We start from the raw sequence: 51,461 nt of genomic DNA on the forward strand, positions 1-51,461 counted from the left end.
ACCGTGCCGCTCGATAAGGCACCGGATGCATACAAGATGTTCCGGGAGAAGAGCGACCACTGCACGAAGGTTGTTCTGAAGCCGTGGGAATCCCTGGCGGCATAGAGCAAGAAAGCAGTACGCATCAGCCCTGAGAAGAAATGAGGTTTGCATGAAGTTCTTTGAAGATCGCGATAGCAGCGCGGCAGAGACGAAGCTCTCCAAGACCATCAGCCCCACGGCTCATGGGGTGATCGATTACTCGCACTCGGCCTTCTTCTTCGTGGTGGGCCTGTGCTGCAGCCGCTCCAACAAACGGGCGGCTGCGGCTGCCTTTGCAACCAGCGGCTTCATCCTGGCGCAGTCACTGCTTACGGACTACCGTCTGGGGTTGAAGCCGCTGATTCCATTCAAGACGCACGGCAAGATGGACTCTGTCTTCGCCTCAAGCTCGTGGCTGATGCCTCTGATCTTCGGCTTCCGGGGAACAGCCGCAGCCAAGATCTTCGAGGTGAATTCTCTGGCTGAGGCGTCGGTTGTCGGAATGACAGACTGGGACAGCGAGCGGGCCCATGAGGAGCGAGAGGCGGCCTAAGGGATGTCGGGCACCCCTTCGAAAGGATCAGAGATTGAACAGGGCGAAGGGGTGCTCTTCATTGCGGTCGTGCAGGATGTGGAGCGCTACGTTGTAGATGGGAATTCCGTTTTCGTTGCGGGCGCAGAAAGTTCCTTTGTGAGCGTGGCCGTGCAGCGCCATGAGGGGCTTGTGACGGCTGATGGGGCGCTCCAGACGTGAGCTGCCCAGAAACGGGAAGATGGCCTCGGGTTCGCCGACGATGGTTTCTTTGATGGGAGCGTAGTGGGTGATGGCGACCTTCTTCTCGGTGTGAAGCTGGGCGAGGCCGTAATCCAGCTTGATCATCTCGCGATCGGCGATCTCGACGAAGTTCTTGATTCCGGTCTCGCCGAAGGGCATCAGCTCGTAGGGAGCGAAGCCTCCGCAGAACCCCTTGGTTCCAGCGAATCCGACGCCGTCGACTTCAAAGCAGTTGCCGTCGAGAAGATGGATGCCGGCGACGCGAAGCATGCCGGCGAGTTCATCCTGATGACCGCTCTCGTGATCGTGGTTGCCGAGCACGGCGATGATGGGAATGCGAATGTGCTCGAGCACACGAAGACAGGCGGTCATCTCGTTGGGGAGGCCGTGGTTGGTGAGATCACCGGCGATCACCAGTGCGTCGGCGAGATCATTAACCGCGGAGAAATTGCGGATGTCCTCTTCGTAGTTTTCCTTCCGGATGTGAATGTCGGCGACAGCCGCAAGCCTCATCGAGTGGGTTCCTTCCATTGGTCTTCATCGGATTGGAGGAGACAGGGGTGATGGAGCCGGTACTCCTCGTAGAGATTCCGTTCGCCCCATTCGTTGACGTTGATGGCGAACATGAGCGGATCGATGAGCGATCCACGAAAGGGCTCGTTTTCGTGCGGCTGCTGGACCTCGCGGTGGAAGCGATCGGCAAGCTGCTGCCAGACAGAGGCAGGAACGAGATGGATCTGTGAGGGATAGATGTAGGCGAAGAACATGAGGGACCAGTAGAGCAGCTGCCAGTGAGGATTGAGCAGGTGCAACAGGCGATCCCAGTCAAGCTTGGCACCGCAGGCGCGAAGAAGCTGCACGACGTCGGAGCCGTCGAAGCGTTCGCGCCGGGTGACGAAGATTTTGGAGGCGATGAGCTCTTCGGGGGCGAGGATGCAGCAGGGGGTCTCAAGGATCCTGCCGGGAACGGAGCGCCGGATCCAGCTTTCGTCCACGATAAGACACGCGTTACTGATGCCGGTGATGAGGTCGACGAAGTACTCGTCGCGCCGGACCTTGGCGAGCCATACGGAGTCCTCGATGCTGGTATGAAAGCCGCGAGCATTGAGGCGGCGAAGGGCGTCGGGAACGGTCTGTGGCGCCAGGAGGAGATCGAGATCCTTGGTGGCCCGCCAGATGCCGGTGTGAAACTGCAGCGCGAGCGCACCACCGACGGCCCAGGGGAGTTCCCGAAGGTTCAGCAGAACTTCACGGTAAAAATCGCGAGCGTCGCCTGCCCAGTCGGGCTCGGTAGAAGAGGTGATGGGAAGCTGTGCGTCCGCGGACATGAGCGGTTGGACGCCAGAGACGGTTCAGCCGTCGCCTGTCGCAGATTACAGAGTGGGAAATCTTTATGTCAGGGGAGAAGGGGAGAGTGACCCCGGTCGCCGCCTTCAGCGCGGGAAATGCTGGGGAAAATTGTGATCTTTTCCGGGTTGGTGGATGGGCTAGGGAGTCGCGGGCTGGAGCTCGGGCTCAGTCCGCGGTGTGGATGTGGATGCGTTGAGAACGGGAGCCAACCAATGGCCGGTGTGCGAGGCGGGGTTGGCGGCGATCTCTTCGGGAGTTCCGGTGGCGACGACCTGGCCTCCACGGGTGCCTCCTTCGGGGCCCATATCGACGATCCAGTCGGCGGATTTGATGACGTCCAGATTGTGCTCGATGACGAGCAGGGAACCTCCGCCTTCGATGAGTTTGCGGAAGGCGGCGAGCAGTTTGGCGACGTCGTCGAAGTGGAGGCCGGTGGTGGGCTCGTCGAGGATGTAGAGGGTGCGGCTGCGGGCACGTGCCGCGGCATCGTTGTTGCCGGCGCGGTTGGAGGCGGAGCGGGTCGAGGCCAGATGCGAGGCGAGCTTGACGCGCTGGGCTTCGCCGCCGGAGAGAGTGGTGGCGGACTGGCCGAGGCGGACGTAGCCGAGGCCGACCTCGTCGAGCACGTAGAGCTTGTCGACGATCTTCGGGTGTCCGGCGAAGTAGACGAGGGCTTCCTTGACGGTCATGTTGAGGACGTCGTGGATGTTCTTACCCTTGTACCGGATGTCGAGGATAGAGGGTTTGTAGCGGGTGCCGTTGCACTCTTCACAGGGAAGCTCAACGTCGGCGAGGAACTGCATCTCTACCGTGACGGTGCCGTCGCCTTCGCAGACGTCGCAGCGCCCGCCGGGGACGTTGAAGGAGAAGTGTCCGGCGGTGAGGCCGCGGCGCTTGGCGTCGGGCTGCGCGGCGAAGAGCGCGCGGACGTCATCGAAGGCTTTGATGTAGGTGACGGGGTTGGAGCGCGGCGTGCGTCCGATGGGCGACTGGTCGACGAGGACGACGTCGTTGAGGTGCTGGACGCCGGAGAGCTCACGGTAGAGCTGTGTGGGATCGACGCCGTCGTTGGAGCCCTCCTGCCCGAGCGCCTGCATGAGGGCGCGGTAGAGAACCTGGTGTACGAGCGTGGACTTCCCGGAGCCGGAGACGCCGGTTACACAGACGAGCATGTTGAGCGGAATGTCGATGTCGACTCCGCGCAGGTTGTGAATGCGCGCGCCGGTCAGCTTGAGATGCTCGCGGCCGGGTTCGCGGCGATGCCTGGGTACCGCGATGCTGGCGCGTCCGGAGAGGTACTTGCCGGTGATGGAGTTCGGGTTGTGCGTAACCTCGGAGACGGTTCCGCTGGCAAGGAGCTGACCACCGAGCTCGCCTGCGCCGGGACCCAGGTCGAGGAGGTGATCGGCGGAGCGGATGACATCGGGGTCGTGTTCCACGACGAGGATGGTGTTGCCGAGATCTCGCAGCTCTTCCATGATGTGGATGAGGCGGGCGGTGTCGCGCGTGTGCAACCCGATGGAGGGCTCGTCGAGCACGTAGAGCGCACCTACGAGGCGGGAGCCAAGCGAGGTGGCGAGCTGGATGCGCTGGGATTCGCCGCCGGAGAGCGTGGAGGAGAGGCGGTCGAGTGTGAGGTAGTCAAGGCCGACCTGATCGAGGAAGTGGATGCGCTGGCGAACCTCTTCGAGGATCTTGCCAGCGATCTCGGCCTGGGCAGGAGAGAGCTGGAGCGAGTCGAAGAAGTCGCGGGCGGCAGTGACGGTGAGGGCGGCGACCTCGCAGATGTTCCTGTCGTTGAGCAGAACGGCGCGGGCCTCGGCACGGAGACGCTGGCCGCGACAGTCGGGGCAGGTGGCATAGCCACGATATTTGGAGAGGAAGACGCGAACGTGCAACTTGTACTTCTTCTGCTCGAGCGCGGCGAAGAAGCCGCGAATTCCGGGGAAGACGCCGGAGCCGTCTTCGATGAAGCGCTGCTGGTCGGCGGTGAGATCGTACCAGGGTACGTCGGTGGGGACTCCGGCGGACTTGGCAGCGCGAAGCATCTCGCCGTGATGTGGGCGGTATTTCGTGGTGGTCCAGGGGGCGACGGCTCCCTGCGCGAGCGTCTTCGACTTGTCCGGGATGATGAGGTTAGGATCGAAGTCGATGGTGTTGCCGAAGCCCTGGCAACGAGGGCAGGCGCCGTAGGGATTGTTGAATGAGAAGAGGCGCGGTTCGGGCTCGCGGTAGGTGCGGTGGCAGGTGGTGCACTCGAAGGCCGCGGAGAAACGGAGGTACTTCGTACCATTCTCGCCTTCGGTTGACTCGCCCGACCTTGAGACGGTCATGAACCGGACCTCGCCGGATTCGCGATAGCCGGTCTCGATAGCGTCGACGAGGCGCGAGCGGATCTCGGACGAGAGCGCGAGACGATCGATGAGGACGAAGATGGGCTGCGAGAAGTCGAGCTCGAGGAGCGATTCGGGTGTTGAGAACTCGACGATATTTCCGGGCTGGCCTGGATCGAGCGTCGAGGGCTGGTAGAGCCGGTTGTAGCCGCGGCGACGCAGCTCGGTGAGGCGCTCCCGGAGGGAGTCGGTGAGATCGAACGCGGGTTCGGGCTTCGTGGCTTTGGCGGTCTTTTTTGCTACGGTCTTCTTCGGCTTGGCGGGTTCTACAGGTACTTCGGTCGAGGCGGCCTGCATGGGCTCGAGCCGAATCTCAGCGCGTTGGATAGGGAAGAGAGCGTAGACGCGGGTGCCTTCGGGGAGGGCGAGGAGGGTGGAGACGATCTCGTCGACGGTGTCGGTCTTTACGATGCCGCCGCAGTGCAGGCAGGTAACGGTGCCGCAGCGGGCGTAGAGCAGGCGCAGGTAGTCGTAGATCTCGGTCGCGGTGGCGACGGTAGAGCGGGGATTGCGGGTCTGGTTCTTCTGCTTGATCGCGATAGCAGGAGCGAGGCCGTCGATGTGGTCGACGTCGGGCTTTTCGATGCGCTCGAGGAACTGGCGCGCATATGCGGAGAGGGATTCGACGTAGCGGCGCTGACCTTCGGCGTAGACGGTGTCAAAGGCGAGCGAGGACTTGCCCGAGCCGGAGACGCCTGAGACCACCGTCAGGGCGTTGTGGGGGATGTCCACGTCGACGCCCTTGAGATTGTGGGTGCGGGCTCCGCGGATGGTGATCTGGTTCAGATTCTGGTCGGGCTTTAGGTCGGGGATCGAGTCGCTCATAGCCAAACTTCTATTTTCAGGCATCAGGCGGAGAATCGCCACTTAACCAAGGCAGAGGTCGAGTAAGTGCGAGAAAAAGCGGAAGTTGGCAGCCAAGGCGTACGCCGGGCCGGAACCGCACAAAGAGATTCAGGCAATTGAGGCTGGAGGTTGTGGAGCGATCTCGGTCTGTGGCCCCTTTTGCATCAAGTTCACGATTGTCTCGAAGAGCTGGTTGCGTTTTTGCAGCCTGAGACCGGCGCGCGTGATGTAACGGACGACGATGTCGACTCCGGCACCGACGGGCCGGAGGTTAACCGAGGGCATGGCGCTGAACTGGGGCGAGCCCTCTTCGTGGGTGACGCGTTTCCATTCTGCCTCGGCCATCTTGGCATCGTTCTCTGTAGCTTTGACGCTGACCTCGTAGATGCTCTCGATTAGGGGATGGATTGAGGTTCCGGCCGGGACGCTGATCCGAATCTCGTCCCACATCCATTGGCCCACGGTGGAGAAGTTGAAGTATTTGCCTCGGATGGCGTAGCCGTTCAGGAAGGAGACGCGGCGACCGGTGGGATGGCCGTTGGCGGTCCAGTTTCCAGTCTCGAGCAGCCAGGTGCGGAAGATGTTGAGTTCGACGACCTCGCCGCCAACGCCGTCGATCTCGACCCAGTCGCGAACGCGAATTCCGTGAGGGCCCATCAGAACGAACCAGCCGCAGAAGGCCAGGATGAAGTCCTGGAAGACGACGGTGAGCCCGGCGGTTGCAAGGCCAAGGATGGTCGGGGTCTGGCTCGGTACGCCGAAGACCACAAGCAGGATGAGCAGAAGCCCGAGAAGCTGCGTCCCAAGGTTGAGCACAGTCTTGAGAGTGTGTACCTGGCGACGCTCACTCACGAATCTCTCCAGAGCGAGTTGCACGGCCCAGCCAGCCAGCAGCGTGAGCAGACAGATCGCTGCGATGGCCGCGATGGACTGCAGGAGAAGGTGAATCACGATCCTGCGCTGGATCTCGACCTGCCTGCCCCACCGACCGTAGAGAGTTGCGAGCTGTCGCTGTGCGCTGAGGCGGTCACCAAGGATGCTCAAAATATTCTGCTGCGCTGCCATCTGCTGCAACTGCTCGATCCGTTCGGAGCGGGACAAAGCATTTGCTGACGTCTCCCGACTGTACTCCGATTGGAGCCGCGTCTGATCGGCCGTGAGCGCTGCTACGTCAGCGTTTGCCAGTTGTTCGGCTTGTGCGATGAGCTGACGGCGCTTGCTGAGCGAAAGGAGGGCGGAGACCTGATCTGCGAGGGTGGTGTAGCGCTCGGCTGAAGCGACGGCGTTCTGACCTTCGCCCCGGGATGCTGTGTCGCTCTCGTACTTCTTCATAGCAGCCTGATGAGCCGAAAGCTCCTGCTGGATCTTGCTGCGCTGGTCGCCGCTTGTGCGGGAGAGATCTTCAAGAGCATCCTGGAGCTCGTTCTGGTCGAGCCCGAGCTGGGCCTTCGCAACCTCGAGGTCGCTTGCATTTGAGGCGGCGTCTTCGGGCTTGGCGTCTTTACTGAGAGCGGTGATGCGAGCCTGGTCGTTCCTGATGGTCTCCTGAAGCCGGCTCACACGCTGTTGAAGCTCGAGAGCCCTGCCCGTGAGCTGAGGCTTTTCAAGACTTGCCTGCCGGAGCGACTGAGAGAAGGCCTGATCGACCTCCTGGTCGGCCAGCCGCTCGGCCTCACGGGCGAAATCTCTTTCTTCCGCAGACTGGGCGAGGGCGGAGAGCGTGGAGGCTGTTCGCCAGGGACGTTGATCGACCACTCCGCGCGAGACGTAGTCACCCGCCCAGTTGCCTCTCTTTGCCTGCAGGAATGGGAGGTATTCCATCACACCGCGCGTGAAGAAGACTCCTGCCGAGGTTGCTGCGAGCAGGGCGAGCGTTATCAGGAGGGAGAGTCTACGGGCCCGAGTCATGAACACCTTTCAGCCGGAGGGCTGAGGTTATTCAATCATCAAAGTGGGATCTCGATGAACCGGGGCTGGGCTCGATGCCGGGTGCACTGTCGCCGCAGGGATGGACTCGTCAAAAGGGCTTGGCGGTGCAGTAGTTATGTGGCGCCGTCTCGGTGGTGGATGCGGTCTGGAGCCAGGCAGGGTCCTGGGGCTTCTCTTTCCACAGGCAACGCCCGCTGGCCAGATCCTCCCGCTTGGCCTTGAAGGCGGCGACCCACTGGCGTATGACAGCATTCTCGTCGAAACCGGTTTTGAAGCTGCCATCGCTATTGTGGTACTTCGGCATCTCGGCAGCCTGCGAGAGCTTGAAGATGTCCTCGATCTGGTGGTCGGAGAGCTGGCATAGAAGCTCGGCGTCAAAGCGGCGTCCTTCTTCGCTGATGGAGGGGTTGCTGAGGCCACCGTGAGCCGTGAGGCTCTTGCGCAGAGAGGCGTGGCACTCCTTGGGCGAGGCGTCGGTTCCGACGGAGCTCCAGAGCTTCGTGTGAGACCAGTTGTCGATATTCATCTTGGCGCCGTCGTTGGAGGTGAACCAGCCTCCGCTGCCGAAGGAGGCGCCGACATCCTGCACGAGCATGACGGACTTGTCGCAGGTCGTGGAGGGAGGCTGGGTTTTGTCATCGACTATGACCTTGTGGCAGACGACACGCTGCTGTTCGGGCTTGTTATCGCTGTGCTGAATGAAGGCGGCGAGCAGTTTGATGCCGTCGCGTTCGTAGGTAGGCCGACCGTTGAGCGCATCGAGCTCCGCCCAGCTCCAGCCCTGGTTGTCCTTTCCGATCTCGGTCATCTCGTGCCAGGGAAACTTGCGGACGATGATGGCGGGGTAGAAGGTCTTTGTGCCGACAGGTCCGGATCCGGAGATCACGTCGGCAGGGCAGTTGTGACATTCGACATGAACCGGAAACCAGCCATCGGCATAGTATCCAATCGCCCAGAGGAGACGTGTTGAGGCCACCTCGGCGTATACCTCGTTGTTGTTCGGATCGAATTTCACCTTTACGGGACCGCTTTCCTTCATCTCCGGGGTGAGAGTCTGTACGGTTCCGTCAGGGCTCACCACGCTGGTGATCTTGCAGCCGAACTTCTGAGTCTTGCCGTTCATCTGCTTGCCCGGCGTTGCAAAGTCGCAGATGACCTTGTCGTTGTAATGAAGCTGAAATTCCTTCTTGTCCTGTTCCGGACCCTGGACAACATCTACCGTGGAGATGGTCCCGGGGGTGAAGAGGAGGGCATCGTGCGCGGCTTTCTGCCGCTCTTGTGGAGTGTGGAATCCCCTCTCGGGCTTGGCAGCCCCGGCGAGAGCCTCCGGCTCCTGCGCGAACAGAGCCGACGAGCACGGCACACACAGCAGAAGAGCGAGGGGGAGCGCCTGGCAGAGAACCTCAGGAAATTTAAAAGGAAGGCGGCAGATCATGGGACTTCTCCTTGCGTGCCTGACATCCTGGAGCGTGGCCCGGTAGAAGTGGCAAGATGATCCTCCCTCGCACAGTCCATGTCAAGAGCGACGTCAGGTTGCGATGGGATTATTCAGCCAGCCGGTTCTTCGCGCAACGTAGAGTGGCATCGCAACGGAAGCGAGAATTGTGGTGCTTCCGAGAGTCGGCGTAATAATGATGCTGTCATGCGATCGGATTATTGCTGAACGCCTCAGAGAAAGGAACGCCTATGCTCTTTGTAACGTTTCACGGAGGCAAGCCGGATAAGCATCTGCTGCTGAATAACGTGCATGCATATGACAAGAACGGAAAGAGGATCACCTCTTCCGTACTGGACGAGACGAACGGCATAGAGCTTAATGAGTTGCGCGGCATCTGTCTGCGCAACGATCTGCTCTACGTTGTTGTGGCAAATAAAGGCCAGAACCGCGTGCTCTGCTACGAGGGCAAGGAGACGAAGTATAGCTTCGTGAGTACCTTTGTGTCGCAGGCGATCTGCCCGGCTCTCATCCATCCGTTCGATCTGACCTTCGACGATGCGGGCTTCTGTTACGTATCGAACCAGGACAGCAATACCGTCACGCGACTGAAGGTCGCAAAGGATGGACGCACAGGCACACCCGCCGAGATTGCCCCCGCGCTGGAAGGGCAAGGGAACTTTCTGACCGGGACGTTTGTGGCTTCGAGTGTAGGTTCACTGACGAATCCGGCAACGACTGCGATCGCTGCTCCCATGGGACTTGGTTACTCGGATGCTGGCTCGAAGAAGCACTCGGTCAGAGGAATTCTTTGGGTGAATGACGCTCTGTATGTAGTCGATCAGCCCTCGAGCAGAGTCAAGGTCTACAACAAAGATGGACGATACCTTGGTCAGAGCAACGAGATTGAATCGCCTGTGCATCTGGCTGTGCGGGGCGACTGCCTCTATGTGAGCGGCGCGAACGACGTATTGACCGCGAAGCTGAAAAAACCTGCGGGAGATTTTGAGCTGGCGCTGGCGCAAGGTCTGCAGATCAAGAATGGAAGCGGGATGGCGTTCACGGAAAAGGGCAAACTCTACCTGGCGAGCAGGACCGAGAACATTATTCGAAAGTACGATGCCGACTTCAAGCCGACGGCGTTCGACTGCGACCTGCCGGATAATCCGGAGTTTCTGCTCTATGTACGTGAAGGGGTGTAGAGCGGGTTAGGTCGACACGGTCCCGCTTCCCGCTGACTTTGGATCCGGGAAGTTCCGATCCAGGAGCTTCCGATCCCACTTCGCTGAGTCAGCGGCGGCCGAGTAGGCGTTTTCGAGGAATTTCAGCAGTGTGGTCTCCGGCGAGAGGTCGAGTCGCAGATCGTCGTATTTCAGGATGAATTCCCCCAGGTTCTTATCCCAGAACGCTGCGGGCGGTGCGATTGTCTTCTCCGACAGCCCATCGGGGACGGGGGCCGCATAGCAGTAGAAGGCCGCGTGGCCGTAGCCACCGTTGCCGGGCCAGAAGCCTGCGGAGATGACCTCGTGGGAGTATGCCTCTCGCTGGATGGAGTCGGCACCGGGACGGGGTGGCGCGGGGCGACCGGAGAAGCGGGTGACGGCGAAATCAAAGCTTCCCCAGAAGAAATGCGCAGGGCTGACCTTGCCCAAAAATCCCGGTGCCCAGGCGCGGAACACTTTTTCGGTCTGGGTGAGGACCTGCCAGAAGCGATGGACGTAGTCTGCGTCGTAAGACTTGTGCTGGGTGTCGAGGTCGAAGCGGATGGGATGTGGCAGCTCGACCGGCATTGGCCATATCTTTACGGAGATGCCCATTGCGTCGAGGCACTGGAGATATTTGCGATAGAACTCCGCGACGGATTGAGGCTTGAGTGCAAGGAACTCGTTTTTGCCTGAGCCCATGCGCAGGCGCAGCACGTGATCCCGAAAGTCGAACTCGATATCGAGAACATCGTCGTGGTACTCCATGGCCGAGGTTCCGAGACCGCGTGCCGTGACATAGAGAGGCACGTTCCACCAGTGGTTCTGCAGCGGAGTGAGGGCGAGGCGCGTCTTGCCGACGATCTGTGTCCACATGTGCAGCGTCTCGGCGGTGTCCGCCCAGGCGGACCAGGCCAGCTCAGGCCATGCAGGGTTGCTCATATCGCGCCTCGGGAGAATTCTAGCCGAGAGCATATCATCCCTCGGCGCCGCAGCTTCTGTTCAGGGGCGAGCTTCGTAGACGATGTTGAAGGGCGTTTCGGTAGCTCGCCGGAAGTGAGTGAAGCCGGCGGAGCTGACGATATCGCGCATACGGGCCTCTCCAGCCTGGGCTCCCAGGCAAAGTCCGACCTCTTGCGAGCGAGAGCAGGGTGTGCACAGCAGCGTCGAAAAAGAGTAGTACATCCGGCCGACGGGGTTGAGATTGTCCTTCAGATCGTCGTTCGCGAAGGGCTCGACGATCATCCAGGTCCCGTCTTTCTTGAGCGACTGCAGAATGTGGGTGGCCGCTCCGAGGGGATCGCCCATGTCATGGAGAGAATCGAAGACGGTGACGAGGTCGTAATCGCTACCGGGATACTCCTTGGCCTTGGCTACCTTGAAGTTGACGTTGTCGGAGAGCTCCTGCTTCTTCGCGGACTGTTCTGCACCCTTGATGGATTGAGCGTGATAGTCGAATCCGAAGAACTGGGAATTGGGGAAGGCTTCGGCCATAAGGAGAGTGGAGACGCCTTTGCCGCAGCCGACGTCGGCGACCTTCGCTCCTGACTCCAGCTTTTTCTGGATGCCGTCGAGCGAGGGAATCCAGGAGCTGAGGAGATTGGCGATATAACCGGAGCGGAAGAACTTCTCGCATCCGTGGAAGACGCCTTCGTCGTGTTCGTTCCACCCCATGCCTGCTCCCGTGCGGAACGCCTCGGTGATGCGGGGAACAGCAGCAAGGGAGCCGAGGGCCAGCTCGAAGGCTCCGGGGAGATAGGCCGGGCTGTCTTCGTCAGCCATGGTGAAGGCCTGTTCGTCATTGAGGCTGAACTGATTGTTTTTTTCGTCGTAGGTGATGTAGCCGCCTGCTGCCTGAGAGGCGAGCCACTCGCGGACGTAGCGCTCGTCGGTTCTGGTTTTGGCGGCGAGCTCCGCCGAGGTCATAGGGCCGGTCGCAAGTGCCTTGTAGAGGCCAAGCTTCTCTCCGATAACGACCATTCCTGCGTGTGCGGCTGCTCCGAGGTCCCCGACGAAGCGGCCGACAAATGCATTGAGCCTGTCCATATCCAACGCCATGGTCCGTCCCCTCCAGGAGGAAGGAAGACAGTTTAGATCGAAGGCCGAGAGGATGTCTGGCCAGCAACGACGGCGTGATCCGCTGGACGGAGCGGATGGAGCACTCAATCTCTCAGGGGTGTGGAGTTAGAGTCCGCCGATAAAAATTTCAGATCTCCGGTTGGGGGCGGATGATCTCGATCATCAGCAGACAGGCTCCGATGACGATGGCCGAGTCTGCGAAGTTGAAGTCCGGCCAGTGGTAGGGGCCGACGTGGACTCCGATGAAGTCAATCACGTAGTGATACATGACGCGATCGTAGAGATTACCCACGGCTCCGCCGAGGATGAGAGCAAGAGCGATGGAGGTCAGCGACAGGGTTGCGCAGGAGCGGAGCAACATGACTCCGACGATCAGCACGGCGGCGATGGAGAAGAGGATAAGCCCGCGCAGCACGAGATCGGGGGAGGCAGTATCGGCGAGAAAGCTGAAGGCGGCTCCGCTGTTGAGAACATGCGTAATGTTAAAGAGTCCCGGGATGACGGTGTGGACGTGACCTACGGGGAGCCGATGGCTGATGAACTTCTTGCTGACGTGGTCGGCGATGGCAACGAATGCCGCGAGTGCGAGCAGCAGCGGGAAGTAGCGCCGGCGCTGATCTTTGACTTTTTCGCGGCGCGGGGGCTGAGGGTCGAACTCGGTCGGCGGATACTCGTAGCGCTCGGACATCTCTTGCTTGCTCCATTCGCTTGCTGAACTTGCTGGCTCAGTAAAGCGTACCTCAGGGGGTGAAGCCCCTTTTCTTCTGCATCCTTGATCGGCACTGCTGAAGCCGTGGCCTAAGCAGAACGGTTATCTCGCGGAACGGCCGTTTGTAAAACGGCTGTCCAGGCTAAACGGCTACTTCTTATCGTCAGAGACTGCATAAGGAGGATACCCGATCGCGTCGAGCGCCTCTGCGCAACGCAGGCAGACGGTTGGATAGCGGGCATCGTCGCTGACATCGGTGGTGTAGTTCCAGCAGCGCTCGCACTTGACGCCTTCGGCGGCAGCAGTGATGACGCGGGTCTCGCCGTTCGGGTGCTCGATATGGCTGAGCGAGACCTGGGAGACGTTGAAGAGCTCCTTGAGGCTGGACTCGTACCGCTCAAGGAGGGAGAGTGTGCCTCCGCTGGTCTCAATGTGAATGCGGGCGTCGAGTCCCTTGCCGACGAGCTTGGCCTGGCGTGCGGATTCCAGCGAGAGAAGAACTTCGTCGCGAACAGCGAGCAGCTTCTCCCAGTCTTCTTCGATGGCCTTCACGCGGCCGGGAACTATCTCTGCGATATCGGGAAAGAGTGCGAGGTGAACGCTGCCTTCGCGACCTTCAACGTGGGGGAGCGACTGCCAGACCTCGTCTGCAGTAAAGCTGAGGATTGGAGCGACCAGACGGGTAAGGGTCTCGGCGATGCGCCACAGAGCGGTCTGGGCCGAACGACGCGCGGGATGGTTGGGAGCGAAGGTATAGAGCCGATCCTTGAGCACGTCGAGGTAGAGCGCGCTCAGGTCGGAGTTGATGTACTCGTTGAGCGCGTGATAGGCGCGGTGGAACTCGAAGTCGTCGTAGGCCACGCGAATCTTCGCGTCCAGCTCGGCGGTGCGGGCGAGGATGTACTGGTCTAAAGGCTCGAGCTTCGCAAAGTCGTGAACCGCGTTGGTGGAAGGATCGAAGTCGTGCAGGTTGCCGAGCAGGAACCGGAAGGTATTGCGCAATTTGCGGTAGTTGTCGCTGACGCGCTGCATCAGGCTTTCGCTGGCGGCAACGTCTTCGCGGAAGTCGACGGAGGCGACCCAGAGGCGGACGATCTCACCGCCGAGACGCTTGGCGATGTCTACAGGATCAACCCCATTCCCCAGGCTCTTTGAAAAGGCGCGGCCCTGCTCGTCCAGGGTCCAGCCAGAGGTGGCGACCATCTTGTACGGAGCCTTGCCGCGTACTGCGACCGAGGTGAGGATGGAGGAGTGGAACCAGCCGCGGTGCTGGTCGCCGCCCTCGGTGTAGAGATCGGCGGGCCAGTGCAGCTCCGGCTCGACGTCGAGCACGGCGTGCCAGCTGGCGCCGGACTCGAACCAGACGTCGAGGATGTCCATCTCCTTGCGGAACTCGGTGGCGCCGCAGGAGGCACAGGCGGTTCCGGCGGGAAGCAGTGAGGCGACATCGTGCGCGTACCAGGCGTCGGCGCCTTCGCGGCGGAAGAGCTCGACGATGCTCTTGTTGATCCCGGGCTCGTTCAGCGGCGTGTGGCACTTCTCGCACATGAAGACTGCGATGGGCACGCCCCAGATGCGCTGACGCGAGATGGTCCAGTCAGGCCGGGTGGCAATCATGTTGGAGATGCGCTCCTGCCCCCAGGATGGGTCCCAGACGACATTGGCGATCTCGTCGAGAGTGCGCTGACGGAAGGTGGTCGGAGAGCCGTCAGGCGCGATCATCGGCGTCTCCATGGAGATGAACCACTGCTCGGTGGCGCGGAAGATGACCGGGTTGTGGCAGCGCCAGCAGTGCGGGTAGGAGTGGTTGATCTCGCTCAGGCCCATGAGAGCGCCGCGCGCGCGGACCAGATCGATGATGACGGGATTCGCCTTGAAGATCTGCAGACCGTCGTACTCGGGCAGGCCGTTTCGGATGCGCCCGGCGTTGTCGACATCGCAGAGCTGCGAGAGCCCGTAGCGTGTTCCGGTGGCGAAGTCGTCGGCGCCGTGCGAGGGAGCGGTGTGGACGGCTCCGGTGCCCTGCTCGGTAGTGACGTAGTCGGCGTTGACGCCCAGGATCTCGCGGTCGAGGAAGGGGTGCTGGAAGCTGACGCGATCGAGCTGAGTCCCTTTGAAGCGCGCAATCTCTTCGGCCTCCGGGAGATTGCAGGCCTTCTTGGTTGCCTCGACGAGAGCTTCGGCGACGATGTAGACGTTCCCGTCGGTGTTTTTGAGGGCGACGTAATCGAGCTCTGGATTGAAGGCGACCGCGAGCGATGCCGGCAGCGTCCAGGGGGTGGTCGTCCAGATGATGGTGTAGACCGGAAGGCCGCTCAGTGCGGAGTTGACGGCCGCGGGGTCGCTGGTGAGCTTGTAGCGGACGTAGATCGAAGGCGAGGTGTGCATCTCGTACTCGATCTCGGCCTCGGCGAGGGCGGTCCGGTCGTGGATACACCAGTAGACCGGCTTGAGGCCCTTGTAGACGAATCCCTTCTCGAAGAAGTCGTAGAAGGTCTCGACTATGGAAGCCTCGTAGGGAAGCGACATCGTGAGGTAGGGGGTGGCCCAGCGGCCGAAGACGCCGATCCGCTCGAACTGCGACCGCTGCAGGTCGACGTACTTCTGGGCATACTCCCGGCAGGCCCTGCGGACGGCGAGGGGGTCCATCTCCAGCTTTTTGCGGCCCAGTTGCTCGTCGACCTTGATCTCGATAGGAAGACCGTGGCAGTCCCAGCCGGGAACATACGGGGAGTCGAAACCAGCCATTGTCTTGGTCTTGACGACAAAGTCCTTGATGCATTTGTTGAGAGCATGACCCAGGTGGATGGCCCCGTTGGCGTAAGGAGGCCCATCGTGCAGGATGTACTTGGGGGCGCCGGCGCGAGCAGCGCGAATCTGTGCGTATAAGTCCTGCTGCTGCCATGCGGCCAGGCGAATCGGCTCATTGACCGGAAGATTAGCCTTCATGGCGAAGGCGGTCTGGGGCAGGTTCAGAGTCGACTTCAGGGGCTTGGCCTGGAGTTCGGTCTGGGCAGTCTCGGGCTTGCTCGCGGTTACTTCCGGCATCGATTCCTTTGCTCGCTTTTCAAGAGGTACGGCAAACATCTATTGTATCCGGGCTGGATAGAGTCTGCCGTCGCCTGACGGACGCCACCGGCGCGGTTGGAGCGCATTGCAAAGATAATGACAAAAGGTTGTGAAGAAATGGACGAGACTATCCGGGGATGGAACGCGTCCAATGAGACGAGCGCAGCGAGGCGAATCTTTGTAGAATATTCTCGGAGCCAGTTGCCCTGCCTTCGCGGTACAAATGTGAGAAGCTGGCGCAAGACCGGCGAAGAGACGGGAGATGTCTGATTTCCCCAGGAAAACGATGGCGAGAAAGAAGATAGTCCGCTGTCGTCGAGGCAAAGCAGCTTAATGGCGAATACTTGGCTGAATTCAACGGAAGAGGAAACCAAGGATGCAGGTCCGATTCTGCATCCGGCGGCAGAGGCTCCGAAGCTGAACGAAGAGACGGAAGGCTCAATGTGGGCCTCGCTCATCGCGAATCTGCGCGACCTCTTCAACCCTGTAAAGCAGGCGCCGCTCCAGCTTGAATCACAACCGGTGGAGAGCGACCTCGTCATCGAGGAAGAAGGCATCTTCACGTCGTTGAAGAACAGCTTTCGCGACGTGTTCTTCCCGCAGAAGTTGCCACCGCTGGTTCTTGAATCGAAGCCGATTCCGGTCCAGGACCTGCTGAGGGGCAAACAGGACCCCAAGGCGACCGGAAGCGCGATCGCCATCTATGTTCTTCTGTTTCTTCTCTTCGCCTGGCTGTTGCACAAGAAGGTTCCGTTCGCGGCTCCTGTGAAGCAGCCTGAGTTGACCAGCGTGACCATTCCGCCGCTGGCCCCCATGAAAGCGCAGGCGATGGGCGGCGGCGGTGGACAGCGCGGGCCGACCCCGGTGACCAAGGGAACTCCCCCCAAGTTTGCGGATACGCAGATTGTTCCCCCCAAGGCTCCTCCGCTGCAGGAACCGAAGATCAAGATCGAGCCGACGGTCGAGGTCCAGAAGGACGTCCATATGGCCACGAGCATCCCGCAGATCGGCGTCGCGAATTCGCCGCTGGTGGGAATGTCGATGGGTAACGGTTCAGGAACCGGACTGGGCTCAGGCAATGGCTCCGGTATCGGACCGGGCTCGGGAGGAAATACCGGTGGAGGACCCAGGCGCATCGGCGGCGGCGTCTCTGCGCCCCAGCTGATCTACTCGGTCGAGCCGGAGTTCTCGGAAGAGGCACGGAAGGCAAAGGTTGCCGGAAACGTTCTCGTGAACCTCTGGGTCGATACCAACGGCAATCCCAGCCACGTACGGGTGATCCGCGGAGTCGGCATGGGGCTCGACGAAAAGGCGGTGGAAGCGGTGAAGCAGTATCGCTTCAAGCCCGCGATGGAGAACGGCAGGCCGGTGCTGGTGGAGTTGAACGTTGAGGTCAACTTCCAGATCTTCTAAGTCGTTCCATCTCAGAAAAACAGAAGGGCCTGCCGCGATGGCAGGCCCTTTCGTTTTCATGTCCCGGGGCCTAGGCGGCCTGGGCGGCCTGGGCGGCGTGCTTGGTCTGCGGTGCAAGTGTGCCTGTGGACCGCGTCATCTTGATGGTGTTGGATTCCAGGCGGAAGCGATCCACCTGTTCCTCCAGCATGACGGCGGTAGTGCGCAGCGACTCGATCCCTGAGGCGGTGGTTGCCATACCTGCGAGGTTCTCGTTGCTGAGCGAGTGAATGGAGTCGAGGCTGGCCGAGGACTGGTCAGCGGCGGCGGCCTGTTGCGAGGCGGCGATGGCGATCTGCGTGATCATCTTGTCGACGCGTTCTGCCATTCCTATGATTCGCTCGAGTGCCTCTCCGGCCTGATTGGTCGTGACGACGCCCTGCTGCACGGTCCCGGTTCCACTCTCCATGCTGGAGATGGCGACGCGGGTGCGGTCCTGGATCTCCTGAATCATGGTAGCGATCTCGCCGGTGGCCTGTGCTGTGGACTCGGCCAGGCGGCGAACCTCTCCGGCGACGACAGCGAATCCACGACCGTGATCTCCCGCACGCGCAGCCTCGATGGCAGCGTTGAGTGCGAGCAGGTTGGTCTTGCGGGCGATCTCGTCGATCGTGGTGACGATCTGGGAGATGCGCTTGGAGTCTTCCCCGAGCAGACCGACCGTGGAGGAGGTCTCACTTACCGCCGAGGCGATGGAGTGCATGGACCCGAGAACCTGCTTGACGATGTCGCCACCGTCGCGCGCGGTCTGGGCGGCACTGCGCGCCGTCTCTGCTGCTGACTGGGTGTGACGTGAGACCTCTGCGATGGAAGCCGACATCTCCTGCATCGCGGTGGCTGCCTGCTGCGTCTGTTGGCTCTGCTGATCGATGCGGCGATGGATCTGGTCGGAGGCAGAACGCATGGAGACGGCGCTGCCGGTGAGCGAACCCGCAGTCTGCACGACCGTGCCGATGATGGAGCTGAGATTCGACTGCATCTTCTGCATGGCGCGTGCGAGTGTTCCAATCTGGTCGCTGCCGTAGAGATGATTGAGCTCTTCTCCGGTCAGGTCGCCTTCGGCGATCGCGTCGGCACGCTCGGCCACGAGATCGATGGACCGTGTGATACGGCGCGAGAGCATGAAGGAGATGCAGCCGCCTACAAGAGCGCCGAGGATGGTTGCAATCCAGAGAGTCCACAGGGTGGCGCTGTTCGCGTGCTGCAACTGCGCGATCTCAAGATCGGCCTGGGTCATCTGCGAGTCGCCGAGGTCGCCGGTCATCGCGAAGAGAGATTTCTCGAGCGGAAGAACCTGGTTCTGGAAGATGTCATAGGCCTGGGCAGTCCCCTGCGAGGTCTTGGATTCGTTGAGCTGTTCCACCTTCTCTTCAAAGCCCTTCAGCGAGGTGAGTCCCGATGCGAGCTCATGAATGCGAGTCGTGTCATAGCCAAGATTATTGTTGGTGTCGGCATACCGCTGCAGCTTCGTCATCGACTCATCCGCCTGCGAAAGATACTGCTGGCGAGCGTGACGGAAGGTGGCGGAAGAGGTGGGATCGATGCCGAAGAGCATGTAGGACTCCAGCGCGTGAATGCTGTAGATCATCTGCAGGCGAAGATCGCGCGTGGCGGCGTTGATGGGGATGTGCTGGGTTGTGGCGCTTGCGGCCAGGCGGTTCGCCTCCTGGATGCGCATGGTTGCCGTAAAGGCGCTGAGGAGCATCGCAAAGATCAGAGCGCCTGTCGCGAGGCCGAGTTTCTGTTCAAGTTTCATGAGCCTTCCCGTCCGAGAGAGGTGAGTACAGTTTTGAGGTTTAGCCGTTGGTCGCAGGCAGAGGAGATCTATTGGTTCGCAAAGCTGACATCGACAGTCATGCTGGTCGTCTCCGAGGCCGGTTCGAAGCGCCAGCGGCGAACAGCATCCTGTGCAGCGTTGCCGAGGAGCGCATGACCGGACTCGATCTTGGCGTCAGAGACGGAGCCATCGGGAGCGACCGTCAACAGGACCACAACGATTCCGCTGACATGCATGCGCTTTGCGAGTTCCGGATAAACAGGCGCTACCTTGCTGACGATGGCGCGATGCGTACCGGCCAGGGCCATAGTGGAACAGGCCGTAAGAACGGCGATCAGGAAGAGGGATGAGAGAGAACGGCGAGAGAGTGCCACGATTTGCCTCCGAAGTAGATTTCAGAGGATGTATCGGCAGAATGACGCCTTGTCTTTAGGAAGTGGCCAGTGCGGGAGCAGCAACCTCCGCAAAGGTGAGGTTCTCTGCCGGGCTGCCGGTGCTCTTTTTCCATTTGAGGAAGAGAGTGCCGTAGCTATCGGTGATGCAGGTAGCCGGATCGATTTCGAGCAGCAACAGCGTGCGATCGATCCACTCCGGTGGGCCTTCGAGCTCGGCATAGGTCCCGATAGGAGTCTCATCGACGACGACATGCGCTGTAGGCACCTCGGCGCTGGCCCATTCGGTGCGGTACTTCTCGTAAATGAACGCTGGAAGATAACCGAGGTGTTTGAAGATCGAAGCTAGTGCCGCTCCGTCAGCGACGGTCGTCTCCGTCTCGATGCGCACCTTGTAGCGGGAGGAGCTGGGTGCGCTCTTGGGATCGGCGAGACCTTTGTGGGTCACGGTGTACGTGTCGCCATACTGCCGGATGCGAAGAATCTCTGTGCGAGAGCGGAGTTCGCGGGACGGCGTATCGTACAGCGTGTTGTGTTCGAAGGTGCGCGGTGTCTGAGTATAAAAGCCCAGATCGCGGAGACGTGACTGGAAGGCCTGTGGATCCGAGACGGGGAGCTTGAGTTCGATCTCAGCATTCGCCATGGGGTGAGTATACGGCGGTACGAGGCGTAGATGTGGCGATAGCATGGAGATATGTCCGGTGGAAAAACAGAGATTCTGACAGGAGAGCAGGGGGTTGGGCGCGCGGCAGCGCTTCTGTGCGAGGGAGCGACGGTGGCATTCCCGACCGAGACCGTCTATGGGCTTGGCGCGAATGCCCTTGATGCGGCAGCTGTTGCAAAGATCTTTGCGGCGAAGGAGAGGCCCGGGTGGGACCCGGTGATCGCGCATGTGAGCGATCGCGAGATGGTGGACAGGATTGCGGAGGTTCCGCCTGAGGTCGAGAGGCTGATGGAGTTTTTCTGGCCGGGGCCGCTGACCCTGCTGCTTCCAAGGACGGCAGCGGTTCCGGACGCAGTGACGGCGGGGAGGCCGCTGGTCGGAGTAAGGATTCCGGCGCATCCGCTGGCGCTCGAGCTGATCCGGCGGGCCGGGGTTCCGATTGCGGCTCCGAGTGCGAACCGCTTTGGCAGGACGAGCCCGACGACCGCGGCCCATGTTCTGGGAGATCTGGAAGGGCGCATCGACGCTGTTCTGGACGGCGGCCCGACGAGCGTGGGCGTGGAGTCGACCGTTCTCGGGCCGGCGGAGAGCGGATCGGGCTGGATGATCTATCGGCCGGGAGGAGTCTCGCGGGAGGATCTGGAGAGGGTGCTTGGATCCGGAAGCGTGGAGATCTTTCGCCCGGCGAGGATAGAAGGGACGCCGGAGAGTCTGCCGTCGCCGGGAGTCGGGATTCGGCACTATGCTCCGCGGGCGCGGCTGCTGCTGGTCGATGTCTCCGGCAAAAGACCAGTTGTGATCGAGCAGCGCCTGGTCGAGACGATCGACCGGCTGGCGGATTCGAAAGATGAGATTGGCGTGATGCTGCCGGACGGCTGGGACGGCTCGTACGCGCCGCTGGTCTATCGCTGGGGACCGTGGGGCAATGGAGAGGTGCTGGCGCGGCGGTTGTTTGCCGGGCTGCGCGAGCTCGACCATGCGAACGCGACGGTGATCGTCTGCCCGGTCCCGGAGATGGATGGGATCGGCGAGGCGATTCGCGATCGTTTGAGGAAGGCCGCGCGGGAGAAGTAAGGCGAAACGCAGATCCTTCAACTTGCCCCTGCGGGGCTTCGTTCAGGATGACACGGTTTACTGCGGCCTCCGGGCTTCGCTCAGGATGACACCTCCAGTGCGGGTGAGATTTCGTGTCAACGATTCGAAGTGGCTAGTGCTCCAGCGAAGGAGTCGAGCGAGAGGGAGCGCAGAAGGTTGCGGCGCATGCCGGTCCAGACCTGATCGAGCGAGCGTGATGCCTGCTCGATCCACTGGAAGGAGACGGTCTGGGCGATGCGTTCGAGCTCGGATCGAAGGTCGGTGTTGCGCAGCAGCTCCGGGGTTCCGGCCTGAATCAGGAGAATGTCTTCGAGCAGCAGCGAGAAGGTGCGGAGGAGCTCCGAGGTCTTCTGCTGGCCTTCGGCTCCGGCGCGGTAGGTCTCGGTCATCTTGAAGAGCACGGTGTGGTCAGGCTCATGCGTGGCCTGGCGCAGCAGAAGCATGGCGTCGGCGCGCGCCGCAGTGTAGGCGGCGAGATCGAAGCCGAGGGCGCGGCCCGCAGCTCCCTGGGCGAGCCGGGCGATGAGGGTGCGCTGTTTGGGGGGAACGTCGGGGCGACGATCGCGGAGCATCATCTCGATCTCTTCGACCGGAAGGGCGCCGAGCCGGACGGTGGCCGCGCGGGATCGGATGGTGGGCAGAAGCTCGCCGGGATTCTCCGACAGCAGGATGATGTGGACGGTCGCCGGCGGCTCCTCGAGAACCTTGAGGAGGGAGTTGGCGGCCTCCTTCATGAAGCTGGAGGCCGTGATGATGAAGACCTTGCGGGGAGCCTCGGCGGGGAGGTAATGGGCGCTCTGGATGATGGAGCGGACCTGACCGAGCTTGACGAGCAGCTGGGGAGGATCGGGCGGGATGATGAGGACGTCGGGGTGCGGCTGGATGAGGACGCGGGTCTCTTTTTTGTCGGTCTCGCGCAGATCCTCACGGGCGGCGATGGCCTTGTCGATCTCCTCATCGAGGGGAAATGCGGTGGCGATGCGGGTGCAGTTGCGGCAGACTCCGCAGAAGCTGGCGAGGGACTGCCCGGTGGACCCGAGGGCTGGATTGTAGGAGTGAAGCTCGCGGGGCTGACGTTCGCACTCGAGCGCCATGGTGAGCATGAGGGCGAGGGTGTATTTACCTGCGCCTGCGGGGCCGGAGAGGATGAGGGAGTGAGGGAAGCGACCGGCGGCGATGGCGGTCCGAAGATGCTCGACGGCGGCAGTGTTGCCGAGAAAGGCGCTGAAGTCCGCTGGACGCGTGAGCTCGATCTCCTGTTTTTCCGCCATACCCCTCCCCCTACCAAAAGTGTGCAAAATCTTGGAACGATGATACTTAGGTCCGGACCTCGTGTGATTTGGCGCTGAGACCTCACGCCATCGATCCACTGTTTCTATCTTAGGCTACGGAAGTGAACTCGTCGGCAGATCGGCGTGAATTGTAGTGGGCCCGGAAGTGTTGGGAACAGGGAGGTTGGCGGAGATTTCTGCGCGCATGGAAGGGGCGGAGGGGTTGACAGCATTTCAGGGATCCCCAGCGGCTGAATCCGCTTCGTTGCGGCGGAGGGTTCGGAACGGCTCGTGCCGTGCTCTTAGGCAAGGCGGTCCGATTGGGTGTTGAAGCGGAGGGCAGCAGAGAGGGTGGACCGCAGATCCTTCGACTTCGCCCTTCGGGCTTCGCTCAGGATGACATGCTCGAATGCTGGTTGGTTGTTGTGGTGCTGGTGACAGGAGTAACGCCGAACTATGACACGTTTGGGGAATAACGTTAATGGCGACGACCGATCAGAATTGAGGAATGCATGCAGCTCTCAAGTATGTCTGCGTTGTGGCTCTCGCCGGACAGTTTTGCGTCACGGCGGGTGCGACACCTCGAACGGACTGGCGCGTGCAGCAGCCCGTGGTGATTGCTTCTGCTGAGGAGACCGCAGACGGGGCGATGCTCGAGAGTTTGCGCGACGACGTGAATCGTCATCCGGACAACTTCGTTACCTTCACGACCAAGACCGAGGCCAGCCATTTTCTGGAACAGCATGCGGTGGATGCACGGCATGAGACGTTGCAGAGATTGCTGGAGTTGGGTGTGTTGGGGTACTGGCAGGGACGAACGGTCGTCGTCCTTCCGCTTGCGCCCGGAGCAGTGCGCGGCGGTGCGTGGGGAACAGGTAATCTTCGCTAGGCCTTTGTGTGTGAGCTCTTGAGTTTCGATCCATGAGACAGACTGTGCCCCGCCCACGTTTTTCGGTGCCGAGATCGATGAGCGAGAGATGCGTAAGTTGACCGGTCTTGCTGTTGCAGGGCAAAGATGGAAGGATCGTTGGTATGAGCAAGCGGGTGACTCTGGCGCAGAGGGCGATGTCGAGCCTGCCGATCTTCTGTGTCATGGTGGTCATACTCTGGCGGGCTCACTGGATCAGCAGGGGTGCGGCGATTGCGATCTTCCTCGTGAGCCTGATTCCGCTGGCGGCGGCGAAGGCGTTTCTGATGCTGCGTGAGAGGGAAGAGCGTGAGGAACCCCTGGACCGTTGAGGGCGCGCAAGCGTGTGGGTTCAAACTGGGGGCGGCGCAGGTTTATAAGGACGTCCCTCGTAGGAAAATAGAGCGATGACCTCGGTGCGGATGGACAAATGGCTGTGGGCGGCGCGGTTCTTCAAGACACGTGCGCTGGCGTCGAAGGCGTGTGAGCTGGGACGAGTGGACTGGAAGAAGGGCGAGATCGCATGGCAACCGGCGAAGCCGTCGCGCGAGGCTCATGTAGGCGAGATGCTGCGGGTGAAGAACGACTCCGGCGAGTTTGCCATTGAGGTGCTGGGATTGAGCGATGTGCGCGGCCCGGCGGCGGTGGCGCAGGGTCTGTATCGCGAAACGGATGAGAGCAAGGCGGCACGGGCTGCGGTGCTGGAGGCGAAGAAGGCAGTGCCGGTGTATGAGTCGACGTGGGAGAGCGGACGGCCGACGAAGCGGGACCGGAGGGTGATGAGCCGATTACGGGGCCGGTAGGGGGCGCGAGTCTGGGGGTGGAGAGCGGCAGGACGTGTGGGTATATGGAAGGAACCGGAGATCCTTCGACTGCGCTCCTCGCGATGAAGCTGCGAGAAGCTTCGCTCAGGATGACACCTTTTTGGGGTGGCGAGTGAGTGGGGAGATGCCGAGAGTCTGGTGATGGCAGCGCGGATGTTGACTGCGCGCGAACTTTTCTCAGACCTGTCGCCAAACAAGTTCTTTTGCGGCTAAACTTTCCGTGGTTTTGAAACGTCTCAATTTTAAAGGTCTGAAAGTCATGCCAATGTTCTCTCCATTTCGTCGAGCCGGTCTCGTTCGTTCCTGCGTGTGTGCCGCTGCAGTCTTCTGCGTTCTGCCGATGGCAGGTGCGCAGGAGGTTCCGCCAGCGCTGGTTTCGCCGCCTGCGCGGCCTCCGGTGACCGGGCCGAACGGGGAGAAGCTGCCGGGCATGCCGAAGTTCCATGATCCGGCGCCGTATGACATCGATGAGCATACGGGGTACAAGGAGATCTTCGATGGTAAGACGTTCAACGGATGGGATGCGGACCCGAGCATCTGGCGCGTGGAAGACGGGATGATGATCGGCGAGACGTACGAGGGTAAGCCGAAGGGCAACAACTACATCGTCTATCGCGGCGACAAGACGCGGGACTTCGATCTTAAGCTGCAGATGAAGATCGAGAAGGGTGGGGGCGGTGGGATCCAATACCGGAGCGTGACGGGAGAGCCGTGGACGCGACCGCAGCCGAAGGGTGTGCCTCCGTACGACCTGAAGTTCATGATGACGGGACCGCAGGCGGACTTCTGGTTTCCGGTGACGGCGACGTCGGCCAACCACACGGGGCAGTGGTACTCGGAGAACACGATGCAGGGGATCCTGGCGTATCGCGGGCAGGTGACGCAGGCGTTGCCGGGGCAGCCGAACCGGCTGGTGGCGAACATCCGCGATAAGCAGGCTCTGGGCGGCTATGTGAAGGTGAATGAGTGGAACGACTATGAGGTTATCGCGCGCGGTGGCGTGATGATGCACATCATGAACGGGCAGTTGATGGCGGTGTTCATCGATGACAACAAGGACTCGGTGAACAATCAGCCGGGACTGATCGGGTTTGAGATCGAAAGTCAGCCGTCGAAGATTTCGGTGCGTGATATCTGGCTGCGGACGTTCGATAAATAGAGGTAGTGGGTGGAACGGGAGCGGAACCGTCTCAGGCCATGCTGTCTGGCGTGGGGCCAATGGTGGTGTGGGACGGTTACGACTCAGTGAAATGCAGGCTGCGGCTGAAAGAGCGCCGCAGGTTTCTGCTACAAATAGGGAACAATCCTTCCGCAGATATGAGAATGAGGCCGGGCTCGGAGCTTTATCCGATGATCCGTTCGCTAGACCACTTCCTCTAACCCCGTTGTGAGATGAAGGAGACCGACGATGCCGCTTCCGAACGATGAGAAGTTGATCGCGCTAAGCGAAGAGATATTGAGTGAGTTCGCAAAGATCTTTGGACCACATCCCGGATTCAGACCGGTGCATGCGAAGGGCATGATGCTGACGGGAACCTTCACGCCTTCGGCAGAGGCGGCGGGGCTGACGCGAGCGCAGCATGCGGTGCAGGCCTCGACTCCGGTGACGGTGAGGTTTTCGGACTCGACGGGGCTCCCACTGGTTCCAGATAACGATGCTAATGCGGACCCGCGCGGGATGGCGATCCGGTTCAACCTGGCCGAGCATGTTCACACGGATATCGTGGCGCACTCGGCGAATGGGTTTCCGGCGACGGACGGCAGGGAGTTCCTGGAGTTTCTGCGGGAGGTGACGCAGGAGGATAAGGCGAAGGTCCAGGAGTTTGTGGGGAGCCATCCGAAGGCGCTAGCGTTTGTGCAGGCGATTACTCCCCTGCCAGCAAGCTTTGCCCAGGAGAAGTACTTCGGGCTGACGGCAATGAAGTTCACGAACAAGGACGGCGTGAGCAGGTATGGGCGATACACGATCGCTCCCGAGGCTCCAGAGGAACACCTGAGTGCGGAAGAGGCAGCAGCGAAGGGCGAGAACTATCTCTTCGAAGAGTTGACGGAGCGGGTAGGCAAGGGAACGATCCGGTTCAAGCTGACGGTTCAGGTTGCGGAAGATGGAGACGTGGTGAACGATGCCACCGTTCACTGGCCGGAGGATCGGAAGGTAGTCGAGTTAGGAACGATTGAACTGAAAGAGCTGGTGGCGGACGATGCGCAGGAACAGAAGAAGATCATCTTCGATCCGATTCCGCGCCTGGACGGGATTGAGCCTTCGGAGGATCCTCTGCTGGAGCTGCGGGCGGCGGTGTATCTGATCAGTGGACGCAGGCGGAGGGCAGCGCCGGCGGAGTAGATGGGAGAGGCGGACCGCAGATCCTTCGACTTCGCCCCTTCGTGGCTGCGCTCAGGATGACAAGCTCAGGTGGCGAGTGAGATTGCTTCAATGGTGTGGGTGGGTGTGGTTCGAGCTTCGCTCGAATGCCCCTTAGGCGCGATGGAAACTGCGCCGAAGATGGGGCAGGCCGGCTGTCGCATCCGCTGGAGCAGAGCTTAGGGCGAGGAAGTTTATGAGAGGCCGTTCCGTGTGGTGTTCACGCGGTGGTGACTTCTTATGCGGCGGCGATTTTGCGTGTGAGGTCGTCCTGCTGCTTGCGGGATTCGGCGCCGATGGTGAAGGCGTCGAGCACGCCAGTGGAGAGGGCGTAACGGATGGCTTCGGCGGGGCGGTCGCGGAGGTCTCCCTGGCCGAGGATCTTCATGCCGACGATGCCTTTGCCTTCGGCGCGCATCTTTTTGATCTCCTTGATGACAACGGAGGGGTCTGCGTCCATGTGGGAGCCGATGGGATTGAGGCGCACGAGGTCGATCTCAACCCAGGGGGAGGCGGCGGCGGCGCGAAGTGCCTCGATGGTGTGGCAGGAGCAGCCGTGGGCGCGGATGACGCCCTTCTGTTTCGCCTCGGAGAGGACGTCCATGGCGCCGCGATAGCGTGTGGTCCAGTCGCCTTCGGTGACGCAGTGAATGAGGACGATGTCGATCATGTCGGTGCCGAGCTCGCGGCGGTAGCGGTCGAGGTCGCGGCGCAGGCCGGCGGCGCTACGAGTGTCGGACTTGGTCATGATGACGACCTTGTCGCGCGGGAGTTGCTTGACGGCGTCGCGGACGTTGGGATGCGAACCGTAGGAGTCGGAGGTGTCGAAGAAGCGCAGGCCGTTGTCGTTGTAGCCATCGAGAAGCAGGCGGGTGAACGGATTTGAGCCGAGGCGCGTCTGGTTGGAGGCTCCGCCGAAGCCGATGGTTCCGGTGCCCATGGCGAGGCGCGAGGTGCGGATTCCGGTCTTGCCGAGGACGACCTCATCCTGAGCCGTCACTTTTTGCGAGAGCGGTTCCAGCCCAAGCAAGGCGGCGGAGGAGTTGCTTGCGAGCCAGGCCGCCCCGAGGCCTTTGGCGGAACGGCGAAGGAAGTCTCTCCTGAGCATGGCAGCACCTCACTTGCGGGTTAAGATACGCCGCGGCGCTCGCAGGTGGCTACGGATGGCGGTAAATTTTCGATGAGGTTTGTGATGGGGAGCAGGGAAGCTGCGGAATCGGTTCAGCACATCCAACCGGGAGAACGTATGGTGGTACGGAGGAGGTGGTCTGGATGAAACTGACGAGCAACAGCTTCAAGGACGGCGCTGCAATTCCCGGAGAGTTTGCCTTTGCGGTGCCGGATGCCAAGAATCATGTGGCCTTGAGCAAGAACCGCAATCCGCAGCTGGCGTGGAGCGATGTGCCGGAGGGAACGGAGTCGTTCGTGCTGATCGTGCACGATCCCGATGTGCCGAGCAAGGGCGATGACGTAAACAAGGAAGCCAGAGAGGTCCCGGCCGATCTGCCGCGGGTGAATTTCTTTCACTGGATTCTGCTTGATCTTCCTGCGGATGCGAGGGAGATTGCTGCGGGAAGCCAGAGCGATGGAGTTACGGCGCATGGGAAGCGGGGGCCTGCGGCTCCGGGCGGATTGCGGCACGGCATCAACAACTACACAGAGTGGTTCGCGAGCGATCCGGAGATGGAAGGGGACTACTACGGCTACGATGGGCCGTGCCCTCCGTGGAACGACTCTATCCTTCACCACTACATCTTCACGCTGTATGCGCTGGATGTGGACAGGATCGAGGTGGACGGCCATCTGACGGGCGATAACGTTCGCGGCGCGCTCGAAGGTCACGTGCTGGCAGAGGCGAAGCTGACCGGAACCTATACGCTGAATCCGCGGGTGGCGGAGAAGAACGCCTAGTGGGGTGCGAGATTCCGCACCGCGCGCGATGTTTCTGAGGTTTTCGAGGGGTGAGGACGCAATGATGGTCCCGCCCCTTTCGCCTTAATGACGACTTTTTCGCGCTGCGGTGTACTGAAGGCCGTTACGCTCGATACACTTGAGTGCATACAAAGCGTTTCGTAAAACCCTTCCGAAAAACAAGGACTCTTGTAGATGAAATGGTTGTTCGCAGTTGTGCTCTCGGCATTGTTTCTGATTCCTGTCACCTCTCAGGCGCAGGTTGGTATCTATGTGAACCCGGTTGCGATTCGAGTGAGCAACTCGCAGGCGGATTCCGGACCCTTCGCGTTCCTCGGTGAGGGCACAAAGTCGCGAACCTTCTGGGGCGTAAACATGGGCGGGTACTATGACCGTTACCATGGCAAGAGCGTGGATGTGGGATTCGATCTGCGGGATACGGTCGTCTCTGCGAACAACGCCCGGTTGAACAACTTCCTGGTGGGCGTACGTGTGGTCGCGAAGAACCTGTCGCCGTCGTGGCGTCCTTACGTGCAAGTTTCCGGAGGCGTTGGAACGAGCAGGGCGCCCCATACGTCGATCAGCGTGAGCAGAGCAACGTACGGAGTGTTTGCGGGAGCGGACTACAGACTCGCCCGGCATATCGATCTCAAGGTAGCTGAGATCGGCTACGGCTCCCTGACGACGATGAGCAGCGCTGCCATCGGAAATACGACAGCGAGCTATCCGAGCTCGCACCTCTTACAGATAACGGCAGGGCTGGTCTGGCGGTTTCGTTAGTTCCGCTCCCTTGCCGACAGCCGCATCATGAGGGGGTTACGCGGACGAAGGGTGATCTTCGCCTGCGGGACCGGTGGAGCGGAGTCGAGGTAGGTCATTCGCCAGCGTGAGGCGATGGTTGCAATGGCAAGCACGCCTTCCATCCAGGCGAAGCTCTCTCCGATGCATTGACGCGAGCCGGCACCGAAGGGGAAGTAGGCGAAACGCGGCCGGGCGGCCTTTGCTTCCGGGGTGAAGCGGTCAGGGTCGAACCGGAGCGGGTCGGGGTAGATCTCCGGCGTGCGACTGATGATGTACTGGCTCATAAAGAAGTGAGCTCCGGGCGGAATACAGTAGGGGCCGAGAGTCACAGACCTGGTAGACAGCCTTCCCATGGCCCAGGCCGGAGGATAGAGGCGCATGGACTCCGCGAAGACCTGCTCGGTGTAGCGGAGCGCCGGATAGTCGGCGAGTGTGGGGAGCCGGTGGGAGACGGATGGCGGAAGGGACGCAGATCCCTCCACTTCGCTTCGCTCCGGTCGGGATGACACCTGCGATGGCATGTCATGGCTAGTGCCAAGGACCTGATCGAGTTCGGCATGCAGCCTGGCTTCGGCCTCCGGATTTTGGGAGAGCAGGTACCAGGTCCATGCGAGAGCGTTGGCTGTGGTCTCGTAGCCCGCGAGAAAGATGGTGAGCACCTCGTCCCGGATCTGCTCATCGGACATTCCCGTGTGCTGACCGGAGGCGTCGGCCTGTTCGTCGCGGCTGCTGATCAGCATGGAGAGGAGATCTCCCCTGTCGACGCCGTGGCGTTTGTGCTCGGCGATAAGGCGATTGACGACCTTGTCCAGCCTCGCCTTGGAGCGACGGAACTTCATGACTCCAGGAATGGGCAGGTGGAGCACGCTCTCCATACGGGGAAAGGCGATGAGGAAGTGGTAGAGGTCCATGATGCTGTTGACCTCGTCGTTGATGCGGCGGATATCGTCTGTGACCTCAGTGTTGAAGAGGGTGCGGGCGACGATCTCGAGCGAGAGTGCCATCATGGCGGCGGAGATGTCGATGGACTGCTGATCCTTCCAGGTGTCGGCGTGATGCGATGCGCTGGCGACGATCTCTTCCGCGTAGGCGGTGATGCGCTGGCGATGGAAGGCCGGGGCGACGATGCGTCGCTGCCGGATATGGATAGGATCGTCCGAGGTGATGAGGCCTTCTCCGAGGAGAATCTTCATCCTGCGGACGGTTCGCTCTTTGACGAAGGAGGATGCCTGGGTGACGAGGACCTCGCGGATGTATTCCGGATCGTTGAGGAAGATGATGGGTGTTCCCATGAAGCGATAGTGCGCGATGGGCCCATAGGTCCGGTGGAGGTACTCGAAGAGGCGGATGGGCTCGCCGAGCTTTACCCACGGTTTGAACGCATAAAAATGAAGCGGGTGGGGAAGTCCGGGGGGCAACCTCCACTTTCTGTCTTTTGAATGCTTCATTGGGTTTTAGATGACTGGAGCGGGAATGCGCAGCGAGACGATCTCACGAATGTGGGTCTCGATCTGCACAATGGAGGCGTCCTCGCGCAGTGCGACGACGCGCTGCGGCTCGCGGGATGCGATGACTTCGTAGGCACGATAGATACGTTGGTAGAAGGCGTCATCTTCGCGTTCGAAGCGATTCTCGTCGGTGCCTTTTTGTTGAACGTGGCGCTGATTGCGGCGGCGGGCACGGCGAAGCGATGCCTCCAATGAGGGAAGCAGCAGAATTGTGAGGTCGGGCTGCAGGTTGTCGCAGACCGCGCGATGCATGGCAAGGATGCGCTCGGAGCCAAGCTCGCGCCCGGCTCCCTGGTAGGCTTCTGACGAGTCGGTGTAGCGGTCGCAGAGAACGATGGCCCCGGAGTCGAGTGCGGGAAGGATGATCTCGTGGATGGATTGGGCGCGGTCGGCGAACATCAGCGCCATCTCCGAGAGGGGAGCGATGGCTCCCAGAGTGGCCTCGGAACGGGAGTCGAGCAGGATGGAACGGATGCGGTCTCCAAGGGCGGTTCCGCCGGGCTGACGCAGCGTGACGACCTTGTGCCCTTCAGACTGAAGCGACGCAGCGAGCCGGCGTAGCTGGGTGGTTTTGCCGGAACCATCGAGGCCCTCGAAGGTGATGAAGTAACCGCGTGACATAGGGACAGGATAGCAGCGGCAGAAGAGTAAATACCTCAATGGAAAGAGTAAGGCAGCGCCGGCTTGCCCGTGGCGGACGGAAGGCATCCAACCACAGAGACGCCGATTGATGAGGCTGGAGGTAAAGCGCTGATGCTGACATTCGTAGGATTAGGTTTCGCGGTCGTCCTGATTCTGGTGGCATTTTTCATGTATTCGTCGCGCAACAAGAAGGCGCCGCCGTCGCCAAACGATATAACAGCGACAGACAGGGCAAGAGATCCGGATAGAAAACGCGCGGGCGGCACAGGAGAAGACTAGACGTTGTCGAGACGGTAGACGCCAGCGGTTCCAGTCTGCGAAAGGTCCGCTGGCGTCTTGGTGCAGGACTACCGGGAGCGATCGATCGACTGCAGGCTGGCGGGAGCGTAGCGGTCGCCCACGACCTCGTTCAGCGGGACGGCGGCTTCCAGTTCCTGGACCTCTTCCGCGGTGAGTTTGATCTCTGCTGCCGCGGCGTTTTCTTCCAGATACTTTCTGCGTTTTGTGCCGGGAATCGGAACGAGATCCTCGCCCTTGGCCAGGACCCATGCAAGGGCGAGCTGACCGGGCTTGACGCCTCGGCGTTCGGCGATGATGCGGACGCGGTCGACGAGAACCTGGTTCCTGTCCAGATTTTCGCCTTCGAACCTTGGGTAGCGCTGGGCGCGGAAGTCTCCTGCGCCGAGGTCGCTCGGCTTGGTGATGGTTCCTGTAAGGAACCCACGACCCAGCGGAGAGTAGGGGACGAAGCCGATGCCGAGTTCCCGAACCGTCGGCAGGATCTCGTCTTCGACGTGGCGCTCCCATAGGGAGTATTCGGACTGAAGCGCGGTGATGGGGTGGACCTTGTGGGCGCGGCGGATGGTGGCGGGAGAGGCCTCGGACAGGCCGAGATACTTGACCTTGCCCGCTGCTACAAGCTCAGCCATGGCACCGACGGTCTCTTCGATCGGGACTTCGGGATCGACGCGGTGCTGATAGTAGAGATCGATGTACTCGATGCCGAGCCGCTTGAGCGACGCGTCGCAGGCAGATTTGACGTACTCCGGCTTGCCGCTGATCTGCCAGAAGGCCGGATCGTCTTTCCTGCGAACATGGGCGAATTTGGTGGCGAGGAAGACCTCGTCGCGGCGCGAGCGGATAGTGCGGCCGATGAGTTCTTCGTTGTCACCGATGCCATAGGTATCTGCCGTATCGAGGAAGTTGATGCCGAGGTCGAGTGCGCGAAGGATTGTGGCGGCGGATTCTTCATCGTTGCGCTCGCCGTAAAACTCACTCATTCCCATGCAGCCGAGCCCCATGCGTGAGACGACTGCACCCTGTGAACCAAGTTTAACTTTTTCCATGCTCATGTCTGGTTAGATGGCCGGGTCTCGAACGACGCTGCACTTTCCTGGCAGACGATGAAGCCTTGCTGGGACGGGCTCTGCGTTAGTGGATGGCGGTGTTGTTCTGCCACTTCGTTCCGGAGGGCTCAACGACGATGTGGAGCGGTCCTTCGGCGCCCTCCTTGATCTCGGGGCCGTTGGATTTCTGTTCCTTGTTGGCAGCGTCGGTATAGGTGAGCGTGAGCTTGCCCTCGCCGAGAACCTTGAACCGGTAGTGGAAGTCGGCGCCCGGATCGAGGGCCTGGGTTCCAAAGCTCGCACTGGGGTAGTCGACTTCGATGAGTTCAAGGCGCTGGGAGGTTCGGTTCGAGACGGTCGCTTCAACGAAGGCTGAGTGACAGCCGACGAAGAGGAGCACAGGAAGCAGCGCAAGAGAAGCGCGAAGAAGACGCATACAGATTAAGCGTAACAGCCATGTACGCGGTAAGGCGTAGCGGAGGGTGTACCTCGGGCCGCCGAGTGCGACTGGCAATCAGATGAACGGGGAAGAGCGTTCGAGAATGCGTGCGGTAAGCACGACTCCGGTGCGGGCATCGTGGAGCGTGATTGGAAAGGCCAGAACGCTCCAGGTTACGTTCTGCTCACCGTGACGGGGAAGCGCAAGGAGGCCGCGACGGGTGCGGTCGATATAGGTCTCGCGAGTGAGTGCGACGGTGCGAAGGACATCGCGCCAGTCGCGCATCAGGGTGGGCATCTCATCGAAGACGCAGCGCCCGGGAAACCAGTCGCGGGTCTGACCGAGATACTCCGCCGCGCTCTCGTTGCAGTAGAGCCATACGCCGTGATCATCGAAGATCTGTACGAGGACGTCGGACCCGATTGCGAGCGAGATTCGCGAGTAGAAGAAGTCGCGGGCATCGACGACAACAGGGGCTCCGAGGCGCTTGGCTTTGAGCGCGTTGAGAGCGGAGAGCAGGTCTTCGATGGAGCTGTAGCCCTTGAGGAGATGCATGTCCTCAGCGCCGCCGAAGTGACGCTCGAGAGTGGCCGAGAGGATGATGATGGGAACCTGGGGGCGGCTGCGGCGGAGATGTGTGGCTACTTCCGTGCCAAAGCGGCCTGAACCCAGGTGATAGTCGAGTACCGCGATATCGATGTCGTTGAAGGCCTCGGTCGCCTCCTCGATGGTGGAGGCGGGCACACAGCTGTAACCATGCTGCCGCAGAATGGCGGTGCGTAGATGAAGATTCGCAGGCTCATCATCGAGCAGTAGAACGCGAACATCATGGGCAGTTTTGGACACACCTGTCGTACTGTTCTCGGGCGGCTCAGCCATCACTAGGGCGTTGGATGCAAAAGTTTACAATCAGGTCGCGCAGCCTTCGGGTTTTTTGCCCTCTGGCTAGTTCGATCAGGGTTTTGAAGCGGAACGGATACCCCGCAACAACTCGGGGAGACGATTTACGAGCGCAACAACGCGGAGCCATTGACGATTATCAATGGCAGGATAGCCGCTGACAACTTTACCTGGTTCCACGTCGCCAGGGATTCCACTCTGCGCGGTGGCAATGGCACCGTCGCCGACGGTGCAGTGACCCGCGACTCCAACCTGGCCGGCGAGAATGACTCCTTTGCCGATGGTGGTCGAGCCGGCGAGCCCAACCTGTGCGCAGAGAAGGGTGTTCGCTCCGACAGTGGAGCCGTGCCCCACCTGGACCAGGTTGTCGACCTTGACCCCGGGGCCGATGTGGGTCTCGCCGATGGAGGCACGATCGATGCAGGCGTTGGCCTGGATCTCGACGGAATCCTCGAGCACGGCAGGGCCGGACTGGAGAATCTTGTACCAGCTTCCATCGCTGCGGCGAGCAAATCCAAAGCCGTCAGCCCCGACGACTGCGCCGTTCTGGAGGATGACATGGTCGCCTAACCGACAGTTCTCCCGGACAACGGCATGGGCGTGGAGGAAGAGATGGTGTCCCGCCTGGACATGCGAATAGATGACGGCATGGGGAAGAATGACGGCATTGTCGCCGATCGTCACGTTATCTCCAATGACAACATAGGCTCCAATGTGAGCGTTGGCCCCGATCTTTGCCGAGGGAGAGATGACTGCGGTCGGATGAATTCCGGGAGGGTAGACAGGGGGCTGGTAGAAGATCTCGATCGAGCGGGCGAAGGCCAGGTACGGGTTGACGATGCGGAGGGTGGCTGCCGAGATTTCGGCAAAGTCCGGCTCGACGAGAACGGCTGAAGCTTTGGTGGTTCGGGCCAGGGCGGAGTATTTAGGATTCGCCACGAAGGTCAGGTCGCCGGGGCCAGCCGTTTCGATAGAGGCGACTCCCGTAATTGCGGTCGAGGGATCCCCCCGAAGGGCAGCTCCAAGATGCTGGGCGAGATCGGCGAGCTTCATGGACGGATTCTACAGCGAGGCAGAGCCTTGGTTTCAGTTGGGCCTGCTGTCGGAGGGCAGCGCCCGGAAGAGATCCTCCTGCAGGGAGGAGGTTGAGCCACCGGGAAGAGGTTTCTTGCGGGAGGGGGTGGTGATGACGGCCAGGAGCTGGAGGTCCGAGATCGAGGCGCGCGGGATGTAGATGCGCTGGGTGTTAGACCGGACATCGGGAGGGATAAGAAAGAGCCCGGCGTCGTTGAGGGCGTCGTCGAGCAGGTTAAGGTCCAGAGGAGCCAGACCTTCGAACTGTTCGGGCTCGCTGGCGGGCGTCGCCTGACCTCGGAACGAGAGCCGGAGCCAGAGGCCCTCTGTACGAGGACGGGCGAGGAAGGTGCGGCGGGTGAGGCGTTCGGGGTTAACCGTGTCGCCAAGATTGAAGTCGCGGACGTAGCAGATATGTTTTATCTCGGCCAGACTGATTGAAAGGACCCGACCTGAGAGATCCAGCAGATCGAGGACCCGCTCTTTGTCTCCCGCCCGGAGCCGGACAAAGCCAGAGAGCGGCAGATAGCCTGGCAGCGTATCGCCGTGAAGGCGTCGTACGATCACTTTTTTGTGTGCCGAGGACATGATTTCCTTTCCGCGGATTGTCGCACGCCGGGCGCGGGTTATACCGAAAAAGGTGCCATAAGAGTAGTCAATTTACTACCGCTGTGTTACATTCACCTTTTGTGTCTCGGTATTGAGACCATTCTAAACGATTGATTTCCTGTGGCTTAGGTAAGCCAGCTAGAACGGGAAGTCACGTTTAAGACCGGCTTTGGAGCGAATGCAACCGATATGGCCGATTACATTTACCTTTTGGAGAACCGTCTCTCAAAAGCGCAGCGAGACGCACTTGAGAAGGTACGGGAACTTGCACGTTCCAAAGGACTTACGATTTTCCTGGTGGGCGGGGCCGTCCGCGATCTTACGAGTGGCTCCCCGGTGCGGGACCTTGATGTAGTTCTTCAAGGGAACGCTGTCAAGTTGAAGAAAGAAATAGAGAAAATTGGCGCGACCCTCTCCGGCGAATCCGAGGGAACCCAGTCACTGTTCGTGGAATTCCCCGGCAACGTACGGATGGAGATCGGCTCGACTCTGTCGGTAACGTATCCAAAGCCGGGTAAGCCGGTTTACAAGGCGGCCACTATTCTGGACGACCTCCGCCGTCGTGATTTCACGGTGAACGCCATGGCTCTCTCGCTGAACGAGGGGTCGTATGGTCTGCTGATGGACCCCCTGAATGGGGTCGCCGATATCGAGAACCGCGAGCTCCGGCTGGTGAGCAACTACGGATTCATTGAGGACCCGGTCAGGATGATCCGGGCGGTTCGGCTGATGGCCCGTCTCGGCTGGCAGATGGACGAGCGTACGCGCGGCCGCTATGAGACCGGCAAGGAAGAGGGATACATCTCGGCGATGTCGGACTGGCAGCGCGGCTACGAGACGGCTGAGATCTTCCAGGAGGAGGATCCCCTGCGGGTGCTGGGTCGCCTCGAGTCGGAAGGCTGGATGAAGCACCTGAATCCGGCTGTCTCGATGAGCAAGGCCAATGTGGCGGAGCTTGAAAAACTGCGGGAAGCCCAGATGCAGCTCCAGATCCATGGCATTCATGCGGAGGCTGCGGCGGCGAACTTCCCGCTGCTGACCGCCAAGATGGCCCCCAAGGACGTGGCGGCACTCAAGAGCAGCTTTGTGCGACAGGGCTTTGTGAGGGAGATCGACAGTCTCGAAGCCGCCGGCAAGGCCTTCGCCGCTCAACTCTCAGGCAAGGAAGCTGCGACTCCTTCGCAGGCGTGGAAGCTGTTGCACTCGGCGTCTCCGGTTGCCATCCTGTGGGCTGCACATCACTCAAAGGGTGCGGGAGTCCAGAACAAGCTGAAGAGCTTCTATACCGACTGGCCGCAGGCAAGGCAGAAGATTCCCTATGCGCTGATGCAGGAGATGCGCATCACATCCGACCTGCCGGGCTACGAGGAACTGGTCGAGAAGCTGTTCTTCGAGTTGATGGACAATCGACTGTCTACGGTCGAGGAACAAAAGGCATTTCTTGAGCCGTACTCTCCGCCTGCGCCACCGCCGCCGGTCAACCTGCGTCGTGCTCGCGGAGGACGCAAAGAGCCCAAGGCGGGCAAAGGAAGAAAGAAGGCTGCGGCGGCACCGGTCGAAGATCTGGAAGTGGCCGCCATGGAATCTGATACCGCCGAGGCAGCGGCTCAGGCTGGCGCCCCTGCCGCCGCCGCTTCCGGAAAGGGTGCGCCGGCGAAGAAGGCTGCGGCCAAGGCGCCCGCTCCGCTCGCTGCTAAAAAGACCGCAGCGCCAGTGGCTGCGGCGAAACCAGTGAAGCAGGCTCCCCCGGCTAAGAAGGCTGCACCTCTTCCAGCCAAGAAGGCTCCGGTGAAGGCGCCAGCGAAGCTGGTCAAGGCAGCGTCCAAGAAGGCTTCGGTCAAGGCAGCTCCGGCCAAAAAGGCTGTGGCGGCAAAGAAGGCTCCCGCCAAAAAACCGGCCCCTTTGAAGAAGACAGCAGCGAAACCGGCCAAGAAGGCCCCCCCGAAACCCGCCGCCAAGAAGCCGTTGCCGAAGACCGCGGCAAAGGCTGGGAAGAAGGGCCGGTAGCTCGAAGAGCAGGCAATTCAAGAAGATCCGCGGCGCTGGCTGCGGATTTTTCTTTTACGACTATTGGTTCCGATAGCTGCGCAGGATCGTAATTACAACCAGGATCACCAGGCCGGCTGAGCTGACCGCAAAGATGCCTTCACAGAGCCGCGTGGTCACCGTGTAGGTTGCGGGTACAGTAGCACCGTGCTGACGGAGCCAGTTTATCGTCTTGGCGATCATGCTGACAGATGCGATGAGCGAGGCGACAAATGTGCAGCCAATGACGAGCCATGCGACTTTAAGACCCGCGCCGGAGCTCGAGGACCGGTTGGCGTCTACACTCTCCACAGCGGAAGTGTACCTCAGAGGCGGCGGGCAGAGGAGGAGGGCGAACGCGAGCGGGTAGCGATGGTCTACTGAAAGAACGCCAGAAGCGCGAACAGGAAGATCCAGAAGAGACCCATGGTGTGCCAGTACCATCCGGTGCAGTCGACCAGGATCTGGCGGGTTTCAAGATTGCGCGAGACGTAGAGCGCGATCAGCGAGGCCCCCAGGGCGCCGATTCCAAGGAAGAGGTGGAGGGCGTGGGTGTAGGTGATTAGGTAGAAGAAGTGGCTGCTGGGATTCGAGGCGAAGAAGACGTGCTGGATCCCGAGCTGTCGCCAGGCCTCCGACTGACCTGCGAGGAAGAGCAGACCAAGGCAGGTCGTGGCGGCGAGCCAGGGCAGAGCGCGGCGGGTGATGGGTTTGCCCAGGCCAAGCCACTCGTCCATGACATCGTTTTCACGGAACATGGTGCGGCGGGCGATCTCCATCGTGACGGAGCTGAGGAGAAGGACGGCGGTATTGAGCCAGAGGATGGGCGGGATCGCAGTCGGGAGCCACTCGTTGATGTAGTGGTTGTACGCGTCGATATGGCTGCTTCCCTGGGCGACGAAGAAGGCGCTCACGATGGCGACGAAGAACATGGTGTCGCCTGCGAGGGCAAAGAAGAGACCTAGACGGGCGCGAGCCAGCTTCTCCCGAGGTCCGCGGCGACCCTGGGGCCGATCGTTCCAGTTGTCATTGTCGCCTCCACCGCCGGTTCGCTTGTCGGTTGGTGGACGACGACCGTGCCCGCTATCGTGATCATCGACGCGGCGTTTTTTCTCCCACTCTGTGTTGATCGGCGTGATGGTGGATGGCATGGTCGCCTCGTTAGGAAATCAGCGTACTGACAGCTTACTCCCGTTTTGCGCCGGGATTGATTCGAAGCTCCACCGGGGGAGAAAGAAAATTTCAGCAAGATTAAGCGGCCCGGCGGTGGCTGGCCCGCAGGTGACCCTTATCCGCTCGGATGCATCCTGGTGGCCCGCGGATGCAAGGCAGGTCCTATTCCGCCGCTGATTCGCAGGAGCTTTCGTGTTCGGCTCCAGGCTGCTCCGGAGCAGAGGCCGAGTTGACCGAAGGTTGAGAGCGCCGGCACGGGGAATTAGTGGCAGAGGTGATGGCGATTGTTATCCCAGCAGCTGAGAATTGCGTTTGCCGTGCTACGAAATTCGGCGGAGCTGGAGGGAGCTGATACGATCTGCGCCAGATGCGCCTTGGCCGAAGCGTAGGCAGGTTGTGAGAAGGTCAGATGGGGTAGTGCCCGAAGCAGTTCCATGCGAACGGCAGGATCCTCGGCGTCCAGAAACAGGAGCAGCCTGTCGTTTAGAGCCGGGTTCTGAGGCTGCGCACGAGCGATGATCTGGATGGTCCAGGAGAGGGATACCGGAGTTTGATCGGGGCGGTTGATGAACCGCAGAATCGCCTGTTGTACCTCTTCCGTATCGTAGCCCTCAGTGATGTTGGACACAGGGTCTCTGTAAAAAGTAGCTCCTGTATTCAGCAACCCCGAGACGGCGTTCGCTCCGACATAGAGCTGGCTTTGAGGCAGTTCGTTTTTTGGCGTTGGAGGAGGCGGGAGCGGCTTCGTACTGCGGGGATCCTCCAGGACCTGAAGAAGAATATGGGAAAGGTCAGCAGAGGGAGGTCGAATAAAGCTCAGTACATTGAACAGGAGCCCGCAAGGCGCGGCGGTAGAGGGATCAAAGAGACGCGGGGCTAGGCGGGAGACATACGGAAGAAGCAGACTTTGACGTTTGGTATCGACCGGTGGATTCGAATCTTCGCCCGGCAGTACGAGGCCAAGAAGTGACAAGATCGCGATAGATCGGGTTCGATCGTCGGGGGATTCCGTTAATTCGATGAGCGCTGGAAGATCGATCTCCACTGTTTGGAGCGGAGCCTTTCCCAGTACTTCCGATAGCTTCAGCCCGGGCTGCGGAGAATTGAGCCGAACTTCTGCGGGAAGGCTGTGAATCAGGCTCGCGAGGTCAGGCGGTGACGGAGAGCCCTGGAACGGAGCGCCGATGCCGAGCCAGGTCATTACGAAGACAGAGATGAGCATTAGTCCGAAGTATATGTTTTCGAGTGTCGGAGCGCTCGTATCTCTGCTGAGGCTAACGTCCTGTCAGACGTTGCCACCAGCTTTTGGGGATCTCGTCCTCATAGAGATCCAGCGCCTCAAGCTGCGGCTGCAGGGGCTTGTTCATAAAGGCGGCCAGGGGATTGGAGACGCAGAGGAGGTGAGCGTAGTCGGAGCCGTACTTCTCAGCGACGAGTTCCATGGCATCCCGCATTCTGGGGGGGCGCGAGGTTACATTGTGGGCATCGGTGGCGAGGAAGTGGACCCAGCGTTTGGACAGCATCTCGTGAGCGATGCGCTGTGCCGTCTTTCCCATCTTTCCCATCACCGAGCCCGCTGTGACCTGCACCAGAACACCGCTTCGCAGCCAATCCTTCACGCGCGAGAGATCTCTTTGCAGCGTAAGGTTTCGCTCCGGGTGTGTGAGAACAGGAATTAGCCCATCCAGCTGCATCTCGTAGAAGACTTCGTTGAGAGCCGGGGGAAGTGCCTGGTCGGGAATCTCGACGAGCAGGTAGCTGCCGCTATTGATGGAAAAGCGGGTGGGATCCTCATGCGCCAGCTGGATGTTGTCGTAGGAGGTATGGAAGTCGCAACCGCGGCCCAGCGTGATGGGAATCCGGCGCTGCTCGAGAAGATGCTGGAGCTCGGTGATCTTTGCGGAGATGGCCTGCGGATCGTAGTCGAAGTAGTCATTCGCATGCGGTGTACAGGCGATGTGAGTGATGCCGTCCGCGGCTGCCATCTGCGCCATCTCAAGCGAGAGCTCTAGGCTCTTTGCGCCGTCGTCCTGATCCCAGAGGAGATGATGATGGATATCAATCATGGATTAAATCGTGGAGCAGCGTCGTCGTAGCGGACAGGGAATTACCGGGCCAGAGTGAGGGATTCGACCATCGAGCGGAAGAGGAGCAGACCGTCGGCAGAGCCGAGAAGGCTCTCGCTGGAGCGGTCGGGATGCGGCATCATGCCGAGCACATTGCGGCCTTCGCTCAGAACTCCTGCGATGTTCTCAAGCGAACCGTTAGGATTTGCGTCCTGTGTGATCTCTCCTGCGGCAGTGGAGTAGCGGAAGGCGATGCGATCCTCGGACTTGAGCTTTGCCAGAGTCTCGGCGTCGCAGAAGTAGTTGCCTTCCATGTGGCCGATGGGCATCTGGAGAACGCGCCCGCGCTCCAGCCCGTGAGTGAAGGGCGAGTCTGCCGTCTCCGTCCGCAGATGGACCTGTTTGCAGATGTAGTGCTGATTGGCATTGCGCATCAGCGCGCCGGGAAGCAGGCCGGACTCGCAGAGAATCTGAAAGCCATTGCAGATGCCGAAGACCAAACCGCCATTTCCGGCGAATTTGATGACGGACTGCATGACGGGAGCGAACTTCGCGATGGCTCCGGTGCGCAGGTAGTCGCCATAGGCGAATCCTCCCGGAATCAGGATCGCGTCGCAGTCTTCAAGATCTTCCGATGCGTGCCAGAGAAAGGTAACTGGCTGCTCGATCAGATTCTCGATGACGTTATAAGTGTCGTGATCGCAGTTGGAGCCCGGAAAGACCAGAACGCCGAATTTCATAGCTTAAGGATAGCATCGGCACGTGTACCGGGACGGGCGTAGCAACACGGGGTCGTGAAGGGAAGGATTCTCTCGTCTGACGAGAAGTTTGGGGTGGAAGGAAAGGGCCGCAACCAGCAGAATGTATCTCTGATTGCGGCCCGGTTCACGGTCTATTCGAAGATCGGAGCATAGACCGCATATCCTCGCGGAGGAGCGGGGAACTCGGCGTTTCCTTGACCATCGGTGGTCCGTTCATCGGGATGAGCGATATCGTGGCCGTCCCATGCGACAGGTCTGAACTTCTGATTGGGCCACTGCGTCTTGACGGAGGTTCCGGACCACTGGTCACCCAGGTTGTTCAGAACGTAGATGCACCCGACCTTTCCTTCGAATCCTCCACGCTGCAGGATGTAGAGGTCCGGGTCTGCATGCAGGATGATGGCCTCGCCGCCGGCATATCTGTGATGCGCGTCAATGAGGGCGTCAATACCATTCGGAGTTCCGGGCCGCGCCAGTCCAAGGTTGTAGTAGTCGTACCAGAAGACACAGGGATAGCCTTCGTTCATCAGGATGAAGGAGTACGCGAGGTTTTTATCGTTGACGATCTCGTTGCCGCCCATGTCGTGGTTATCCACGAAGGTGACAGCATTGAAGGGGCGTGACGCGGCTACTGTGCCTTCATTGGTCAGATTGCGGAGGTCGTACTGAAGGGTGTCGCACATATCCTTCAGCTTGTAGCGAAGGGGAAAGTCGAAGGCGGCGATCTGGTTATCGGTTACGGAGCGTACGCCATCGATCCAGGCGCCGATGTCGTCGGGGCCCGACCAGTACTCTCCAACAACGAATGGCGAGAACTCCTTGCCGTCACGCTCGTAACGATACTTTGCAAGCAGGCCGATTATCCACGCGCCATAGCCCTTTGCAAAGTCAAAACGGAAGCCATCAAAGTCCAGCTCCTCGATGACCATTCGTGCATACTCGAACATCGCAGTGTAGACGCGCGGATTGCGGTGGCACAGATGAGGGAAGCCGGCGAAGTTCTCGCCTTCGATCATCACGCGCTCGTAGCGTGAGGGATGGAAGCAGTTCCAGTCACGTGGAAAACGTCCGGATTTCGGATTGAACTTGGTCCACCGCTTCTCGCCGTCGATCGGATTGACCTCTTCCTCATCCGCGCCGGAGTTGTGGTTGATGACCATGTCGGCGTAGGCTCCGATATTGTTCTGACGCAGGATCTTGATCAAGTTCTCGAGCTCCGCGCGATTTCCGTAGAGGGTTTTCACGCTGCCCTTCTGGTCGAAGTCGCCGAGATCGAAGTAGTCGTAGGGATCGTATCCGGGAGATCGCGCTTCGGCAGCCTTACATATGGGCGGCAGCCAGAAGGCGTTGAAGCCCACCTTGCCGAGCTCCGGAGCTTTTTCCGCAAGATGATTCCACCACTCACCTTCTTTTTCTTCCTTAATAGGACAGTCCCAGTAAAAGGCTTGCATCATAACTGCCATGAATGTGTACTTCCTTTCGTGTCGTGACCGAAGCGTCATTGTGGCAAGGCAGAGGTAGCCCCTGACAGGATGGCCCAGTATTGCGTAGGTTAGTTCTTTAGAGGAGCTTAGAGGTTCTCAAGCGTCTGATGCAGAAGAGGAATGATCGGGTTGGTATGACGACACCGGGCACACCGCAGTCTCCCTTTCGCACCGCAGGCGGCGCGCTGGTCAACTGGTGGCGGGCGGCCACTCTGGATGCGCTGATCGTCGGTGTGCTGTGGTTTGTTGGACTGGAGCTGATCCGGGTTCCGTTTGCACCTTTCTGGGCGCTGCTTGGAGCTGTGCTCCAGATCATTCCAACCTTCGGCGGAATGATTGCGCTGATCGGCCCTGTGCTGTCGGTTGCGTTCGAGGGATCGGATGACTGGTGGCGGCTTGGGCTGGTGCTGGGACTGTACGGATTGATCGCAATCCTTGAAGGTCTGGTGATCGGACCTTACGTGCTGCACAGAACGACGAAGGTTCCGTGGTGGGCGGCTTTTCTCGGACCAATTGTGCTCGGGATTCTGATTCCGTTCTGGGGAGTGTTGCTGGCGCCGCCCTTATTGGCTGTGGTCTTTGCGCTTCGGCAGCGGCGGATCGAGCAGCGATAGGGAAGTCAGGCGCCTACCTTGTAACGAGTCTCCGCGAGCCGGTAGAGTGGGCGCCAGACGAGACGATTGATCGTGACCACCATTGCGGCCATCACGATCGTGGCAAGCAGAAGGATTTGAAACTTGCCGGAGTCGGTTGCGGCGCTGATAACGGCTCCCAGTCCAACCGTCTCCAGTGTGTGGTTTTCCAGATGAAAGTATTCGGCGATGATGCTCGCATTCCATGCACCGCCTGAGGCGGTCACGAGACCGGTGATGAGGTAAGGGAAGATCCCCGGCAGGATAAGGGTCTTCCAGCGCTGCGCCGTGGTGAACTTGAAGAGCGCCGCGACCTCTCGCAGATCGGTCGGAATCGCCATCGCACCGGCGATGACGTTGAACAGGATGTACCACTGTGTTCCGAGCATCATCAGCAGAATGGAACCGATGCCAAGACCGCCTCCGATTCTGACCAGTGCGATCAGTACTACAGGGAACAACGCCGTAGCCGGGACAGATGCGGCGATCTGCGCGACCGGCTGGGCGATGCGCGCGAGCCGCGGGTGGAACCCGATCGCTACCCCGGCAGGGATGGTCCAGGCAGAGGCAAGGAGAAGCGCCGTGTTGACTCTGAGGAAGGTTGCGAAGGCGCCAACCATGATCTCGAAGAACTCCGAGCGGCGAACTTCGTGGAGCAGCGAAAGCGCGTGGATCGCTGCATACAGAACGCCGCCTACAGCAACGATCACGGTGACTGCGCGCAGCGTGTTGTTCCAACGGTCGCGTCTCTTTCGAGCTTCCTGGGTAAGAGGCACAGCGTTCGCGGCGATACGGCGGCGGTTCTCCGCGAGTCGCTGGTAGATGCTCTCCGCGAGTGGCTGGATGGTGTGGTTGCGCAGATTGAGAAGTCCACGGGAGTGTTGAAACAGGTGGAGCAAAGGCGAGCGGACGCGGGAGGTGGTCTCCACCTGCTCGAATTTGAACTTGTCGCTCCAGGCGATCACTGGTCTCCAGAGAAGCTGGTCAGTGGCCACGATGATGGCGATCATCGTGAATAGACCCCAGATGATCGCCTCGGCATTGCCGGTGCTGGCGGCGGTCTGCAGGTACGAGCCCAGTCCCGGAAGGCGGAAGTCGCGCGAACCCAGCACGAACATCTCGCAGGCCATCAGGAAGAACCATCCTCCGGCGACGGAGACCATGGAGTTCCAGACCAGACCGATGGCGGCGTAGGGCAGCTCAAGCTCAATCAGCCGCTGCCAGGGAGAGAAGCGGTAGATGGTGGCGGCCTCGCGAAGCTCGCGCGGGATGCTCTTGAGCGAGGAGTAGAAGCTGAAGGCCATGTTCCAGACCTGGCCGGTGAAGATGAGGATGATGGCTCCCATCTCCACGCCGATCTGGCGTGACGGAAAGAGTGCAACCATCGCCAGCATCACACCCGGAAGGAAGCTCAGAACCGGGATGGACTGCAGGATGTCGAGCCCGGCGATCATCAGGGCTTCGACGCGACGATTGTAGGCGGCAGTGTAGCCATAGCCGATGGCGAAGATCAGACTGAGTGCGTAAGCCAGCCAGATGCGAACGACGGAGTAAAAGGCGTAGCGCGGAAGCGCGCTCGGGCTGAGGGAGATGACGATCTCCGGCATCGGGTGTCCGAACCAGTAACGCGCGAGCTGGACGACGGCGTAGAAGCAGGCGAGACCGATTCCGGCGACGCATAGATCGAGCAGAAAGGGCCAGCTCCGGCGCAGGACCTGCGAGCGGGCCAGAGTCTCACGATCCCGGAAGTAGCTGAAGCTGTCCGGTAGCTGGATCATGCCTCGATCTCCGAAGCTTCGGCGGGTTCACGCTCGTGCTCGGGCTGGATAAAGCGTCGGCGCGAGGCGTCGAAATCGAACAGCTCTGCATAGCGGCCCCAGTTGATAGCCGTCTCGAGCTGCCGAAGAGTTTCATCCTCGCTGAACTGCTCGTCCAGCATGTCGTGAAAGAACTCTTCGGGAACGGTTTTGTCGCTCTTCGCATCGATCGCGCGAACGATCTGGCGCAGCAGAAGCACATTCTCCACCGCTGCGATGCGAAAGAGCTCCTTCTGGCGAAGAATCTCGGAGTTCGCGAACTCTGCTCCAGTCCCGGTGATTACGGCATCTCCCTCGGTAACCTTGAGAAATCCGAGAAGCTGCGCCGCGTCGACGATAGGCAGCAGATCGTCGATCTCAAAGGCAAGATCGTCAGCAAGCCGATAGATGTCATCCTTGCCGTTGTGGTCGAGCAGAATCTCGAGCAGGCCGGCGATTCCACCCGGCCGCGCATGAGGAAGCATCTGGTAGTGCATCTGCCGCTGATCGCGCACAGGCCGCCCAGCCGCTGTGAGGGGAAGGGCCGGAGGCTTTGCCTCAGGCTGCGTAAGAACCTTGTAGATGTAGTCGACCAGCTGGGTAAACGCGGCTGCCTTGCGTTCGCGCGGATGCGCCAGGGCTACTTTGAAGTCAGTCCGGACGTGGCCCGGATTTCGTCCCAGCACAATAATCCGATCAGCCAGAAGCACCGCTTCTTCAATATTGTGCGTCACAATGAAGATGGCGCGAGTCGGAATGGTTTTGTTCTGCCACAACTCCAACAGTTCACTGCGAAGGTTTTCGGCGGTCAGGACGTCGAGAGCGGAGAATGGCTCGTCCATAAACAGTACCTCTGGTTCGACGACCAGAGCTCGTGCAAACCCGACGCGCTGCCGCATCCCGCCGGAGAGTTCTTTCGGATATGCTGTCTGGAAGCCGTCCAGGCCGACAGTATCCAGCATCTTAAGGGCGCGCTTACGCCTATCAGCCGCATCCATGCCTCGCGCCTTCAGAGGTGCCTCGACGTTTTCTATGACCGTCAGCCAGGGAAAGAGCGCGAAGCTCTGGAAGACGATGGCAACGTTCACATCCGCCTCCGCGACCGGCTTTTCATGCCAGTACACCTGGCCGGCAGACGGAGTGGAAAGTCCGGTCAGCATCCGCAGCAGGGTAGATTTACCCGAGCCGGAGGGCCCCAGCAGAGCGACAATCTCGCCTTCGCTGATCGACAGGTCCGTGGGCGAGATGACCTGAATCCGGTTCTCGCTCGGCTGTGCGTAGTATTTCTCTACCTGTTCTGCGCGAATGATGATCTGCTGCATAGGAGTATGGTTTTCAGATGAAAATGATGTGACAGAAACGGAAGCAGAGCGGTATCGCAGGCCCTGCGCTCAGCGTATCATTAGTATCTAGGGTCCATAGTAAAGAGGCAAACCCAACTGATCACATTGCAATTTGTGTTGAATAATTCGAATGAGGAAATAACTTTTTATGTCCACGACACCAAAACCGCGTGTACTCGTCGCTGATGACGAACAGGTGATTGCGAATACACTGGCGATCATTCTGAATCAGTCAGGGTTTGAGGCGCGTGCCGTGTTCAGCGGAGAGAAGGCAGTTGAGATCCTCGACACCTTCCAGCCCGATATGCTGATCAGTGACGTCATTATGACGGGAATGACAGGAATCGAGGCAGCGATCGTGACGCGTCAGCGCCTGCCAAATTGCAAGATACTGCTCTTCTCGGGTCAGGCGGCCACGGCTGACCTCCTGGAGAAGGCGCGGGTGCAGGGCCACGAATTCGAGATCCTGGCCAAGCCCGTCCATCCTACAGATCTGCTCGCCAAGTTACGCAGCTAAGCCGGTCTTTTCACGATAAGAGTGCCGAAGTTACAGACCTTCCGCACCTGAGGCCGAAACATCATGACGCCGGCGCTCCTTCAGTTTGACTGCGGGGACGCCGGCGTAAATTGTCCATGCCTCCAGATTCCTGGTGGCTACTGAACCCAGACCGAGGACAGCGCCTTCGCCTAAGCTGACGCCGGGCCCCACCGAAGCCCGTGCACATACCCAGCTGTAGGCACCAAAGCTCATCGCGTATGCCAGCAACGGAAAGGCTGGATCGTCATAGTCGTGGGTGGCTCCGCAGACATAGGCGTCCTGCGAGAGGATGGCGTGAGAGCCGAAGTTGACCGGCGCAGGGTTATAGATCTCGGCCCCGTCGGCGGCTGTCACCTGATCGGCGCAGACAAGATTCCAGGGAGCCCACACCTTCGACTTCGGGTAGAAGTGGCAGTTCGGTCCCATGATCGCTCCAAAGGAACGAAGCAGAAAGGTACGCCACCCGTGAAGCGGCCGCGGCGAGGTCCGATACAAAAGAGCCCAGCAGATATTCCACACCAGCCTGCGAAGGCGCTGGCTTAGCGGAAAAGCGGGCCGCTGATATGGATCGGCTGCTGTCTCTGCAGCGATGTGATCGGCCGCGTTGTAATGAACCGGTCTTGGCATAGCGATTCGTCCTGATCCTATTGCGCCCTGGAGGTCTTTGCAGACTCGAAGAGTCCGATGATGGTCTTCGCGGTTTCGCGCATATCATAGCGGCGACGGAAGCAGTCAAAGGTGCGGCTCACCATGAGTGCGCGCTCTTCGGGCCCGGTCGAGATCCAACGCTCCAGTAGCCGCAGCGTACCCTCCAATGTATCGGGTTCCATCAGACCAGCGCCATCGTTCGCAATATCCTCCGCGATGTTGACCTTGTCCGAGAGCAGGACAGGTTTCCCGCAGCTCAGAGCTTCCGCTACGGCGATCCCGAAGTTTTCCTGATGCGATGGCAGGACGAAAGCTTCGCAGGCATAAAACGCACCCCACTTACTGTCCCCCGTGAGCATGCCCGGCCAGTGAATGCGATTCTCGACGCCGGCAGCGGCGGCGATCTGCTCGAGTTCGCCTCTCCACCCCTGCTGATCGGGGCCGGCCATAACGATATCGAGCCCGGGATCCTGCTGAGCGACCTTGCCGAAGGCCTCCATCAGGAGGTCGCAACCCTTCTTGCGATGGATGCGCCCGAGGTAGAGAAGGAACCGTCGTCCGCGAACTTCAGGGCACTGCCCGTAGAAGGTCTCGCGCAGGATGGACGGATCGGTGGAAGGCGGTCCGCTTACACCGTAGGGCACCACATGCGGCTTCCATCGATGCATCCAGAAGCTTTCTTCGGCAAGAACCTTCTCTGCCGGAGAGGTGAAAAGCACACGATAAGCGTCGCGCAGGACCCAGTACTCAAAGGGCACCCAATAGAGCCACTTCTTCAGGTGCTTCCGCGGGAAGGCCCGCTTGAAGTATGGGTCGAGCATGCCATGGGTAAAGACCATGTATGGCATGCGCCCGGCCAGCGCCTGTCGCGTGGCTCGTCCGCAATACTGCCAAAGGCCATGGACAATGACGCCGTCATAGCTCTGATAGTTTTGCTGAATCCAGGGAATCAGCTTCGGCGAGTAGGCATAGCCGGAAGATACGGGACCAATCGGATAGACGGGAAAATCGAGGGTTTTGAGAAACGGGGCGGAAGGATCGTCGAGCGTGACCACCTCGCCGAAATAGCCGATGTCGCGATAGCTGAGGATCATCCGTATAGCCTGGCTGGGACCCCCAGCTTCAGGGCTCAGCGTTTCGATAACGTGCAGAATCCGCATTTCCTATCCCCCAAGGGCCTTCCAAGTTAAGCGGTGATTTTTTTTGTCACTGCGGCCAATGCTTGCCGCAGGCCATGTAAATTTTCTGCAAAACTCCAGTGATTAATTCGTTCCAGGCCTCGCCGGCCCATCTCAGCGGCTATATCAGGGGTGGCGAGTGTCCTGCGCAGCGCATCGGTGAGACCTTCGACATCCCCTGCATGAAAGACTGCTCCTTCAACTCCATCCGTAATGAGATCGGGCTGGCAGCCCACCTCATCGGAGACAATCACCGCCCGCCCCGCATTCATGACCTCATTCACGATGAGGCCCCATGGTTCGTGCCGGGAGGGTAGGACAAACACAGTTGCCAGGTCGAAAAACCGAGGAAGTTCTGACTGATTCCTGAAGCCGCAAAAGCGGATGCTTTGGAAGCCGGTCTGTTGAGCCGCGCGCTCAAGTGTCTCCCGTTGCTCGCCATCGCCTACAAAGACGAGGTACGGATGTGGCTCGCGGCCGGGGGCTGGAGAAAGGCGTTTGTAGGCCTCTACCAGATCCTCTGCACGTTTCCTGGTCTGAAGCTTGGAAGCGAAGAGGATGACGGGCCGGTCGGGAGAGAGATCGAGCTCGCGGCGCAGGTCGTCGCGCCGAAGAGCAGCTTCTGCACATTGGTGCTGGAAGTATTCATTATCGACCGCATAAGGCGCCAGGAACAGGGGGAAGTCTTTCCCCAGGTAGTAACGCCAGTAATCGGCGTTGAGCGTACCGATGGTCAGAACGCCGTCGATCATGTGAGAGAGCGTGTGGAAGAATAGCCTCTTGGCCGCAAGCTTAGCCACGCTGCGGTCACGATCTCCCAGCCAGGAGTCGGAGCGCATCAGCACCGGAATCCCGAGCGCTTTCGCTGCTGTCATGGCGTGAAAAGAATTAACGCTGGCATAGCCATGGACCCATAACGCATCGAAAGCGGGTGCCCCACGATAGCCCCGCAGCCTGCGGGCAATGCCGTAGTTCATCGGAGTGGTCGGAGTGACGGTAGCATTATCCCGCAGGGCAGGCAGGAACTCGTGGCGATATCCCTCCAGGAGAGGAATATCCCACTTCACTCCTATGCCGCCAAACCCTTCGTCCGTGTAGCCTTTGACCGAGAAATCCGAGCCATAGAGAACTGTGAGGTCAATCTGCGGATCCTGGGCGATGCGCCGAAGTAAAGGGGCCTGGTACTGAATAGGATGGCTGACAAGATAAGCGAGTCTGACGCGATTCCTGTTTCCGTCGCTTCGTTGGACGCGTGACGTCATAGATAGGCAGTCAGTCCTTTCTCGAGAAACCGTTATCGGGTGGCGACAACGAGAAGCGATGCAAAGCCAAGCACGGTGGCAAGACCTCCCGACTTGATCGCGCTCTTCATAGCCGAACTGGGGAGAAAGATGATGTCATCAGCCTGGAGCACGGGGTCAGGATCCTTGCCCTTGATCACGCGATCGATATCCACATGAACCACAGTGCGATTATTTCCAATCGTTCGAATCAGGCGAAGGTCATCCTTCTTTCCTTCAAATCCGGGGCCACCGGCCAGGGTGGCGGCTTTGATGAGAGTCAGCGGCGAGCTCTGTTGAATCGGAATGGCGCCAACATTCTTGAAGGCTCCGAGCAGGTAAACCACTCCAAGGCGGGAAACAATGATGGTGTCACCAGCGAAGACAGGGATATTCCTTCGTTCGCTGGTCATCGGATCATTGCCAAGATCGACCACGATCGGCTGCTCGACGCCAAGACGGTGAATGGTGATCGTGTGGCTCGCGGCTGGCGGAAGTCCACCCGCTGTAGTGAGCACATCCAGCAGCCGGCTCTGGCCTACGATCGGAATCATGCCATGGACCTCTCCCACGACGGTCGCCACCTGATTGGGTGACTCAGTGATCTGTAATGTCACCTGTGGGTTGCGGTACATGCCTGCCGCGATCAGGGTATCTGCAATCAGCTTTTGGGCCTCCGCGATGGTCAATCCCTGTACGTGCAGGGTTCCAATAAGCGGAAGCTGGATGGAGCCATCAAGGCTCACTCTCACCAT

General features: G+C 60.2%; 48 protein-coding genes (1 of these 48 only partly in view). 15 read left to right on the forward strand and 33 right to left on the reverse strand.

What is annotated here, in order from left to right; all coding sequences use genetic code 11:
- Both JAO29_RS13895 and JAO29_RS13900 read left to right on the forward strand, forming a co-directional pair.
- A protein-coding gene (locus JAO29_RS13895; protein ID WP_334268831.1) for a zinc-dependent alcohol dehydrogenase crosses the window boundary here: on the forward strand, positions 1-105 show its end. Its footprint begins 1,086 nt before the window's first position; the window shows 105 of its 1,191 coding nt (coding positions 1,087-1,191); its start codon lies off the left edge, out of view; the stop codon is at positions 103-105.
- 46 nt (positions 106-151) lie between these two features.
- Positions 152-574, forward strand: a complete 423-nt coding sequence (locus tag JAO29_RS13900) for a hypothetical protein (RefSeq protein ID WP_334268832.1) — start codon at positions 152-154, stop codon at positions 572-574.
- 27 nt (positions 575-601) lie between these two features.
- On the opposite strand, the gene JAO29_RS13905 is transcribed toward JAO29_RS13900, so the two are convergent.
- From JAO29_RS13905 to JAO29_RS13925, 5 genes are all read right to left on the reverse strand, one after another.
- On the reverse strand, positions 602-1,309 hold the full coding sequence (locus JAO29_RS13905) for a metallophosphoesterase family protein (protein WP_334268833.1): 708 nt from the start codon (positions 1,307-1,309) through the stop codon (positions 602-604).
- Positions 1,306-2,124, reverse strand: coding sequence for a hypothetical protein (locus tag JAO29_RS13910; protein WP_334268834.1), 819 nt, complete (start codon positions 2,122-2,124; stop codon positions 1,306-1,308). Before JAO29_RS13910 ends, JAO29_RS13905 begins: the two co-directional genes overlap by 4 nt.
- A 159-nt stretch (positions 2,125-2,283) precedes the next feature.
- Positions 2,284-5,364, reverse strand: a complete 3,081-nt coding sequence (uvrA, locus tag JAO29_RS13915; RefSeq protein ID WP_334268835.1) for an excinuclease ABC subunit UvrA — start codon at positions 5,362-5,364, stop codon at positions 2,284-2,286.
- Between the two features lie 129 nt (positions 5,365-5,493).
- Entirely contained in the window at positions 5,494-7,293 is a 1,800-nt protein-coding gene (locus JAO29_RS13920; RefSeq protein ID WP_334268836.1) for a mechanosensitive ion channel protein MscS, read from the reverse strand.
- Between the two features lie 109 nt (positions 7,294-7,402).
- Positions 7,403-8,749 carry a hypothetical protein gene (locus JAO29_RS13925; RefSeq protein ID WP_334268837.1) on the reverse strand — a complete coding sequence of 449 codons (1,347 nt, stop codon included), beginning with the start codon at positions 8,747-8,749 and terminating at the stop codon, positions 7,403-7,405.
- A 251-nt stretch (positions 8,750-9,000) separates the two neighbouring features.
- Here JAO29_RS13925 and JAO29_RS13930 point away from each other — a divergent pair, with 251 nt between their 5' ends.
- Positions 9,001-9,951: a hypothetical protein gene (locus JAO29_RS13930; RefSeq protein WP_334268838.1), complete on the forward strand. Its 951-nt coding sequence runs from the start codon at positions 9,001-9,003 to the stop codon at positions 9,949-9,951.
- A gap of 6 nt (positions 9,952-9,957) precedes the next feature.
- On the opposite strand, the gene JAO29_RS13935 is transcribed toward JAO29_RS13930, so the two are convergent.
- From JAO29_RS13935 to ileS, 4 genes are all read right to left on the reverse strand, one after another.
- Positions 9,958-10,893, reverse strand: coding sequence for a DUF5996 family protein (locus JAO29_RS13935; RefSeq protein ID WP_334268839.1), 936 nt, complete (start codon positions 10,891-10,893; stop codon positions 9,958-9,960).
- 60 nt (positions 10,894-10,953) lie between these two features.
- On the reverse strand, positions 10,954-12,009 hold the full coding sequence (locus JAO29_RS13940; protein ID WP_334268840.1) for a class I SAM-dependent methyltransferase: 1,056 nt from the start codon (positions 12,007-12,009) through the stop codon (positions 10,954-10,956).
- 148 nt (positions 12,010-12,157) lie between these two features.
- Positions 12,158-12,718, reverse strand: coding sequence for a signal peptidase II (lspA, locus tag JAO29_RS13945; RefSeq protein ID WP_334268841.1), 561 nt, complete (start codon positions 12,716-12,718; stop codon positions 12,158-12,160).
- A 171-nt stretch (positions 12,719-12,889) separates the two neighbouring features.
- A complete protein-coding gene (gene ileS, locus JAO29_RS13950; protein WP_334268842.1) occupies positions 12,890-15,787 on the reverse strand; it encodes an isoleucine--tRNA ligase in 2,898 nt (965 codons plus the stop codon).
- A 354-nt stretch (positions 15,788-16,141) separates the two neighbouring features.
- Between ileS and JAO29_RS13955 the strand changes: the two genes are divergently transcribed.
- Positions 16,142-17,221, forward strand: a complete 1,080-nt coding sequence (locus JAO29_RS13955) for an energy transducer TonB (RefSeq protein WP_334268843.1) — start codon at positions 16,142-16,144, stop codon at positions 17,219-17,221.
- Positions 17,222-17,291: 70 nt separating this feature from the next.
- Here JAO29_RS13955 and JAO29_RS13960 read toward each other — a convergent pair whose 3' ends face one another.
- The 3 genes from JAO29_RS13960 to JAO29_RS13970 form a co-directional block, all read right to left on the reverse strand.
- Complete coding sequence (locus tag JAO29_RS13960) at positions 17,292-19,016, reverse strand: methyl-accepting chemotaxis protein (RefSeq protein ID WP_334268845.1); 1,725 nt, start codon at positions 19,014-19,016, stop codon at positions 17,292-17,294.
- Between the two features lie 68 nt (positions 19,017-19,084).
- Positions 19,085-19,411, reverse strand: a complete 327-nt coding sequence (locus JAO29_RS13965; RefSeq protein ID WP_334268846.1) for an energy transducer TonB — start codon at positions 19,409-19,411, stop codon at positions 19,085-19,087.
- Positions 19,412-19,466: 55 nt separating this feature from the next.
- Positions 19,467-20,072, reverse strand: coding sequence for a class IV adenylate cyclase (locus tag JAO29_RS13970; RefSeq protein ID WP_334268847.1), 606 nt, complete (start codon positions 20,070-20,072; stop codon positions 19,467-19,469).
- A 51-nt stretch (positions 20,073-20,123) separates the two neighbouring features.
- On the opposite strand from JAO29_RS13970, the gene JAO29_RS13975 reads away from it, so the two are divergent.
- Positions 20,124-21,167, forward strand: coding sequence for an L-threonylcarbamoyladenylate synthase (locus JAO29_RS13975; RefSeq protein ID WP_334268848.1), 1,044 nt, complete (start codon positions 20,124-20,126; stop codon positions 21,165-21,167).
- 116 nt (positions 21,168-21,283) lie between these two features.
- Here the strand turns inward: JAO29_RS13975 and JAO29_RS13980 are convergent, their stop codons facing one another.
- Positions 21,284-22,459 carry a DNA polymerase III subunit gene (locus JAO29_RS13980; protein ID WP_334268849.1) on the reverse strand — a complete coding sequence of 392 codons (1,176 nt, stop codon included), beginning with the start codon at positions 22,457-22,459 and terminating at the stop codon, positions 21,284-21,286.
- Between the two features lie 508 nt (positions 22,460-22,967).
- Between JAO29_RS13980 and JAO29_RS13985 the strand changes: the two genes are divergently transcribed.
- The 5 genes from JAO29_RS13985 to JAO29_RS14005 all read left to right on the forward strand — a co-directional run bounded on the left by JAO29_RS13985 (position 22,968) and on the right by JAO29_RS14005 (position 26,534).
- Positions 22,968-23,348 (forward strand): hypothetical protein, encoded by a 381-nt coding sequence (locus JAO29_RS13985; protein WP_334268850.1) that lies wholly within the window; start codon positions 22,968-22,970, stop codon positions 23,346-23,348.
- 143 nt (positions 23,349-23,491) lie between these two features.
- Entirely contained in the window at positions 23,492-23,698 is a 207-nt protein-coding gene (locus JAO29_RS13990; protein WP_334268851.1) for a hypothetical protein, read from the forward strand.
- 75 nt (positions 23,699-23,773) lie between these two features.
- Positions 23,774-24,169, forward strand: a complete 396-nt coding sequence (locus JAO29_RS13995) for an RNA-binding S4 domain-containing protein (protein WP_334268852.1) — start codon at positions 23,774-23,776, stop codon at positions 24,167-24,169.
- Between the two features lie 280 nt (positions 24,170-24,449).
- Complete coding sequence (locus JAO29_RS14000; RefSeq protein WP_334268853.1) at positions 24,450-25,349, forward strand: 3-keto-disaccharide hydrolase; 900 nt, start codon at positions 24,450-24,452, stop codon at positions 25,347-25,349.
- A 249-nt stretch (positions 25,350-25,598) separates the two neighbouring features.
- Positions 25,599-26,534 (forward strand): catalase family peroxidase, encoded by a 936-nt coding sequence (locus tag JAO29_RS14005; protein ID WP_334268854.1) that lies wholly within the window; start codon positions 25,599-25,601, stop codon positions 26,532-26,534.
- 256 nt (positions 26,535-26,790) lie between these two features.
- Here the strand turns inward: JAO29_RS14005 and JAO29_RS14010 are convergent, their stop codons facing one another.
- Positions 26,791-27,660, reverse strand: coding sequence for an aldo/keto reductase (locus JAO29_RS14010; protein WP_334268855.1), 870 nt, complete (start codon positions 27,658-27,660; stop codon positions 26,791-26,793).
- A 164-nt stretch (positions 27,661-27,824) separates the two neighbouring features.
- On the opposite strand from JAO29_RS14010, the gene JAO29_RS14015 reads away from it, so the two are divergent.
- Together JAO29_RS14015 and JAO29_RS14020 are read left to right on the forward strand one after the other, a co-directional pair.
- Positions 27,825-28,463, forward strand: coding sequence for a YbhB/YbcL family Raf kinase inhibitor-like protein (locus tag JAO29_RS14015; protein ID WP_334268856.1), 639 nt, complete (start codon positions 27,825-27,827; stop codon positions 28,461-28,463).
- A 195-nt stretch (positions 28,464-28,658) separates the two neighbouring features.
- Entirely contained in the window at positions 28,659-29,243 is a 585-nt protein-coding gene (locus tag JAO29_RS14020; RefSeq protein ID WP_334268857.1) for an outer membrane beta-barrel protein, read from the forward strand.
- Here the strand turns inward: JAO29_RS14020 and JAO29_RS14025 are convergent.
- From JAO29_RS14025 to JAO29_RS14055, 7 genes are all read right to left on the reverse strand, one after another.
- Entirely contained in the window at positions 29,240-30,712 is a 1,473-nt protein-coding gene (locus tag JAO29_RS14025) for a cytochrome P450 (RefSeq protein ID WP_442886393.1), read from the reverse strand. The genes JAO29_RS14020 and JAO29_RS14025 overlap by 4 nt on opposite strands.
- Before the next feature lie 6 nt (positions 30,713-30,718).
- Positions 30,719-31,393 carry a dTMP kinase gene (gene tmk, locus JAO29_RS14030; RefSeq protein ID WP_334268859.1) on the reverse strand — a complete coding sequence of 225 codons (675 nt, stop codon included), beginning with the start codon at positions 31,391-31,393 and terminating at the stop codon, positions 30,719-30,721.
- A gap of 368 nt (positions 31,394-31,761) precedes the next feature.
- Positions 31,762-32,760 (reverse strand): aldo/keto reductase, encoded by a 999-nt coding sequence (locus JAO29_RS14035; protein ID WP_334268860.1) that lies wholly within the window; start codon positions 32,758-32,760, stop codon positions 31,762-31,764.
- Between the two features lie 85 nt (positions 32,761-32,845).
- Positions 32,846-33,196, reverse strand: coding sequence for a hypothetical protein (locus JAO29_RS14040; RefSeq protein ID WP_334268861.1), 351 nt, complete (start codon positions 33,194-33,196; stop codon positions 32,846-32,848).
- 78 nt (positions 33,197-33,274) lie between these two features.
- A complete protein-coding gene (locus tag JAO29_RS14045) occupies positions 33,275-34,045 on the reverse strand; it encodes a response regulator (protein WP_334268862.1) in 771 nt (256 codons plus the stop codon).
- Positions 34,046-34,153: 108 nt separating this feature from the next.
- Positions 34,154-35,152 (reverse strand): UDP-3-O-(3-hydroxymyristoyl)glucosamine N-acyltransferase, encoded by a 999-nt coding sequence (lpxD, locus tag JAO29_RS14050; protein WP_334268863.1) that lies wholly within the window; start codon positions 35,150-35,152, stop codon positions 34,154-34,156.
- A 33-nt stretch (positions 35,153-35,185) separates the two neighbouring features.
- Positions 35,186-35,761, reverse strand: coding sequence for a DUF6982 domain-containing protein (locus JAO29_RS14055; protein ID WP_334268864.1), 576 nt, complete (start codon positions 35,759-35,761; stop codon positions 35,186-35,188).
- Between the two features lie 210 nt (positions 35,762-35,971).
- On the opposite strand from JAO29_RS14055, the gene JAO29_RS14060 reads away from it, so the two are divergent.
- Complete coding sequence (locus JAO29_RS14060; protein WP_334268866.1) at positions 35,972-37,789, forward strand: CCA tRNA nucleotidyltransferase; 1,818 nt, start codon at positions 35,972-35,974, stop codon at positions 37,787-37,789.
- A 60-nt stretch (positions 37,790-37,849) separates the two neighbouring features.
- Here JAO29_RS14060 and JAO29_RS14065 read toward each other — a convergent pair whose 3' ends face one another.
- From JAO29_RS14065 to JAO29_RS14090, 6 genes are all read right to left on the reverse strand, one after another.
- Complete coding sequence (locus tag JAO29_RS14065; RefSeq protein WP_334268867.1) at positions 37,850-38,119, reverse strand: hypothetical protein; 270 nt, start codon at positions 38,117-38,119, stop codon at positions 37,850-37,852.
- Between the two features lie 65 nt (positions 38,120-38,184).
- The gene (locus tag JAO29_RS14070) at positions 38,185-38,958 is read right to left on the reverse strand and encodes a cytochrome c oxidase subunit 3 (protein WP_334268868.1); all 774 of its coding nucleotides are present in this window, start codon (positions 38,956-38,958) and stop codon (positions 38,185-38,187) included.
- Positions 38,959-39,242: 284 nt separating this feature from the next.
- Positions 39,243-40,202: a hypothetical protein gene (locus tag JAO29_RS14075; protein WP_334268869.1), complete on the reverse strand. Its 960-nt coding sequence runs from the start codon at positions 40,200-40,202 to the stop codon at positions 39,243-39,245.
- A gap of 52 nt (positions 40,203-40,254) precedes the next feature.
- Positions 40,255-41,046 (reverse strand): tyrosine-protein phosphatase, encoded by a 792-nt coding sequence (locus tag JAO29_RS14080; RefSeq protein ID WP_334268870.1) that lies wholly within the window; start codon positions 41,044-41,046, stop codon positions 40,255-40,257.
- Positions 41,047-41,087: 41 nt separating this feature from the next.
- A complete protein-coding gene (gene purQ, locus JAO29_RS14085; RefSeq protein ID WP_334268871.1) occupies positions 41,088-41,786 on the reverse strand; it encodes a phosphoribosylformylglycinamidine synthase subunit PurQ in 699 nt (232 codons plus the stop codon).
- 152 nt (positions 41,787-41,938) lie between these two features.
- On the reverse strand, positions 41,939-43,270 hold the full coding sequence (locus JAO29_RS14090) for an alpha-amylase family glycosyl hydrolase (RefSeq protein WP_334268872.1): 1,332 nt from the start codon (positions 43,268-43,270) through the stop codon (positions 41,939-41,941).
- 155 nt (positions 43,271-43,425) lie between these two features.
- Between JAO29_RS14090 and JAO29_RS14095 the strand changes: the two genes are divergently transcribed.
- Entirely contained in the window at positions 43,426-43,905 is a 480-nt protein-coding gene (locus tag JAO29_RS14095) for an AI-2E family transporter (RefSeq protein WP_334268873.1), read from the forward strand.
- A 5-nt stretch (positions 43,906-43,910) separates the two neighbouring features.
- Here the strand turns inward: JAO29_RS14095 and JAO29_RS14100 are convergent, their stop codons facing one another.
- Complete coding sequence (locus tag JAO29_RS14100) at positions 43,911-45,701, reverse strand: ABC transporter permease (RefSeq protein ID WP_334268874.1); 1,791 nt, start codon at positions 45,699-45,701, stop codon at positions 43,911-43,913.
- Positions 45,698-47,041 carry an ABC transporter ATP-binding protein gene (locus tag JAO29_RS14105; protein ID WP_334268875.1) on the reverse strand — a complete coding sequence of 448 codons (1,344 nt, stop codon included), beginning with the start codon at positions 47,039-47,041 and terminating at the stop codon, positions 45,698-45,700. The genes JAO29_RS14100 and JAO29_RS14105 overlap by 4 nt, the downstream gene beginning before the upstream one ends.
- Before the next feature lie 169 nt (positions 47,042-47,210).
- Here JAO29_RS14105 and JAO29_RS14110 point away from each other — a divergent pair, with 169 nt between their 5' ends.
- A complete protein-coding gene (locus JAO29_RS14110; RefSeq protein WP_334268876.1) occupies positions 47,211-47,579 on the forward strand; it encodes a response regulator in 369 nt (122 codons plus the stop codon).
- A 30-nt stretch (positions 47,580-47,609) separates the two neighbouring features.
- Here the strand turns inward: JAO29_RS14110 and JAO29_RS14115 are convergent, their stop codons facing one another.
- The 4 genes from JAO29_RS14115 to JAO29_RS14130 form a co-directional block, all read right to left on the reverse strand.
- On the reverse strand, positions 47,610-48,227 hold the full coding sequence (locus JAO29_RS14115; protein ID WP_334268877.1) for a putative colanic acid biosynthesis acetyltransferase: 618 nt from the start codon (positions 48,225-48,227) through the stop codon (positions 47,610-47,612).
- A gap of 17 nt (positions 48,228-48,244) precedes the next feature.
- Positions 48,245-49,408: a glycosyltransferase gene (locus tag JAO29_RS14120; RefSeq protein ID WP_334268878.1), complete on the reverse strand. Its 1,164-nt coding sequence runs from the start codon at positions 49,406-49,408 to the stop codon at positions 48,245-48,247.
- Positions 49,409-49,434: 26 nt separating this feature from the next.
- The gene (locus JAO29_RS14125; RefSeq protein ID WP_334268879.1) at positions 49,435-50,688 is read right to left on the reverse strand and encodes a glycosyltransferase family 4 protein; all 1,254 of its coding nucleotides are present in this window, start codon (positions 50,686-50,688) and stop codon (positions 49,435-49,437) included.
- A gap of 32 nt (positions 50,689-50,720) precedes the next feature.
- Positions 50,721-51,461, reverse strand: a 741-nt coding sequence (locus tag JAO29_RS14130; protein ID WP_334268880.1) for a polysaccharide biosynthesis/export family protein, incomplete at its 5' end; no start/stop codon positions are given.

It is taken from the genome of Edaphobacter sp. HDX4 (assembly GCF_036877565.1).
Lineage (GTDB): Bacteria > Acidobacteriota > Terriglobia > Terriglobales > Acidobacteriaceae > Edaphobacter.

What these genes read in the sequence shown, in the direction of transcription:
- JAO29_RS13900 (WP_334268832.1), top strand. Translation starts at nt 152, where the DNA reads ATGAAGTTCTTTGAAGATCGCGATAGCAGCGCGGCAGAGACGAAGCTC.
- JAO29_RS13905 (WP_334268833.1), bottom strand. Translation starts at nt 1,309, where the DNA reads ATGAGGCTTGCGGCTGTCGCCGACATTCACATCCGGAAGGAAAACTAC.
- JAO29_RS13910 (WP_334268834.1), bottom strand. Translation starts at nt 2,124, where the DNA reads ATGTCCGCGGACGCACAGCTTCCCATCACCTCTTCTACCGAGCCCGAC.
- uvrA (WP_334268835.1), bottom strand. Translation starts at nt 5,364, where the DNA reads ATGAGCGACTCGATCCCCGACCTAAAGCCCGACCAGAATCTGAACCAG.
- JAO29_RS13920 (WP_334268836.1), bottom strand. Translation starts at nt 7,293, where the DNA reads ATGACTCGGGCCCGTAGACTCTCCCTCCTGATAACGCTCGCCCTGCTC.
- JAO29_RS13925 (WP_334268837.1), bottom strand. Translation starts at nt 8,749, where the DNA reads ATGATCTGCCGCCTTCCTTTTAAATTTCCTGAGGTTCTCTGCCAGGCG.
- JAO29_RS13930 (WP_334268838.1), top strand. Translation starts at nt 9,001, where the DNA reads ATGCTCTTTGTAACGTTTCACGGAGGCAAGCCGGATAAGCATCTGCTG.
- JAO29_RS13935 (WP_334268839.1), bottom strand. Translation starts at nt 10,893, where the DNA reads ATGAGCAACCCTGCATGGCCTGAGCTGGCCTGGTCCGCCTGGGCGGAC.
- JAO29_RS13940 (WP_334268840.1), bottom strand. Translation starts at nt 12,009, where the DNA reads ATGGCGTTGGATATGGACAGGCTCAATGCATTTGTCGGCCGCTTCGTC.
- lspA (WP_334268841.1), bottom strand. Translation starts at nt 12,718, where the DNA reads ATGTCCGAGCGCTACGAGTATCCGCCGACCGAGTTCGACCCTCAGCCC.
- ileS (WP_334268842.1), bottom strand. Translation starts at nt 15,787, where the DNA reads ATGCCGGAAGTAACCGCGAGCAAGCCCGAGACTGCCCAGACCGAACTC.
- JAO29_RS13955 (WP_334268843.1), top strand. Translation starts at nt 16,142, where the DNA reads ATGGCGAATACTTGGCTGAATTCAACGGAAGAGGAAACCAAGGATGCA.
- JAO29_RS13960 (WP_334268845.1), bottom strand. Translation starts at nt 19,016, where the DNA reads ATGAAACTTGAACAGAAACTCGGCCTCGCGACAGGCGCTCTGATCTTT.
- JAO29_RS13970 (WP_334268847.1), bottom strand. Translation starts at nt 20,072, where the DNA reads ATGGCGAATGCTGAGATCGAACTCAAGCTCCCCGTCTCGGATCCACAG.
- JAO29_RS13975 (WP_334268848.1), top strand. Translation starts at nt 20,124, where the DNA reads ATGTCCGGTGGAAAAACAGAGATTCTGACAGGAGAGCAGGGGGTTGGG.
- JAO29_RS13980 (WP_334268849.1), bottom strand. Translation starts at nt 22,459, where the DNA reads ATGGCGGAAAAACAGGAGATCGAGCTCACGCGTCCAGCGGACTTCAGC.
- JAO29_RS13985 (WP_334268850.1), top strand. Translation starts at nt 22,968, where the DNA reads ATGCATGCAGCTCTCAAGTATGTCTGCGTTGTGGCTCTCGCCGGACAG.
- JAO29_RS13990 (WP_334268851.1), top strand. Translation starts at nt 23,492, where the DNA reads ATGAGCAAGCGGGTGACTCTGGCGCAGAGGGCGATGTCGAGCCTGCCG.
- JAO29_RS13995 (WP_334268852.1), top strand. Translation starts at nt 23,774, where the DNA reads ATGACCTCGGTGCGGATGGACAAATGGCTGTGGGCGGCGCGGTTCTTC.
- JAO29_RS14000 (WP_334268853.1), top strand. Translation starts at nt 24,450, where the DNA reads ATGCCAATGTTCTCTCCATTTCGTCGAGCCGGTCTCGTTCGTTCCTGC.
- JAO29_RS14005 (WP_334268854.1), top strand. Translation starts at nt 25,599, where the DNA reads ATGCCGCTTCCGAACGATGAGAAGTTGATCGCGCTAAGCGAAGAGATA.
- JAO29_RS14010 (WP_334268855.1), bottom strand. Translation starts at nt 27,660, where the DNA reads ATGCTCAGGAGAGACTTCCTTCGCCGTTCCGCCAAAGGCCTCGGGGCG.
- JAO29_RS14015 (WP_334268856.1), top strand. Translation starts at nt 27,825, where the DNA reads ATGAAACTGACGAGCAACAGCTTCAAGGACGGCGCTGCAATTCCCGGA.
- JAO29_RS14020 (WP_334268857.1), top strand. Translation starts at nt 28,659, where the DNA reads ATGAAATGGTTGTTCGCAGTTGTGCTCTCGGCATTGTTTCTGATTCCT.
- JAO29_RS14025 (WP_442886393.1), bottom strand. Translation starts at nt 30,712, where the DNA reads ATGAAGCATTCAAAAGACAGAAAGTGGAGGTTGCCCCCCGGACTTCCC.
- tmk (WP_334268859.1), bottom strand. Translation starts at nt 31,393, where the DNA reads ATGTCACGCGGTTACTTCATCACCTTCGAGGGCCTCGATGGTTCCGGC.
- JAO29_RS14035 (WP_334268860.1), bottom strand. Translation starts at nt 32,760, where the DNA reads ATGGAAAAAGTTAAACTTGGTTCACAGGGTGCAGTCGTCTCACGCATG.
- JAO29_RS14040 (WP_334268861.1), bottom strand. Translation starts at nt 33,196, where the DNA reads ATGCGTCTTCTTCGCGCTTCTCTTGCGCTGCTTCCTGTGCTCCTCTTC.
- lpxD (WP_334268863.1), bottom strand. Translation starts at nt 35,152, where the DNA reads ATGAAGCTCGCCGATCTCGCCCAGCATCTTGGAGCTGCCCTTCGGGGG.
- JAO29_RS14055 (WP_334268864.1), bottom strand. Translation starts at nt 35,761, where the DNA reads ATGTCCTCGGCACACAAAAAAGTGATCGTACGACGCCTTCACGGCGAT.
- JAO29_RS14060 (WP_334268866.1), top strand. Translation starts at nt 35,972, where the DNA reads ATGGCCGATTACATTTACCTTTTGGAGAACCGTCTCTCAAAAGCGCAG.
- JAO29_RS14070 (WP_334268868.1), bottom strand. Translation starts at nt 38,958, where the DNA reads ATGCCATCCACCATCACGCCGATCAACACAGAGTGGGAGAAAAAACGC.
- JAO29_RS14075 (WP_334268869.1), bottom strand. Translation starts at nt 40,202, where the DNA reads ATGCTCATCTCTGTCTTCGTAATGACCTGGCTCGGCATCGGCGCTCCG.
- JAO29_RS14080 (WP_334268870.1), bottom strand. Translation starts at nt 41,046, where the DNA reads ATGATTGATATCCATCATCATCTCCTCTGGGATCAGGACGACGGCGCA.
- purQ (WP_334268871.1), bottom strand. Translation starts at nt 41,786, where the DNA reads ATGAAATTCGGCGTTCTGGTCTTTCCGGGCTCCAACTGCGATCACGAC.
- JAO29_RS14090 (WP_334268872.1), bottom strand. Translation starts at nt 43,270, where the DNA reads ATGGCAGTTATGATGCAAGCCTTTTACTGGGACTGTCCTATTAAGGAA.
- JAO29_RS14095 (WP_334268873.1), top strand. Translation starts at nt 43,426, where the DNA reads ATGACGACACCGGGCACACCGCAGTCTCCCTTTCGCACCGCAGGCGGC.
- JAO29_RS14100 (WP_334268874.1), bottom strand. Translation starts at nt 45,701, where the DNA reads ATGATCCAGCTACCGGACAGCTTCAGCTACTTCCGGGATCGTGAGACT.
- JAO29_RS14105 (WP_334268875.1), bottom strand. Translation starts at nt 47,041, where the DNA reads ATGCAGCAGATCATCATTCGCGCAGAACAGGTAGAGAAATACTACGCA.
- JAO29_RS14110 (WP_334268876.1), top strand. Translation starts at nt 47,211, where the DNA reads ATGTCCACGACACCAAAACCGCGTGTACTCGTCGCTGATGACGAACAG.
- JAO29_RS14115 (WP_334268877.1), bottom strand. Translation starts at nt 48,227, where the DNA reads ATGCCAAGACCGGTTCATTACAACGCGGCCGATCACATCGCTGCAGAG.
- JAO29_RS14120 (WP_334268878.1), bottom strand. Translation starts at nt 49,408, where the DNA reads ATGCGGATTCTGCACGTTATCGAAACGCTGAGCCCTGAAGCTGGGGGT.
- JAO29_RS14125 (WP_334268879.1), bottom strand. Translation starts at nt 50,688, where the DNA reads ATGACGTCACGCGTCCAACGAAGCGACGGAAACAGGAATCGCGTCAGA.